The 57,671-nt window shown below is 45.2% G+C and carries 46 protein-coding genes (2 of these 46 running past the window's edge); 28 read left to right on the top strand and 18 right to left on the bottom strand.

Going from position 1 to position 57,671, the window contains the following annotated elements:
* Window positions 1–600: the 5' portion of a helix-turn-helix domain-containing protein gene (locus ACXAH1_RS09380; RefSeq protein ID WP_475196251.1), read on the bottom strand. The gene continues 495 nt to the left of window position 1, outside the view; 600 of the gene's 1,095 nt are visible here — the first part of the coding sequence; it begins with the start codon at window positions 598–600; its stop codon lies beyond the left edge, outside the window.
* A 213-nt stretch (window positions 601–813) separates the two neighbouring features.
* Between ACXAH1_RS09380 and ACXAH1_RS09375 the strand changes: the two genes are divergently transcribed.
* The 3 genes from ACXAH1_RS09375 (at window position 814) to ACXAH1_RS09365 (ending at window position 4,584) form a co-directional block, all read left to right on the top strand.
* Window positions 814–1,659, top strand: a complete 846-nt coding sequence (locus ACXAH1_RS09375; protein ID WP_475196249.1) for a DUF2306 domain-containing protein — start codon at window positions 814–816, stop codon at window positions 1,657–1,659.
* A gap of 186 nt (window positions 1,660–1,845) precedes the next feature.
* Complete coding sequence (locus ACXAH1_RS09370) at window positions 1,846–3,486, top strand: Na/Pi cotransporter family protein (protein WP_475196373.1); 1,641 nt, start codon at window positions 1,846–1,848, stop codon at window positions 3,484–3,486.
* 54 nt (window positions 3,487–3,540) lie between these two features.
* A complete protein-coding gene (locus ACXAH1_RS09365) occupies window positions 3,541–4,584 on the top strand; it encodes a DUF21 domain-containing protein (RefSeq protein ID WP_475196248.1) in 1,044 nt (347 codons plus the stop codon).
* A gap of 213 nt (window positions 4,585–4,797) precedes the next feature.
* On the opposite strand, the gene ACXAH1_RS09360 is transcribed toward ACXAH1_RS09365, so the two are convergent.
* The gene (locus ACXAH1_RS09360; RefSeq protein WP_475196247.1) at window positions 4,798–7,302 is read right to left on the bottom strand and encodes a serine protease; all 2,505 of its coding nucleotides are present in this window, start codon (window positions 7,300–7,302) and stop codon (window positions 4,798–4,800) included.
* Window positions 7,303–7,420: 118 nt separating this feature from the next.
* Here ACXAH1_RS09360 and ACXAH1_RS09355 point away from each other — a divergent pair, with 118 nt between their 5' ends.
* Window positions 7,421–7,657, top strand: coding sequence for a hypothetical protein (locus ACXAH1_RS09355; protein WP_475196246.1), 237 nt, complete (start codon window positions 7,421–7,423; stop codon window positions 7,655–7,657).
* 90 nt (window positions 7,658–7,747) lie between these two features.
* Here ACXAH1_RS09355 and ACXAH1_RS09350 read toward each other — a convergent pair whose 3' ends face one another.
* The gene (locus ACXAH1_RS09350; RefSeq protein WP_475196244.1) at window positions 7,748–8,377 is read right to left on the bottom strand and encodes a YiaD family glycine zipper/OmpA-like lipoprotein; all 630 of its coding nucleotides are present in this window, start codon (window positions 8,375–8,377) and stop codon (window positions 7,748–7,750) included.
* 254 nt (window positions 8,378–8,631) lie between these two features.
* Between ACXAH1_RS09350 and aroQ the strand changes: the two genes are divergently transcribed.
* The gene (aroQ, locus tag ACXAH1_RS09345; protein WP_475196243.1) at window positions 8,632–9,834 is read left to right on the top strand and encodes a gamma subclass chorismate mutase AroQ; all 1,203 of its coding nucleotides are present in this window, start codon (window positions 8,632–8,634) and stop codon (window positions 9,832–9,834) included.
* 219 nt (window positions 9,835–10,053) lie between these two features.
* Here the strand turns inward: aroQ and ACXAH1_RS09340 are convergent, their stop codons facing one another.
* The 3 genes from ACXAH1_RS09340 to yddG all read right to left on the bottom strand — a co-directional run bounded on the left by ACXAH1_RS09340 (window position 10,054) and on the right by yddG (window position 13,908).
* On the bottom strand, window positions 10,054–11,955 hold the full coding sequence (locus tag ACXAH1_RS09340) for a S9 family peptidase (protein WP_475196242.1): 1,902 nt from the start codon (window positions 11,953–11,955) through the stop codon (window positions 10,054–10,056).
* A 130-nt stretch (window positions 11,956–12,085) separates the two neighbouring features.
* Complete coding sequence (locus ACXAH1_RS09335; protein WP_475196240.1) at window positions 12,086–12,955, bottom strand: PhzF family phenazine biosynthesis protein; 870 nt, start codon at window positions 12,953–12,955, stop codon at window positions 12,086–12,088.
* Window positions 12,956–13,014: 59 nt separating this feature from the next.
* A complete protein-coding gene (gene yddG / locus ACXAH1_RS09330; RefSeq protein WP_475196238.1) occupies window positions 13,015–13,908 on the bottom strand; it encodes an aromatic amino acid DMT transporter YddG in 894 nt (297 codons plus the stop codon).
* A 303-nt stretch (window positions 13,909–14,211) separates the two neighbouring features.
* Between yddG and ACXAH1_RS09325 the strand changes: the two genes are divergently transcribed.
* Window positions 14,212–16,275, top strand: a complete 2,064-nt coding sequence (locus tag ACXAH1_RS09325; RefSeq protein WP_475196236.1) for a S9 family peptidase — start codon at window positions 14,212–14,214, stop codon at window positions 16,273–16,275.
* Window positions 16,276–16,414: 139 nt separating this feature from the next.
* On the opposite strand, the gene ACXAH1_RS09320 is transcribed toward ACXAH1_RS09325, so the two are convergent.
* The 3 genes from ACXAH1_RS09320 to ACXAH1_RS09310 form a co-directional block, all read right to left on the bottom strand.
* The gene (locus ACXAH1_RS09320) at window positions 16,415–17,146 is read right to left on the bottom strand and encodes a DUF4328 domain-containing protein (RefSeq protein WP_475196234.1); all 732 of its coding nucleotides are present in this window, start codon (window positions 17,144–17,146) and stop codon (window positions 16,415–16,417) included.
* A gap of 276 nt (window positions 17,147–17,422) precedes the next feature.
* Complete coding sequence (locus ACXAH1_RS09315; RefSeq protein ID WP_475196233.1) at window positions 17,423–17,860, bottom strand: hypothetical protein; 438 nt, start codon at window positions 17,858–17,860, stop codon at window positions 17,423–17,425.
* The gene (locus ACXAH1_RS09310) at window positions 17,853–18,296 is read right to left on the bottom strand and encodes a hypothetical protein (protein WP_475196231.1); all 444 of its coding nucleotides are present in this window, start codon (window positions 18,294–18,296) and stop codon (window positions 17,853–17,855) included. Before ACXAH1_RS09310 ends, ACXAH1_RS09315 begins: the two co-directional genes overlap by 8 nt.
* Window positions 18,297–18,462: 166 nt before the next feature.
* Here ACXAH1_RS09310 and ACXAH1_RS09305 point away from each other — a divergent pair, with 166 nt between their 5' ends.
* The 3 genes from ACXAH1_RS09305 to ACXAH1_RS09295 are packed head-to-tail and all read left to right on the top strand — an operon-like array spanning window position 18,463 to window position 21,633.
* Window positions 18,463–19,287, top strand: a complete 825-nt coding sequence (locus ACXAH1_RS09305; RefSeq protein ID WP_475196227.1) for a DUF350 domain-containing protein — start codon at window positions 18,463–18,465, stop codon at window positions 19,285–19,287.
* 12 nt (window positions 19,288–19,299) lie between these two features.
* Window positions 19,300–20,118, top strand: a complete 819-nt coding sequence (locus ACXAH1_RS09300) for a hypothetical protein (protein ID WP_475196225.1) — start codon at window positions 19,300–19,302, stop codon at window positions 20,116–20,118.
* The gene (locus ACXAH1_RS09295; RefSeq protein ID WP_475196224.1) at window positions 20,119–21,633 is read left to right on the top strand and encodes a polyamine aminopropyltransferase; all 1,515 of its coding nucleotides are present in this window, start codon (window positions 20,119–20,121) and stop codon (window positions 21,631–21,633) included. It abuts the gene before it with no gap.
* 4 nt (window positions 21,634–21,637) lie between these two features.
* Here the strand turns inward: ACXAH1_RS09295 and yidD are convergent, their stop codons facing one another.
* On the bottom strand, window positions 21,638–21,994 hold the full coding sequence (gene yidD, locus ACXAH1_RS09290) for a membrane protein insertion efficiency factor YidD (RefSeq protein ID WP_475196222.1): 357 nt from the start codon (window positions 21,992–21,994) through the stop codon (window positions 21,638–21,640).
* Between the two features lie 37 nt (window positions 21,995–22,031).
* On the bottom strand, window positions 22,032–22,484 hold the full coding sequence (locus ACXAH1_RS09285; protein ID WP_475196221.1) for a nuclear transport factor 2 family protein: 453 nt from the start codon (window positions 22,482–22,484) through the stop codon (window positions 22,032–22,034).
* A gap of 581 nt (window positions 22,485–23,065) precedes the next feature.
* On the opposite strand from ACXAH1_RS09285, the gene katG reads away from it, so the two are divergent.
* Complete coding sequence (gene katG, locus ACXAH1_RS09280; RefSeq protein ID WP_475196220.1) at window positions 23,066–25,381, top strand: catalase/peroxidase HPI; 2,316 nt, start codon at window positions 23,066–23,068, stop codon at window positions 25,379–25,381.
* A 54-nt stretch (window positions 25,382–25,435) separates the two neighbouring features.
* On the opposite strand, the gene ACXAH1_RS09275 is transcribed toward katG, so the two are convergent.
* A complete protein-coding gene (locus ACXAH1_RS09275) occupies window positions 25,436–26,620 on the bottom strand; it encodes a GTP-binding protein (protein WP_475196218.1) in 1,185 nt (394 codons plus the stop codon).
* A 169-nt stretch (window positions 26,621–26,789) separates the two neighbouring features.
* Window positions 26,790–27,968: an MFS transporter gene (locus ACXAH1_RS09270; RefSeq protein ID WP_475196216.1), complete on the bottom strand. Its 1,179-nt coding sequence runs from the start codon at window positions 27,966–27,968 to the stop codon at window positions 26,790–26,792.
* Between the two features lie 139 nt (window positions 27,969–28,107).
* Between ACXAH1_RS09270 and ACXAH1_RS09265 the strand changes: the two genes are divergently transcribed.
* Complete coding sequence (locus ACXAH1_RS09265; RefSeq protein ID WP_475196215.1) at window positions 28,108–28,995, top strand: LysR family transcriptional regulator; 888 nt, start codon at window positions 28,108–28,110, stop codon at window positions 28,993–28,995.
* Between the two features lie 16 nt (window positions 28,996–29,011).
* Here the strand turns inward: ACXAH1_RS09265 and ACXAH1_RS09260 are convergent, their stop codons facing one another.
* A complete protein-coding gene (locus tag ACXAH1_RS09260) occupies window positions 29,012–30,640 on the bottom strand; it encodes a methyl-accepting chemotaxis protein (RefSeq protein WP_475196214.1) in 1,629 nt (542 codons plus the stop codon).
* A gap of 593 nt (window positions 30,641–31,233) precedes the next feature.
* On the opposite strand from ACXAH1_RS09260, the gene ACXAH1_RS09255 reads away from it, so the two are divergent.
* The 5 genes from ACXAH1_RS09255 (at window position 31,234) to ACXAH1_RS09235 (ending at window position 39,340) form a co-directional block, all read left to right on the top strand.
* Entirely contained in the window at window positions 31,234–31,620 is a 387-nt protein-coding gene (locus ACXAH1_RS09255; RefSeq protein ID WP_475196212.1) for a thiol-disulfide oxidoreductase DCC family protein, read from the top strand.
* A 378-nt stretch (window positions 31,621–31,998) separates the two neighbouring features.
* Entirely contained in the window at window positions 31,999–33,363 is a 1,365-nt protein-coding gene (locus ACXAH1_RS09250) for a KAP family P-loop NTPase fold protein (RefSeq protein ID WP_475196211.1), read from the top strand.
* Window positions 33,364–36,213 (top strand): sensor histidine kinase, encoded by a 2,850-nt coding sequence (locus ACXAH1_RS09245; RefSeq protein ID WP_475196209.1) that lies wholly within the window; start codon window positions 33,364–33,366, stop codon window positions 36,211–36,213.
* A gap of 20 nt (window positions 36,214–36,233) precedes the next feature.
* Window positions 36,234–36,725, top strand: a complete 492-nt coding sequence (locus ACXAH1_RS09240) for a hypothetical protein (protein ID WP_475196208.1) — start codon at window positions 36,234–36,236, stop codon at window positions 36,723–36,725.
* Window positions 36,722–39,340: a hypothetical protein gene (locus tag ACXAH1_RS09235; RefSeq protein ID WP_475196206.1), complete on the top strand. Its 2,619-nt coding sequence runs from the start codon at window positions 36,722–36,724 to the stop codon at window positions 39,338–39,340. Before ACXAH1_RS09240 ends, ACXAH1_RS09235 begins: the two co-directional genes overlap by 4 nt.
* A 34-nt stretch (window positions 39,341–39,374) precedes the next feature.
* Here the strand turns inward: ACXAH1_RS09235 and ACXAH1_RS09230 are convergent, their stop codons facing one another.
* On the bottom strand, window positions 39,375–40,250 hold the full coding sequence (locus ACXAH1_RS09230) for a lipase secretion chaperone (protein ID WP_475196205.1): 876 nt from the start codon (window positions 40,248–40,250) through the stop codon (window positions 39,375–39,377).
* A complete protein-coding gene (locus tag ACXAH1_RS09225) occupies window positions 40,247–41,164 on the bottom strand; it encodes an esterase/lipase family protein (RefSeq protein ID WP_475196204.1) in 918 nt (305 codons plus the stop codon). The genes ACXAH1_RS09230 and ACXAH1_RS09225 overlap by 4 nt, the downstream gene beginning before the upstream one ends.
* 731 nt (window positions 41,165–41,895) lie before the next feature.
* Between ACXAH1_RS09225 and ACXAH1_RS09220 the strand changes: the two genes are divergently transcribed.
* From ACXAH1_RS09220 to ACXAH1_RS09170, 11 genes are read left to right on the top strand one after another with little or no spacing between them, the layout of a single operon-like run.
* On the top strand, window positions 41,896–42,915 hold the full coding sequence (locus tag ACXAH1_RS09220; RefSeq protein ID WP_475196202.1) for a beta-ketoacyl-ACP synthase III: 1,020 nt from the start codon (window positions 41,896–41,898) through the stop codon (window positions 42,913–42,915).
* Window positions 42,916–42,960: 45 nt separating this feature from the next.
* Window positions 42,961–43,191, top strand: coding sequence for an acyl carrier protein (locus tag ACXAH1_RS09215; RefSeq protein WP_017219259.1), 231 nt, complete (start codon window positions 42,961–42,963; stop codon window positions 43,189–43,191).
* Entirely contained in the window at window positions 43,188–44,405 is a 1,218-nt protein-coding gene (locus ACXAH1_RS09210) for a beta-ketoacyl-[acyl-carrier-protein] synthase family protein (protein WP_475196201.1), read from the top strand. The genes ACXAH1_RS09215 and ACXAH1_RS09210 overlap by 4 nt, the downstream gene beginning before the upstream one ends.
* Before the next feature lie 13 nt (window positions 44,406–44,418).
* Window positions 44,419–46,230: an acyl-CoA dehydrogenase family protein gene (locus ACXAH1_RS09205; protein WP_475196199.1), complete on the top strand. Its 1,812-nt coding sequence runs from the start codon at window positions 44,419–44,421 to the stop codon at window positions 46,228–46,230.
* Entirely contained in the window at window positions 46,223–46,648 is a 426-nt protein-coding gene (locus tag ACXAH1_RS09200) for an acyl-CoA thioesterase (protein ID WP_475196198.1), read from the top strand. The genes ACXAH1_RS09205 and ACXAH1_RS09200 overlap by 8 nt, the downstream gene beginning before the upstream one ends.
* The gene (locus ACXAH1_RS09195; RefSeq protein ID WP_475196196.1) at window positions 46,645–47,532 is read left to right on the top strand and encodes a fumarylacetoacetate hydrolase family protein; all 888 of its coding nucleotides are present in this window, start codon (window positions 46,645–46,647) and stop codon (window positions 47,530–47,532) included. The genes ACXAH1_RS09200 and ACXAH1_RS09195 overlap by 4 nt, the downstream gene beginning before the upstream one ends.
* Window positions 47,513–48,538, top strand: coding sequence for a branched-chain amino acid aminotransferase (locus tag ACXAH1_RS09190; protein WP_475196194.1), 1,026 nt, complete (start codon window positions 47,513–47,515; stop codon window positions 48,536–48,538). Before ACXAH1_RS09195 ends, ACXAH1_RS09190 begins: the two co-directional genes overlap by 20 nt.
* Before the next feature lie 25 nt (window positions 48,539–48,563).
* Complete coding sequence (locus tag ACXAH1_RS09185) at window positions 48,564–49,301, top strand: 3-oxoacyl-ACP reductase family protein (RefSeq protein WP_475196193.1); 738 nt, start codon at window positions 48,564–48,566, stop codon at window positions 49,299–49,301.
* 9 nt (window positions 49,302–49,310) lie between these two features.
* Window positions 49,311–50,723, top strand: coding sequence for an FAD-binding oxidoreductase (locus ACXAH1_RS09180; protein ID WP_475196191.1), 1,413 nt, complete (start codon window positions 49,311–49,313; stop codon window positions 50,721–50,723).
* Between the two features lie 2 nt (window positions 50,724–50,725).
* Window positions 50,726–51,202, top strand: coding sequence for a MaoC family dehydratase (locus tag ACXAH1_RS09175; RefSeq protein ID WP_475196190.1), 477 nt, complete (start codon window positions 50,726–50,728; stop codon window positions 51,200–51,202).
* A gap of 50 nt (window positions 51,203–51,252) precedes the next feature.
* Entirely contained in the window at window positions 51,253–52,176 is a 924-nt protein-coding gene (locus tag ACXAH1_RS09170) for a DMT family transporter (protein ID WP_475196188.1), read from the top strand.
* 286 nt (window positions 52,177–52,462) lie between these two features.
* Here ACXAH1_RS09170 and ACXAH1_RS09165 read toward each other — a convergent pair whose 3' ends face one another.
* On the bottom strand, window positions 52,463–55,045 hold the full coding sequence (locus ACXAH1_RS09165) for a M1 family metallopeptidase (RefSeq protein WP_475196187.1): 2,583 nt from the start codon (window positions 55,043–55,045) through the stop codon (window positions 52,463–52,465).
* Between the two features lie 667 nt (window positions 55,046–55,712).
* Window positions 55,713–56,213, bottom strand: coding sequence for a hypothetical protein (locus ACXAH1_RS09160; RefSeq protein ID WP_475196185.1), 501 nt, complete (start codon window positions 56,211–56,213; stop codon window positions 55,713–55,715).
* A gap of 687 nt (window positions 56,214–56,900) precedes the next feature.
* On the opposite strand from ACXAH1_RS09160, the gene ACXAH1_RS09155 reads away from it, so the two are divergent.
* On the top strand, window positions 56,901–57,671 hold the 5' portion of the coding sequence (locus tag ACXAH1_RS09155) for a serine hydrolase domain-containing protein (RefSeq protein WP_475196184.1). It continues 693 nt past the right edge of the window; only the first 771 of its 1,464 coding nucleotides appear in the window; it begins with the start codon at window positions 56,901–56,903; its stop codon lies beyond the right edge, outside the window.

Below are 57,671 nucleotides of genomic sequence, written 5' to 3'. Positions count from 1 at the left end.
AAACAGGGTAATGATTGAGATAGTCCAGTCTTTTAACTCCGGCGATTGAATAAAGTAAGGCTGCATCGATTTGCTCACCCCTACAGCCAGACCAAAGGTGGCCAAAAATAACATGCGCTGTGCCTTTTCCGTTCTGGTGCTATCATTAAAGCCCCTACATCCCTCCCAGAAAGTCAGCACCAATACGCAAGATGAAAGCAAAGTTGTGAGTTCAGACAGTACGCCGGTCAATATAGTGAAACGGCTCTCGACAAACAACCATTGCGCATTGGCAAATAAGTAACCTTGCTTAATCACCACCAGCAACGCAATGACTACAGCCAGAGCGATGTGGACCAACCCAATCGGTTGGTGTTTACGAAACATACAGCGGGCCAGCAACCAATAGCAGTTACACGTTGCGCACGCTCCCATGCCGATGAGATATTGGTAGGCACCGACCGAATGGCCAGTAATTTTCTTCGCGGCAATCATCGCCAGCGAACCACAAAATACAGCGAACAGTATATGTGCCGTTTGTTTGTGTTTGATACTGAGTTGCATCAATAAGCAAGTCAGGCAGGTTGCCAGTGCCAAATAATGAAAAGATACCAGGGTCATAAATGAAGTACTCAATGTGATGCGCTATGGTGATCATAATTACTTCACCCAGATGCTTCAATGTGCGGTTGTAAGAAAACATTACAAAGCGCATATTTAAACTTCGACAAAAATAGTCAAAACCATGTGCCGACTTTCAAATACGGTGCGACGACTCACGAATAACATGCCACATTAGCACTTAAATCAAACAGTTAAATTGTGGTGATTAACATGCTAACCTTATTAAAAGAACAGATCGTGCCGTCACTTTCGGCAGATAACGCCCTTCAGGGATCCCTCAAAACCTGGATTGTGATCGCGCTTCTCGGCCAGTGGGCCTTCGCGATTTATATTCTCAGTCTTTACGCACTTCCTTTGCTCATTGGGGCAGCAGAACAAGCCGACAAAGTTTCTCCGACTCAGGGGTTTGACAGTACAGGCAGTTTTAACTCTTTTATGTTTTTTGGCCATATCATTCCAGCTGCGTTTATGGCTATCAGTGGTATTTTCCAGCTGTCTCCCGGTGTGCGCAAAAAGTACCCTCGTTTTCATCGGTACAATGGCCGAATGTTTTTGTTTTTTGGTTTATGTGGAGCGCTGACTGGTTTGTATCTTTCCTGGGGAGTGGGTATCCGCCTCAGTGACATAGGTGCACTAGGTGTCACACTCAATGGCCTGTTGATACCCGTATTTATCCTGCTCGCCTGGCGCAGTGCGGTAAATAAACAGTTTGCGGCGCACCAGCGCTGGGCCGTTCACAGTTTCATTCTGGTTAACGGCGTCTGGGCATTTCGTCTGTTTCTGATGGGCTGGTATGTGATCAACCAGGGCCCCAATGGTAACACCCGTAATCTGGATGGCCCTGCGGATATTACCTTGTCGTTTCTGTGTTACCTGTTACCCATGTTCATTGCCGAGCTCTATTTCTGGGCCAAAAAACGCCGCACAGACACAGCTAAATGGCTCGCTACGGGTGCCATCAGCATCGCCGCTGTCATTACATTGATTGGCGTGGGCGCCGCGACCATGATGATGTGGAGCCCCCGAGTCATGATGATTTTCAATACTCTGTTCTGACAACCAGCTTAAACCGGGTAACTTGACTTTACCCGGTTCAACTTATATCCCTAAATACATGTGATCATTTAAAAAGTTGACCTCCAACAATGACCCTTTTATCAATCGTGGTACTTTTGATGGAGGTAAAATTAGGTGGCCAGCTCGTGCCTTACGCACCATGCCACCGCCATGGGATTGAGTATGATGGATACACTGCAACTGATAGGTAGCCTTCTTGGCGGCCTTGGAATTTTTCTCGTTGCCATAGGCATGATGACTGACGGCCTGAAACTTGCCGCAGGATCATCGCTACGTAAAGTACTGGCCACCTGGACCAAAACCCCACAACGTGGCATTGCCTCAGGCTTTTGCATGACCGCACTGGTGCAATCGTCCAGCGCGGTAACCGTTGCCTCGCTGGGCTTTGTTAATGCGGGCCTGATTACTATGCATCAGGCACTGGGCATCGTCTATGGTGCCAATGTCGGCACAACCATCACTGGCTGGCTGGTTGCCGCAGTTGGGTTTAAATTCAATATTCAGGCCATTGCCCTGCCACTGATTGGCATAGGCGCACTAATGAAATTGCTGCGCCCGCAGTCTCGGCTGGCATCTGCCGGCCTGGCGCTGGTTGGCTTTGGCTTGTTTTTCATCGGCATCGATATTCTTAAAGGCGCGTTTGAACATGTCGTCGCCACTTTTGATCTGAGCCAGTTCACCGCCGAAGGACTGACCGGCATGTTGACGTTTTTGCTGGTTGGCATTGTGATGACCACTCTGACGCAGTCATCCAGCGCGTCCATCGCGCTGACCATTACGGCGGCAGCCAGTGGCATGATTGGCCTGTATGCAGCCGGCGCAATGGTGATAGGTGCAAACATTGGCACTACCTCTACTTCAATACTCGCTGCCATTGGGGCCACATCCAACGCCAAACGCGTCGCCGCGGCACAGGTTATATTTAACGCGCTCACCGCTGTGGTGGCCTTTGCCATTTTACCTGTGCTGTTTTATCTGATCACCGAGATCACTGGCTTTTTCAATCTGACCACCGATCCGGCGCTGTCACTGGCGCTGTTCCATACTCTGTTTAACGTGCTGGGCGTGGTGCTGATCTTTCCACTCAATAACCGCCTGGCGGGCTTTTTAATGAAGCGCTTTTGCAGCGCCGAAGAAACCGCCGCCCGGCCGCGATTTTTGGATAAAACCATTGCCCAGACACCAGCACTGGCCACCAATGCGCTGCTGCTCGAAACCAAATTAGTGGCCGATAAAATACTGGCACAGTACGAAAAGTCCCGTCAGCCTCTGGATGCTCTGGCCATTGAGCAAGCGATCCAGACCATTCAGAAGCTCTGTCAGCACATTAGCAACTTTATTGTTAGCGTGGAGCAGTCGGCACTGTCGGAAGAAACCACTGGTCTGCTGGCAAAGCTGATGCGCGTTGAACACTACCTGATCACCTGTAGTCACTGTGTTGAAAAGCTAGCTCATTTGCAGCCACAAAAGCAACTGGCCGAACATCCTGAATTGCACGCCCAGCTTCAGGAATATCAATCGCAGCTGGGGCATTTTATGAAAACCAGCCTGACGGCCGAGTCGATGAGTGAAAGCACCTTAACCGCCGCACTTGAACAACTACAACAGCTGCATGACGACGTTAAGGACGATTTGATCCTTGCCGGTACCAATGCGACCCTGCCAATCGACAATATGGTGGTCAACATCAATGGCCTGTCCGATCTGTGGCAGCTGACACAGCAATGGCAAAAAGCCATGTTATTGTTATATTTGATAGAAGCGCAATTGAGCCCGCAGCAAGGCACCAGCAGTACGGGAGCTTAAGTCATCCCCCGGCGGAGCACTGCCTGGCAAACGTCACAATAAAAGGAGCAAGGCATGGCATCATTTTGGGGAGATTATGCGGCTTGGGCAGGCATTGTCTTTTGCCTGTCTCAGTCGGCGATGTTTTCTGGGCTGAACCTGGCATTTTTTAGTCTCAGCCGATTACGCCTTGAGGTTGAAGTTGCCCAGGGTAACCCGGCGGCGAGAACCATCTTGGCGCTACGCGAGGATTCTAATTTTCTGCTGACGACCATTTTGTGGGGCAATGTCAGCATCAATGTGTTGCTCACTTTATTATCAGACTCTGTGATGGCCGGTATGGTGGCGTTTGTGTTTTCCACCGTGTTTATCACCTTGTTTGGTGAGATTGTACCGCAAGCCTACTTCAGTCGTAACGCCATGCGCATGGGCGCGCTGCTGGCGCCCGTACTCAAGTTTTATCAGTGGCTGCTCTATCCGGTTGCCAAACCTTCGGCCGTGTTACTCGACAGCTGGCTCGGCAAAGAAGGCATTAACTACTTTCGCGAAACCGACCTGAAAAGCGTAATAGAGAAGCACATTGAGGCGGAAGAAGCCGAAGTCGACAGACTCGAAGGCATAGGCGCGGTTAACTTTCTGACCATAGACGATACCCTGGTGTCTCAGGAAGGCGAGCTTATCGACCCGCGCTCTGTCATTACGCTGCCCAGCAAGGTCGACTTTCCCATTCTCCCCGAAGTCCAGCGCAGTAGCGATGACCCATTTTTACAACAGATAAATGCCAGCGGGCATAAATGGGTGATCCTGGCCAACGAAGCCCGCCAGCCTTTACTGGTGATGGACGCCGATGGCCTGCTGCGCGCTGCGCTGTTTAATACAGAGCAGCCCTTTGAGCCCTATGAATTTTGCTTCAGGCCCCTGATCATCCACAGTAACGACATGAACCTGGGCGATGTGCTTAAACATCTTAAATCTGCCGAATCTCTGGACCCGGACCACGACGGCGACATTGAAGTCGACGTGGTGCTGGTCTGGACCGAACAACCCCGCATCATCACCGGGGCTGATATTCTTGGTCGTTTATTAAAAGGCACCGGAGAAGTGGCAACACAGACTTAAATTGAGCCAGCTACAAGGTGTCACTACCTGTCTTAACCTCTGTTGGTCAGTGCTGATGCGACCCAAGACAACTATAAACGTTAATTTGCAACTTGATGCCCAGTCCAGCCATTGCATGCAATCAACAGAGTGCTTTCAAACAAAAAACACCACCATCACTGTCATGATGGTGGTGTTTTCATTTTCACAGGGAAAAATAAATTTCCTTAAAGGCTAGTGCTTTCTGCGACGGGTGAACAACACCAAAGACATCAGCATCAGCGCGAATGAGCCAACTGAACCACTGTCTTTTTCTGGCTGCTTAACTGTCACTTTGATGCTTTCCGTTGATGATGCACCCAAGGAATCAGTGACGGTAACGGCAAACTCAAGTACTTCGTCCTGATTGACTGAAGGTGCCGAAACGCTCAGTTTAGTATCGCTACTCGATACACTGACACTTTTGCCAGATACCTGCTCCCAGCTATATGTTAACGTATCTCCTTCAGGATCGACTGAAATCGCGTTCAGTTCAATGTTCTCGCCCGATGTCACCGAAGTAGACTCAGCTGTTAATGTAATCTGAGGTGCCTGGTTTTCAACAATCGCAACAGCGACTCGTCGTCTTGATTCTCCACCCAACTCATCTTCTACAACGAGTTCATAAATAAAAGTTTTCCCAATATCCGCTTTATCAGCCTTGAGCTTTACAATGGCTGTCTCGCCAACATTTATTGGTTCCCCCCCTGTGCGTCTCAACCAGGTGAAAGATAAGGCATCGCCTTCAGGATCTGTGGTGCCACTTGCATCTAAGGTAAAGTCAAAGCCGCCTCTTACATTGAGTTTCGTTTGGGCAACCTTAAGCACCGGGAGCTTGTTTTCGTCTATAGTGACGGAAACGCTTTGTTTAGAGGTTGCACCATATTCGTCGGTGGCTGTTACCTGATAAGTACGAGTCTGCGTTTCGCTTACAGCAGGCGCGATAGCGTTAAATACCTCGTCTGTACTCAATACCACCTCAGGTGCCGTCATGTCCGTCCAGGCCAGGGTATAGCTGTCTCCTTCGGGGTCCATTGTACCCGTTGCATTAAAGTTGATGCTCATCCCACTTCTTACCCTGAAGCTGGTTTGTGCCAGTTTGATAGACGGGCTCAGGTTTTCACGCATTTTGACGTTGAATGCTTTCAGTGCAACGTTATCAGTACCTTCACTAACTGAAGCATCTTTAACGTATTCAAATACCACTGTGTTGAGTCCAGGATTGAGATCAAACGATGCTTTGTCATAAGCGAAGTACTGACCTGAACTCTTTAAGACTCGCTCACCGTTAATGTAAACACTGAAAAAGTCATAAGCATACTCCGATGACAATAGGTATTCGAAATCAATACCCAATGCTAAACCATGGTCAATTTCAGCGATCAAGACTGACTTTTGAGACGACTCAGTCAGGTTGGGGTTTTCTTCTTGATCTGATATGTCACCACTGATTAAAAGTGGTATTTTGGTGCTCCCCTCAGCATCATCTTCGCCGAGCAACCAAGGTACATCACCGCCAGTGTACCACTGTGTTGTGGGCTCAGAAGACATATGCGTATTAATATCGGCATCGCTTGCAGGCACTTTCATATAATTAAAGGTGCTGCTTCTCGATGCAATGTCCTGACTTGCGAGCTCCGCGACCAAGGTGAACTGGCCTTCTGTGGTACTGTCTGATGGCATTACTGACACATGACATTGCTGACCTGGCTCTACCAGCTCTGCTGTACAATTTTCTGCACCAATAAACATTCCGGCAGCGTGGTCTGTGAGCTGAAAACCTGTAATTTGCACTGGGTATTGCGACTTGTTCTTTAAGCTAACAGACACGGTGGCACCCGGTTTATCCGCAATCATTGTCTCTGCAAATTCAAACCCTACATAATGCTGATTTAGATTTACCCAGGTGTTTAGCATGGCGACATCAGCGTATACACCCGGCTTGTTTGGGGCAGCACATCCTTCTCCCCAGCTGACAACTCCTACCTGAAACCACTGATTGTTCCGGTTGACGATGAGGGGGCCACCACTATCCCCCTGACAAGAGTCTTTGCCACCTTCATCAAAGCCGGCACAAATCATATTTTCAGAAATACCGCCATTGTAGTGCTCAGCGTCATTACAGACGTCGTTTGAGATATAGGGTACATCCACTTCATGCAATTGCTCTGGCGATGGGCCACCCGAGTGCAATGCCCCCCACCCCATGACTTTAAAGGTCTCACCCACGACATAACTGTCTTTAAGCGTTTCATCAGCCAGCTGGATTGGCTCGATCCCCGGAACTGGCTTCTCTAGGGTCAGTATCGCAATGTCATTGTTATATGTGTAGGTATCATGATACCGCTCATGCATTACGATATCGGTCACTTTATAAACCTCCCATTGGCTCTCAACAGTGAGGTCATGACCGCCAAATTTGACCGAAAAGTCACTGATACTCCAAGCCTCAACACAGTGTGCTGCGGTCAGCACTTTATTCGGTGCGATTAAAGAGGAGCCGCAATGATGACCACCGTAAAGCTGCAGACTGCCCATAAAAGGGTAAGCAAATGGTGTAGTTTCTCCACCACCAACGATACGAACATCATTCATTGCGCCACGCAGTTTTAGTGGCTGCTTTTCCTTATTAGCAGCAACCCCACTGAATGTTGCTGACGCTAACGTGACTAGGAGTAATTTTTTTAATGTTGATTCCATGCAGTTTTCCTGTTTTCCTGGTTTGAAACTTCTTATTACTTAAAGTCTGTCTTTCGATAAACTATCACAAAAAGTTCCTAAATCTAACACAAAAGTCCCCCATTTTAACACAAACTATATGCGCGAACTCGTGTTAGGTCAGAAAAAAACCAAAACACAAAATACGAATGCAATGACACTGACAAAAGGCGGTGGGATCGTAGATGCCTGGGTGTACGAAGACTTGGGCTCTGAAACAGGATATAACAATGGCCATCCACACAATGCGTTCGTTTTAACTTGCTATCACGAACCTTTTACTGGCGATTCCTGGATCCGCTATGGCGTGATCCGGGTAGATTACGCCGTCGAGTAATGTTACGAACCTGAGCCCAGTCTGGCAGCTGGGCTTTACCCTGATGGAAACTTACCACGCATCTCTCAAAGCTCGCAGCCCCTTCGCGTTTTATGACGCTCGATTCGGAATGATGTTAATCTCTACTCTGCGATTTTGTGCTCTGCCCTGCTCAGTATCATTGCTGGCAATAGGTTGAGACTCCCCTGCACCTTGAGTGTATATACGGTCAGGGTGTATCTGAAGGGGCAATAGCGACTGTTTCACACTGTTGGCACGCTGTTCAGAGAGTACCTGGTTAAACCCCGCAGCGCCTGTTGAGTCAGTATGACCAATAATGGATAGCAAGGTCTTGTCGTATTTGTGCATTACCCGAGCAATTCCTGCCAGTGTTTTTTGAAACCCGGGGTTAATAACTGACTGACCTGTAGCAAAGGTGATATTTGAGGGCAACACCAGGCGTATTTGCTCGCCCTCTCTGACTACTTGTACCCCCGAGCCCTCTAGCGCATCATTAAATGCAGCCTCCTGTTCGTCCATATAGTTTCCAATTGCCGCACCGGCAATGGCCCCCACAGCTGCGCCAATGACAACACGCTTATCCTTGTGATTACCAGTTGCTTTTCCTAGCACTGCGCCTGCCGCTGCACCTATCGTTGCACCTTTACCTGCGTTGTTCATTTCACATCCAGATAATGCGATTATTACGCCACCGCCTAGCAGTATTTTATTTATTCTCATGTTCATTCCTGACCCACCTTTATTGTGCGCATTATCACAACAATAAGTTAACTCGTGCTGAAGCGGTGGTGAGCAGAAGTACAAATCGCATTTTCGCAGAATCGTATCCTGGTATCTGTTTATATATTGCATAATAACCATTGAACGACGACGCAGCATAATGAGGTTTGCTGGCCAAAACATGCTTTTCGAGACAGAGAGTAAGGGTTTTGCTAGGATGTTGCCTTTGCCTGCATAACCACTGGAAAAAGCCTTTGAAATTGCTATTTGTATCTCGCCTGACTGCATCATTAACGCTGCTATTTACGCTTACAGGTCAAGCCGCCCCTGTCTATGTTCAGGCAGGGCCCGGGAGCTTTAATCACGCAGCATTAGATTTGCTTGAAAGCCGTCATGATAATGCTTACCATCGTCTGTATTCCGGTACACCGGAAAATACCTATGCCGCAGCAATTACGGAAACGGCCTGGGCTTTCAGTGCGTTGGCCAATTCAACCATCAATGGACAGCTGGTCCCAGCCATTGTTAATGCGATGCGCAACTACAAGGTCACCGAACTCAGCGCGGCGGTTCGCATGCCCATTGAAATGTGTGTCTTTGGCGTAGACCAGGCAAGCCCAATAACACATGTGGCTTCTCACCCTGCCGCCCTGAAACAAATTGGTCAATGGCTTAACACACATCAACTACAAACCATTCCCGTGCCCAAAGGCACCAACGAAGCAGCCCGCTTGCTGGCACAAGGCCTGTTTGAACACGGAACTGTGGCCGTGGGCAGTTGCGCACTTAATTCGGTCTACCCTGAGCTGACCCTGCGCGAAGTAGGTATTCAGGACAACGCAGACAACCACACATTATTTGCACTGATGAAGATGGAAACAAGGCCTGAGCAAATCAGCGAGGACGAAGCGCGTTCAGCTTTGGCACAAGTCGTTGAGCAGGCCAATACACAGATAAAAACACGGACCGACTCTGCCAAAATGCTGTTCTCACATATCAACCAGCGTCTTGCTCAGATGCAGAGCGTGGCACTGTTTAAAGCACACAAGCACAGACCCATTGAAGATTTATCTCGTGAAGCCGTGGTGCTTTCAAATGCGCTGGAACAAGCTCGCCAGCAATGTCTGGACACGGCCAGCGTGGAAGCATTTTTCCAGGCACAAATGGACGCAGCCAAGGCAATTCAGTACAGATACCGGGCGCAATGGCTTGCTGAGGGTGTGCCTGATAAAGGCGCCGATCTCGTTAAACTGAGAAACACACTAAACCAGTTAGGCGCGGCTATACTTGAAGTACTGACTCATCACCTTGCCCGGCATGGCAACCTCACCCCGGAACTGGGGCCTGTGTTTTATGGCGAGCTGGTTACCGCCAACCTCACCAAAAGCGATAAACGAAAGCTCTATGATGCACTGCAAAACGTGCGCAGAATTGAGAACTGTCAGGCAGCGAACTAATACCAATTTTACTTAATACTTGCTCAATTTGAAGGAGCCAATATGACGCTAACGGTGTTAAAAATTTCTCATTTAGACTAACTAAATAGCAAAATTTTTGCCTTGTTATCGACCATATTTTCTCGCCTCAAAATAGAACACTTAATTAAGTAAATTGGTATATCCTGAAAGCGATTTTATCTTCTACAGGCCCGATTAACGGGCCTGTAGTGGGGCTAATTAAAGTGTATCATCCAGCCATTTGAAGAATTCACGCTGCCAGACAATGCCATTTTGTGGTGACAGGACCCAATGGTTTTCTTCCGGGAAGTAGAGGAAACGACTTTTCAGACCACGTAACTTTGCAGCCTGGAATGCCTGGATCCCTTGTTCCAGCGGTACACGGTAGTCTTTACCGCCGTGAATAACAAACATAGGGGCATCCCACTTATCTACATGGCTGATTGGGTTAAATGCACCGTAAGTTAAGTCGGTCGCGGCATTTTTATCCCAGTATGCACCTCCAAATTCGTGATTAACGAAGAACACTTCTTCAGTACTGCCGTACATGCTGCGCAAATCAAAAATACCGCAGTGTGCAATAAACGACTTGAAACGACCCTCGTGATTACCGGCTAAATAAAATGCCGAGTAGCCACCAAAGCTGGCGCCCACCGCAGCAATGCGCTTTTTATCTACATAAGGCGCTTTTGCTACTTCATCAATGGCATCAAGATAATCCTGCATTACTTTACCACCCCAGTCCTGGGTGATGTCTTCATTCCATTTAACACCATGACCCGGCATGCCACGGCGGTTTGGCGCAACCACAATATAACCTTGCGACGCCATCACCTGAAAATTCCAGCGGAAAGAGTAAAACTGCGACAGCGCCGACTGCGGGCCACCTTGCAGATACAGTAAAGTCGGGTATTTCTTGGATTCATCAAAGTTTGGTGGATAGATAACCCAGGTCAGCATATCCTGGCCATCTTTTGTCTTAACCATTTGTTTTTTAACCGTTGGCAGATCCAGACCCGCATAAAACGCGTCATTCACTTTGGTCAATGCGGTTAGCTTTTCGCTCTTCAGATCAAAACGATAGATTTCTTTCGCTTGATTCATGCTGTTGCGCGTTACCACTAGCTGCTTATCCAGTGCCGCTACAATGCCGTTAACATCGAACTGACCTTTGGTGAGTTGTTTTATGGCTGGTCTGGCTTTAGGGTTGGTGGTTACTGAAACCCTGAATAGCTGAATGGTGCCATCGGTTGGCGCCACAAAGTAGATATGCTTACCGTCGTGACTCCATTTAAAGCTGTTTACTGTGCCATCCCAGTGTCTGGTCAGGTTAATATCTCTATTTTTAACTCTGACGATGATATCATTTTTATCCGCTTCATACCCCGGTGTGGTCATTTGTAACCAGGCGAGGTGGCCTTTTGGCGAGAAAGCCGGATATTTGTCATAGCCTGGGTTATCTTTAGTCAGGTTTGTGGTCTGTTGACTTGCCAGGTTATAACGATAAATGTCGGTATTGGTGCTGGAAACATACTCAGCGCCAGTGAGCTTTTTGCTCACATAATAGATATTTTCGCCTTTAGGCCCCCAGATGTAGTCCTTAGCACCACCAAATGGTGAAGTCGGACTGTCAAAGGGCTTTCCTTTCATGATGTCGACTTTCTGCTCAGTTTTTAAATCCTGATAGAAAACATGCTTATAGCTACCATCTTTCCAGGTGTCCCAGTGACGATAGTTCAAATCGTCAAACACGTACGCATTTGCCTGAGTGAGCGCTTTGTGCCTGTCGCTTGCCAGTACTGCCTCTACTTCCACAACTTCGTGGAACAATTTTTTACTGCCATCAGGAGAGATCTTGTCGTCTGACAACAGTCCCTGATAGGCGTCTAAAAGCTGAGAGGCGCCCCCTCTTAACGGCACCTGATAGACCTTGCTGGCAAAATTATTCTGCTCGACACTGGGCATTGTCACTTTATAAATGACATGCGTTTTATCTTTGTTGAGCCCCAACGCACTGACACGTTTTACCTGCCAGAGTTTTTCCGGCGTCATCACCTCTTTGGCGGCAACACCGGTTGTTACTGCCAGCCCCAGACCAGCACATACAAGAATTCGCTTCATCGCGACACACCTCCCAAAATTGAATCCGCTGTAGACTACCTAAATCAGCAGAAACTTAAAAGGGATAGCGATAAGCGACACTCGCTACAACAGCCAATGATTCTGGAAAACACTCAATATGGCAACCTAGCTATATTGAGAGTATTTTTTTACCTGTTATTTGCGCCTTACCTCCAACAAATACTTTAGATATGCCCTGCTCGTCTGACTCTACCGATGCCGTAATGCGCGAGGGGTATCCCATCACCCGACCTTGCTCAAAGGTAAAGTGATTAGACTGAGAAGGGTAAACATATTGAGTCAGATAGCACGCCAGAGCGCCACAGGCACTTCCGGTAGCAGACTCTTCGGGTATCGCAAATAAAGGCGCAAAATTGCGACAGCGTGCCGTGAACGTCTCATCTTCATCGCACAACTCAAACGCATGTAAGCCAATGACGTTATGCTGGCGAGAAAAGTTGCTCAACGCTTTATCATTGACCTTGATCTTATCGAGATGCCCACTAGGTACAGGCACTATAATGTCCGCCAAGCCGGTTGAAATAGTCTCAATGGGTAACTGAGTCGACGCTAATATAGACGTATCAAGCCCGATTAAGGCTGATATTTCGGCATAGTCAAAGCGCTTAAGATACTGCGGCAAATTTTGCGCCATCACAATGTGCCCATCAGGCGCTATTGTTACACCAAGTTGACCTGCTTTGGTGCTTTGCACGTAATGCCCCTGAGTGATCAGGCCCTGCTCCAACATCACAGAAAACGCGGCTACGGTAGCATGACCACAAAAATCGACTTCAGCTGCGGGTGTAAAGAAAGTCACTGTAAAATCAGCGTCGCGGGCTGCTGACACAAAGGCGGTTTCCGAAAAACCCACAGACTGTGCGATGGCCAACTTTTGCTCGTCTGTCAGTCCATCGGCATGCAACACCACGCCAGCAGGGTTTCCTCCTGCGCCTTGCTCTGTAAAGGCATTAACCAAATATACGTTGAGTTGATGCAATCGACTTCTCCCTAATTTATGGGGCGGGCACTGCCACACTCTGTTGCTGCCCCAGTTACTTAATCATTGAATTGTGCTCTGGTCACCCACCAGCAAAGCAAAGAGCCTGCGGTCACCATGCACACCCCCTGCATAAAACTTTGCGTCAGTACCAGCCCAAGGATCAGCGAAGACAAAGCAGTTGAAAGTACCGGGGTGAAATAAGATAGGGTCGCCAGCAAAACCATGTTGCCACCAATAATGGCATAGTTCCATAACGCGTATCCACTACCCAGTGCTACTCCTGATATCAGGAGTAGACCAACAGATTCCAAGGTCAACACCATAGGGGTTTCACCGCTGGCTGTATACTTGACCCACAAACTCATCGCCGTCAGCAAAAAGAACAAAGTAATCGCGTTTTGTCCATTGGCAATACGTTTGGTTAAAACACAATACACAGCCCATAGAAATGCACCGGTCAATGCCATTGCATAGGTCGTTGGATTTGATGCAATATTTGCCATTAGCTGTTCAGGTGTCATACCTTGTTCACCCGTGATACTCCAGGCAACTCCAAAAAAGGCCAGCAAGATCCCCGGATATACCCAGATACTGCTCTTTTTCCCGCTGGTAATGACCGCCATCAACACCGTCAGTGCAGGCCATAAGTAGTTGATCACCAGCATCTCCAGCGCCTGCTGGCGGGTGTTTGCCATTGCAAGTGCCAGCGCCAGGCAAATTTCATAGGCAACAAACAGGCTGCCCCCAATCAATACGTAACGCGGCGAATATTCACGTAATCTTGGTACACCCATGACCAGAACCAGAAATACAGCCGCGACGGTGTAGATAGAAGCTGCACCACCTACCGGACCCAGCATTTCAGTCACTGCACGAATCAATCCCATAACGGCGCTCCATAAAACAATCGCAGCGACGCCCGCCAGCGTGTATTGATATGACCTATTCATGATTTTGATATTTAAAGCTCCGAAGCTGAAATTGAAATGCACCTGCACACACTGACGTCCCGAAACCGCGTCAGGCTAAACAACAGGGCGAAAGATACCTTGCCACACTTGCAGATATCAAACTTTTTAATGCCCAATTTCCCGGCACTTAAGTGAAACATCGGATAAATTCGCCCACTTACCGCGTATCTATTCCAAAAGGTGTTACAACATATCATAAATAGGGTTTGTACTGAGAGGCTGTTTAACTCGCTCACAGGTGTGTGAACGGCCAACAACAATAACGAGTAGAGTACTAAGCCAATGACTAAGCTTTCGATTTTGACGTCTTGTATCGCACTTGCCCTGACAGGTTCGGTATTTGCAAAAGGACCCGGCGAGCAAGAGATAAATAACACGCTCACCTATCAGGATATATTCAACATTGAATACGCCGCCAATCCTGTGGTCATGCCAGATGGTAAACAGGTTGTCTATGAGCGACGCAGCATGGATATCATGACTGACAGCCTGAGAAGAAACCTGTGGACCGTGTCTCTGGACGGTAAAAAACACTTACCTTTGCTATCAGATACCAAAAACCACTTCAACCCGGTATTTTCGCCGGATGGCACCAAGATGGCATATCTGTCCAGTAAAGAAGGAAAAGTTCAGATCTATCTACGCGACCTGGAGTCCGGCCTTACAGCACGAGTCACAGATGTCAACATGACGCCAAATAACATGAGTTTCTCGCCTGATGGTAAGCAGCTGGCTTTTTCAATGTTTACGCCTGGTAAGTCTGCGCCACTATTTAGCCTGGATTTTAAACCAAAAGGTGCCAAGTGGGCTGATAATGCACAGTATATCGACAAAACTCTGTTCCAGCGCGATGGTGCGGGCATGAAACGCCCCGGAAATATGCAGGTTTATGTGGTGCCAGCAATTGGTGGTGCACCCAGACAAATTACTTCAGGTGCCCATGATTACGCTGGTTCATTGGCCTGGACACACGACAGTAAACAGCTCATCGTGTCGGCCAATACCCGCGAAAACGCGGAGTTTGATGTTTTCAATAGCGATTTGATGGCCATTGATATCCTGAGTTCAAAGGTCACTAAGCTGACCGATATGTCAGGCCCCGAAAGTGGCCCTCAGATGAGTCCGAATGGCAAAAAAGTGGCCTTCACGGGCTTTGAGGACAATGGCAAATCCAATCAGATTGTCGAGTTGTATGTTATGAACCCGGATGGTTCTGACATCCAGCGACTCACTCCCGACCTGGACCGCAGTGTTGGCAATGTAAAATGGGCCGACAACAGCAAAGGGCTGTATTTTAGTCACGATAATGATGGCAAAAAACACGTCGCTTATGTGTCGCTGTCCGGCAAAATCAAAACCAAAACCGATGCATTGGGCGGCATGAGCCTGGGACGCCCCTACACATCAGGTCATTACGATGTGACCGACAATGGCCAGATTGTTTATACTCAGTCAACCGGAGTACGCCCGGCCGATCTGGCAGTCGTCAATAAGCGCGGTAAAGTGACACAACTGACCGATCTGAACAGTGACGTTTTCGATCATAAAACACTGAATAAACCCCAGCTGATGGAAGTAAACAGCAGTGTAGATGGCAGACGCCTGCAAGCCTGGATTGTGACTCCACCTAATTTTGACCCGAATAAGAAATACCCACTCATCCTGGAAATTCACGGCGGACCACACACCGCATATGGCCCTGAATTTTCAACCGAAGTCCAGTTGTTCGCAGCCGCAGGTTACGTCGTGGTTTATGGTAACCCAAGAGGTTCAACGTCTATGGGCGCTGACTTTGCTAACGAGATTGATAAAAACTACCCGTCAGAGGATTACAACGACCTGATGGACATGGTCGATGGCGTCATTGCAAAAGGGTATGTTGACGAAGAGAACTTATTTGTCACCGGTGGCTCAGGCGGCGGCACATTAACAGCCTGGATCATAGGCAAAACAGATCGCTTCAAGGCATCGGTTGTTGCAAAACCCGTGATCAACTGGACCAGTATGATAGGTGCGTCCGACATCTACACCTTTATGACCAAATACTGGTTTAGCGACCTGCCCTGGAACGATTACCAGCAATACTGGAACCGTTCACCACTTTCTCTGGTTGGCAATGTCAAGACGCCCACTATGGTACTGACTGGCGAGCTAGATGTCCGCACACCGATGAGCGAAAGTGAGCAGTATTATGGGGCGCTGCGACTGCAAGGCGTAGACAGCGCTTTTGTGCGTATTCAGGGCGCCTATCATGGTATTGCCGCTAAGCCTTCCAATCTGGCACGTAAAGTGGGCAATATCCTGGCCTGGTTTGAGAAGTACAGAACCGACAACAAAGAAGACTAAGTCTTTGCAGCCACCCGCATGGCGGGTGGCGTTTAAATTTGGCAATCAGTCAACTGGGTTTCCTCACCCTATGAGGTGCTTTTATAAAAGCGGCATTCACTTTTTATAAGTAGTTACTCTGGTCCAAATCGGTTCACAATTATGGATCAGGGTTGTGCGCTTCACTCTCAGTCTTTTCATTTGGTATTAATGTCCCCTCACTCTCAAATAGTTCAATGTCAGGGTATGCAGTTACTTGTGCTTTATGGATAGATTCAATAAGCCTTAACGTGACCACAGCAAGTAGTATGGCAATCACCTCTGCAACATGTGCAACAAGGTTTGCTGTGATAAACTCTGAAAGCTCTTCCGCATCCAATGACAAACGGAATGAAAGTTGGCCTACGATAGTAGACGTGATCCACAAAAACCACCATATACCTACAATCGAGCCTACTCCTTCGAATACCCAGTTTGTAGGGTTATGGCTGGTTTTCCAAATCTCTTTCATCGCCTGATAGGGTTTCCACAGAGACAGAACAGGGATAAAGAAATACCCAATTGACCAGCCTGGAGTAAATTCCATTTTCTCTGCCCCCAACTGACGCGCGTTATAATTGGCCCGATGGATCCATTTTAGAATTAAGAATCCAGATATACTAAAAACCAGTAAGTAAAAAATAGCTACGATTTGTTGACGTTGATCATTTGCTTCGCCTGCTGCTATTGCCCGCTCTTGAGAAAAATACACCCCTTCCTCATAATCAGACAATAAATGGAACTCAAGATTGTGAGACACTAATGACACTATCGCCATTAAAACCTGAGCCAGCAGCATATAACGTACCCACTTTGTTAGGCGAGTGGCGTCCTTGAAACTTTCATTTTGCATAATAACTTCTCGATATTATTAGTATTTTTTTAAGCAGCGGTTTGCGCTGAGCTTGTGAATGACTAGGTATTCTCTCATTCTTTGATAGTGAAATACAAAATAGCTGTGCCAATATAAAAGTTTAAATTATTGTGATTAAAATAAAAATACCCCTATGAGCTTTCCGCAAGCCCCACCCTGGCATATCTGGCATATGAAGGGGTAATATCTTCGCTTAGTGTAGGAAGTATTAGGCTTATTATAAAGAAGGCTGAATCTGTGCAGTCTCTATTCACTCTAACGGTAGGCTTCACACATTTCCATCGTCAAACTCAGCAATCCCATTGCTTGATCAGGCTCAGCACTGGACAGTTCAGCCTCTACTCGAAAAGGCCTGGTGTTCATCTGTTTTGTTGAGCGCGCTTTTGCTAGCTGTTTATATAACGCAGGACTCGTACATATATAGCTGCGCACTTTGTTTTTATAAAGAACTTTCCTCTGTTCGAATTCATAGTTGTCAACGGGCATATTATGAAAACTGATACTAAGTACGATCCGGGAGTGACTACCAAATACTCGGTCCAGTTCAGCCTGTTCTGGAAACCCCATAGTTAGTTGGCTGATTTCCTCAGCTATAACCTTTTGGTTATTATCTGAGTTGATATAGCCAAAGATAATGGAGGCTATCAAGCTCAGGGCAATCAATAGAACTCGAATTATGCTCGATTTATCCATTACCCAACGACTTCAATTTGTTCTTCAATGCTGCGATTACAATCGGGATAAAATGGAGCGACACGCCAATCGCTGCGCCGATAGAGAGCGCCCACATCCCTCCAAGCCATAAAAAGAAGCCTGCGTAGCCATGAACCCCACTCATATAGCCCTTTTGCATGACATCTAAGAACATTAAGCCATTCCAATAGGCATAAACACATACCGTTGCAATGAATGCATACAAACCGATTTTATGGAGCACTGGGTTAGCTCGCCCGAAATGTGTTCTGCAGAAAAAACACACCATGCACTGGGCAATCAGCATTGGCACTGACAACAGCAATACGACCAACAAAATACCGCCAAAGGACTCGTCGCTGTACAGATAGGTGATCCCCATTAATAACATCATCAAAGCTGAAACGGCCAATGTTATTGCAATTGTAATATTCATCAAAACTCCTTTCCTACTGCAATATGCAATAATTGATTCACTTTCATCATTACATAAATCGGGGACAGCCACCATGAAGTAGCGCAATATTAAAAGAATTTACTCGTTTTTTTTCTGTGCTAAAATCGCCCGCTTGTACATTCTTGGGTAAAATACGGAAACAAACATGGACTTCCCTTTGGCTGAACTGAGCTACTTCGGGCTCTTTCTTGTGGTGCTATTTGTTGCAAAATGGCTCTATAACGCGACCACTTCGTACAACACCTTCACGGAAATTGAACAGAACAAAAACCTGGCTTTGGCAACATCAATCAGTGGTTTCTTAATTGCAGTCACTATGATGTATGTAGCAGTCCTTCAGGGGCCTAGTAAAGGCCTGCTAACCGATCTAATTAATGTAAGTATGTACTCACTTGTGGGGCTTGGGTTATTGGTGGTAACACGAGTGATTAACGATAAGCTGCTGTTGCCCAAGTTTTGCAACACCACACAACTTATCACTCATCAGAATCTGCCGGTTGGAGTCGCGCAATTTGCCAGTTACATCAGCGCCGGATTAATTATCGCAGGGGCTTTGAAAGGTGAAGGGAGTTTTGCCTCGGCCATTGTATTTTATTTGCTCGCTCAGCTGGTTCTGCTGGTAGCAAGCAGACTATATGATGCCCTGACGCATTTTGACCTGCACCAGGAGCTGCAAAACAACAATATGGCGGCGGCCGTCAGTTTTGCTGCAACCAAAATTGCCACCGGTATTATCTTATTTCACGCACTGCGCGGCGGGTTAGAAACCTGGTCACACAGCATTACACTATTTTTTATCGACGCAGCCATTGCGCTGGTGTTACTCCCCGTAGTGCGCTTACTGACTGATTTAGTGCTGATGCCAGGGGTGAGAGTCAACAAGGCCATCGCCCAGGGCAATACCGCGGTTTCTTTAATTGAAGCGAGCGTGGCCCTATCGGTTGCCGTGGCAATTTTCTACACACTTTAAAAAGGACATTTTATGAGTGTGATAAAAACCTTTTTCCTGGCTTTAGTCATCCTGACTTTATGCTTTGTTGGCGGTTCGGTGTTGGATGAAGCTGTTGCCAAAGTGCCTTTTGCCAAGAGTACAGAATATACCAATCAGGACAAGGCCTACCTGTTCGATGTGCCTGAAGATGGCCAGATGATGCGCTTTGAACTTAAGGGCGTGATGAAGATGAATACCTGGAAAGCCATGGATATGGAAGTCTATCAGGCCGATGGCACTTACCTGTTTAGTTATCATGATGAGCTGTGGTCTGAGTCAGGCAGAGACTCCGAAGGCAAGTGGACCGAACATAAAAAGGAAGCCTCGTTTAAAATTCGTTTTGCCAAAAAAGGCAGCTACCAGCTGTATTTGACTGATCAAAGTAGCAACAATCAAAAACTGAATAACACGCTCTACTACTTTCGCGTTGTGCCTATAAGAGGAGATGCCAGTGTACTAAAACCGCTCTACTATATAGCACTCATTGTGGCTTTCTTGTGTTTTGCAGTGCTGGGCAACCGCTATGAAGAAGATAAGCCGCTGTCTGGCAAAACAACCTATAACAAGAAGCCCTATGGTCATAACCCATTTGGCGATCAAGCCCGCCCCTCACGTGCCCCGCTGTACGCCTGGTGTTTCTCCCTCGGGCTATTTGCCTTGATGTTCAGCTGGGCGTACAAAAATGATGATGACATTAATTACGTCAGCTATGCCTATGGTAAGTCGCAAATGACGGTTGATCGCAGTATTCGCCAGCAAAGTTTGTCTGGTGCCAACCATCGCGGTGGCAGCGGCCGGGGTGGTAAATAAGTGCTCAGAGAAAGCCATATCCTGCTGTTTAGCATCTTTATTGCGGGGTTATGCTCGATTGTTTATGAGCTACTGATAGCAACCACAGGCGCTTATTTTCTGGGCGATAGCGTGATGCAGTTTTCCATTACCATTGGCGTCTATATGGCGTTTATGGGCGTGGGCTCGTACCTGTCTAAGTGGGTCACTGACAACACACTGCTGACGCAGTTCATTGTGTACGAGCTTATGCTGGCGCTGATTGGTGGCAGCTCAGTGCCTTTACTGTATTTTTGTTATGCTCAGGGCTGGCATTTCCAGAGTATGTCGGTTGCGCTCACCGCTCTGATTGGGATTTTTGTGGGCCTTGAAATTCCGCTGCTGTCACGGCTGATGGAAAAGCACTATACCTTAAAGGTGAACCTGGCCAATGTGTTGTCTATTGATTATCTGGGTGCGTTAATCGCCACCCTGGTTTTTCCGCTGGCACTGCTGCCCTGGCTTGGCGTGTTCAAAACCTCACTGTTGTTTGGGCTCATCAACTTGTCCATCGCCTTAACCTTATTGTGGTATTTTTACGCTCAGTTTCCCCTCAGGCAGGCACGCCTGTTAAGGTGGCTCCTGGTGCTGGTGCTACTCACGCTCGCAGGGTTGATGTTCTTCAGCAAAGCGCTGAATCATCACTGGAATGAAACCGTATTTGAAGACCGTATTGTGCACAGTGAACAGTCACGGTACCAGCAGCTGATCATGACCAAACACAAAGAGGATGTGCGTTTGTATTTAAATGGTGGCTTGCAGTTTTCTGCCATTGACGAGTATCGCTACCATGAGTCGCTTATCCACTTGCCAATACAACGGCAAACAGCTACCAGTAACGTCTTGATATTAGGCGGTGGTGACGGCCTGGCAACCAGGGAGCTGCTCAAGTATCCTGATATTGAATCCATTACCCTGGTTGACCTGGATCCGGCGGTAGCTGCGCTTGCCCGCAGCAATTTTCATCTCAAACAGCTTAACCAAAACGCCCTGCACGACCCCAAAGTAACTGTGATTAATCAGGATGCGTTTGTCTACCTGACAGACACACCCGACAAATACGACCTGATTGTGGTGGATTTACCGGACCCGAAAACCATTAGTCTGGCCAGGTTATACAGTAAGCAGTTTTATACTCTGATAAAGCACCGTCTTGATGCACATGGAATTATGGTGACTCAGGCAACCAGCCCCTATTTTGCCAGGCAGGCATTTTGGTCAATTCATAATACGGCGGCGTCGGTGGGTTTTCACTCAGTCACCCCTTATCATGTGGATGTCCCTTCATTTGGCAACTGGGGGTTTGTCATGGCCTGCAAAGCTGCGTGTGCATTGAGGCACAATACGCTGCCGGACACGCGTTTTTACAATCCAGATATTGAACCCTTATTATTGACGTTTCCGGCTGATATGCATAACACCCACAGCAAGATCAGCAGCCTGGATCAGCCCCATGTGCTCTACTACTATCTCGATGGCTGGAAATACTGGAACTAGCCTGTTAAAAAGGCCAGCAATCGCATGACATATCTGCCGCATCACAGCTTTTCCCTCTGCCACCACAACTGGCAATATCACAACCCGCACTTGGGTCGCAGCAGTCGCAACGGCTCTCGTCTTTTTTTCGCCTGTCTTTTGACGCTGATTGCTCAAGCAAGAGATAAGCTTGCTTACACGCGCGCATCCGTGCCCTTATCTTGCGATATCCTCCCCAGAGGCCATCTTCTTTTACAATGGCCAACACAGCATGTGAGCAACTCTCCCCCCCATGAAAAACCGCATGGGCACATCGAAACCCTTTATGTGGAGAAATAAAACGTTGATAAAATCGGATCAATAGTATGGCCAGATAATCCATGGCAATTCCAACATTGTATTACATTATAGTTACGGCGTTATGTTTTACTCTTGGCGACAAACGTTTTAGTCACAATTCGCCAAGCGCCTTCACGCTTATACATCACCAGGTAATCGACATAGTGCGTTTTTGGTGTATGAAAATCCATTTTTACCATAGCCATTTTATTATCCACGATATCGACAGATAAAATATCAGCCTCCCATTTATCCTTGGTCGCTTTCTTAAAATAACCTGAGAACTCCTTCAACGGGACAATTCTGATTGTTTCTTCTTTAGTATCATTATCTATCCTAATCATTTTGACGTGGCCAAACTCCTGATCAAAGGCTTTTGCCAGCATGTCCTGGTCGCCCTTCGCCGCACCATTAAAATACATGTAAGCCGTATCTACAACAGCCTGATACTCTTCCCCGGTATTCGCTTCACTGCGGCTAAATGATGAGAAAAGTAAAGCAAACGCTGCCATGGTTATTGAAAATAACTTCATTGTTATAAATTCCTATTTTAGAGTGTATAGTGCTTAGATCATGCATTTAAAAATACTTGTCGGTTTCATAACTGAGTACGAGTCATACGATCTTTTTTAAAATCATTGTCAAGCAGCTGCGTACTGGTTTCTCCGAACTACAGCCAGATTTGCAACGAAAAGTCACAGCCTGGTTGTTTCTAAAAACCTAACAGCAAAGCCGACACTGCTCAAGCTTGTATGCGATAAAAGGCATTAACTATACGCCAATGGGAGTTAACGTTACTTTGAAATAGATATTGCCTTATCTCATACGCATCGAAGATCATTGAGTCGAGACGTGTAAATGTATCATCTTTAGGCCTTTTTTGCTTTGCCATCCCCTTTCAACCTGCCTGTCACTTTACATCTGACAACCTTTACCAGCAACGCCTCATGCACCAAAAATACAGCCATTGATTTTTACGAATACGAGCATCTATAAATTCCATTAACAATTTTGCAAACACGTAACTATACTCGCTGGGAATTAAGTAGATGTACTGCCGGCTGGGTAGGGTTTGGCTGGTCGGCAGGCGTTTCAAAAAAATAAGGTAACCACTATGACCACAAAAATATTTCAAAAATCAGCCTTAGCCGCGCTGGTAAGTTTAGCGGTAACGGGCCTCAGCGCCTGCGCCAGCAACGACGACCTGCAACAAGGCAGCCAGTCACATAGCGAGATCAGCAAACCTAAAGGCGCTGTCGGGTCCGGCAATGTACCTATGGGCGTGGCCAAATCCAATCAGTTCTGGTGGCCGGATCAGCTTGACTTATCTCCACTGCGCGACCACGACGGCCGCTCCAATCCACTGGGCGAAGACTTCGACTATGCCATGGCATTCAACAAGCTAGATATGGCGGCGCTAAAGCGTGATATGAACGCGCTACTCACTACATCACAAGACTGGTGGCCTGCCGACTGGGGCAACTACGGGCCGCTGTTTATTCGCCTGGCCTGGCACAGCTCGGGGACCTATCGTACATTAGATGGTCGCGGTGGTGGTGATGGCGGTCAGATGCGCTTTGATCCGCTCAACAGCTGGCCAGACAATGGCAACCTGGACAAAGCCAAGCGCCTGTTGTGGCCGCTTAAGCAAAAGTACGGTGCGCAAATTTCCTGGGGCGATTTGATGATCCTGGCAGGTACCGTTGGCCTGGAAAATATGGGCTTTAAAACTTATGGTTTCGCCGGTGGGCGCACCGACGATTGGGAACCAGACTTAGTCTATTGGGGTCCTGAGGTTGAAATGCTGGCCAGTGATCGCGAAGAAAAAGACGGTAAATTACAACGTCCGCTGGGTGCTACACACATGGGTTTAATTTACGTCAATCCGGAAGGCCCTAAAGGTAAGCCCGATCCGGTAGGCTCGGCCAAAAACATCCGCGTGGCGTTTGGTCGTATGGCCATGAATGACGAGGAAACCGTGGCGCTTATCGCCGGTGGTCACACCTTTGGTAAAATGCACGGCGCGCATAAAGCCAGCAAATGTGTGGGTAAAGAACCCGGCGGGGCCGCCATTGAAGAGCAAGGTCTTGGCTGGAAAAACAAATGTGGTAAAGGCCACTCTGAAGATACCGTCACCAGTGGCCTGGAAGGCGCGTGGACTCAGGCACCTACCCGCTGGACTACGCTCTACCTGCAAAACCTGCTGAACTTTGAATGGCAGCAAACACGCAGCCCGGGCGGTGCCATTCAGTGGATCCCAACCGATGAGGCACTGCACACCTCAGTACCCGATGCACATGTCAAAGGGAAGTTTAATTCACCCGTGATGACGACCGCAGATCTGGCACTCAAGTACGACCCGGAGTATCGCAAAATTGCCGAGCGCTTTTTAGCCAACCCGGAAGAATACCGTCTGGCCTTTGCCAAAGCCTGGTACAAGCTTACGCACCGCGATATGGGTCCGCGTGCCCGCTACTTGGGCAATACCGCCCCTGATGAAGCGTTGATCTGGCAAGATCCGGTTCCGGCTGTAGATCATGCATTGATAAACGAAGCCGATGCCAAGGCAATCAAGCTGGATATTCTGAAAACCGGGATCAGCGTACCGGCGCTTATTCGCACCGCCTGGGCGTCTGCGGCCAGCTTCCGTGCCTCGGACATGCGCGGTGGTGCCAACGGCGCCCGTATTATGCTGGCACCACAAAAAGACTGGCCCGTTAACAACCCGGATGAGCTATCGTCAGTTTTAAATCAGCTGCAAGCTGTACAGGCGCGCTTTAACCGCGCAGCCGGTGGCACTAAGCAAGTCTCTATGGCCGATGTAATTGTACTGGCGGGTGCCGCCGCAGTTGAACAGGCAGCCAAAAATGCCGGTATTACGGTGTCTGTGCCCTTTACCCCAGGGCGCACCGACGCAACTCAGGCACAAACTGATGTGGAATCATTTGCACTGCTTGAGCCAAAAGCGGATGCGTTCAGAAACTACTTTGACGTGAATGCCAGCTACCGCTCACCAACCGAAATGTTGGTTGATAAAGCCGATCAGCTTAATCTGACTGTGCCAGAAATGACGGTGCTGCTGGGTGGTTTACGTGTACTGGGTGCCAATGCCATGAACTCTCAGCACGGTGTATTTACCGATAAAGTGGGCACGCTCAGCAACGACTTTTTCGTCAATCTGCTGAGCATGTCTCATCAGTGGCAAAAAACCAGCCAGGCAGGTTTATACGAAAGCATTGACCGCAGCACAGGCAAAAAGCGCTTCACGGCCACCAGTGTGGATTTGATCTTTGGCTCAAACTCAGAGCTGCGCGCCGTGGCCGAAGTCTATGCCTATGACAACGCTCAGCAAAAGTTTGCAGAGGACTTTGTTAAAGCCTGGCACAAAGTGATGCAGCTAGACCGTTTTGATTTGCGTCATCAGTTGTAATCCCATCCCAAAAGTCAGCGCCTGCGATAGGCGCTGACTTTTTGGTTAAAACACTCAGTCAATGGGACAGGTTACACACCCGACAGCGACAATCTGACCATGCTGGCGGACCTCGAATTCTACACCCGCTTTTATCGCCATAGACTTACTCAGCCTGACGGTCCCGTTAAGCTTATCGCCCGGCGCCATCGATTCAATGTCGCTGGTCCAGCTCACCGTGCCTGCCACATCAAGGTAATGCAGTCTAAAGTCACCTTCAAATCCATTGTGCAAAGGCGTTTTGCGTCCGCCCTCTTCACCGGTCAAACAATAAAGCAGCGCTTCGAAACGTTTACATGACTTCAGCGTGCCCTTTTCGCAAAGCACCATGCCTGTTTCAATCTCATCGCGTGGGATCCCTTTGAGCACTATCATTGTGTGGTCTCCTACACTCACACAGTCTTGTGGCTGAGATCCAATCTGTATTTTCGAACAAGTTGTCTGTCGTGAGTCTCTAATCCCAGCAAGTTCAACAGAATCGTTTACTCGTAAAGTACCGGACGTAATCCTGCCACAGGTATGTGTGCCACGAAACTGAATCTCAAATACATCTTCGACAGGCATTAAGAAAGGCTGATCTTTATAAAGAACGGGATCCAAAAAATGACTATTCATTGCTCTGACTAAATCCCGTATCTTATCTTCCCAAACGGGGTCTCCTTCAAGCGCTTGCAATGCAGAACCATAGATCACAGGTGTCCTTTCACTATCAAACCAGTATCGATCAAGCTGCTCTCTCACGAGCGGTTCGACAAGAGCGGCGAGTTCTTTGCCCTGCGCAACGTCGCACTTATTAATAAACACAACGACTTGGCTTACGCCACAGTCACGCAATAGCATCAGGTATTCGCCACACGACTCAATAAGTTCAGGCTCCGGTGTGACCACTAGAATTGCCACATCGACCCTGGATTCACCACTGATCATCCCCTTGGCTTGGTCCATCAAACTGGGGTAATCAAATTGAACGTACACTCGCGCTGAGGATTCATAATCTGCTTCCGAGCGGTAAAAGGTCACACCTGAGCGGGTTTTATGTTGCGGCGCATTATTTAATGCGGCAAAGTCTTGTGCTGATGCCATATGGTCTTTTTCCAGCACCTTCGTGATAGCAGCAGTTAAGGTCGTTTTACCCTGTCCTTTGGCACCGGTCGTATTGACAAAGATAACTTGTTTAATAAATTCATTGTTGCTTGCCATACTATAACTCCCTGACTCATGTGATATTTAACCATCATTATGGGAAAGGATATATCTAAATATCAATAACATCGTATTACACCTAAAATTCTGATAGTTCACAGCAGGCATGATTAACGCTCAGTTAGAGCGGCTTAAATCACGCCTGACACTGTAAACACTTAGCGCACTAACAAGACGCTAGTCGGTGCTCTCGCTTGTCCATAAGACCAGAGGCCCGGGTCAGCAACAATGCCAATATCACTATAGTGCCCCCAACCCAGGGCGTATCCTGCAATGACATTTCTTCAACGACGACCCCACCGACCACCGATCCAATGGCAATACCGATGTTAAATGCTGCGATATTAAGCCCGGATGCAACATCCACCGCATTGGGGGTATGTTTCTCGGCTAACTGCACCACATATACCTGCAAGCCTGGCACATTACCGAATGCAAATGCGCCCCACAACAATACGGTTAATACCGCTCCAATTTGACCGCCTGCTGTCCATGTGAACACAAACAATACCAACGCCAACGCGCTAAAAATGATATACAGTGCTTTCACAGGACCCAGACGGTCAGCCAACCTGCCGCCCCAAATGTTCCCTACGGCAACGGAGACGCCATAAACCAGCATAATTAACCCAACTGAGCTGGCGGCAAATCCGGAAACCTGCTCCAAGATAGGGGCCAAGTAAGTGAAAGTCGCAAACGTACCACCATAGCCTACGGCGGTCATGGCATACACCAGTAACAGACGTGGCTGAGTCAGTACTTTGAGCTGTTCGCTCAGCTTGGCAGGCTCTGCTTGTTTAAGGTTCCCGGGTAGCAAAAGAGCGCTGCCAAAAAATGCCACCAAACCGAGTAATGACACAATCAAAAAGGTTGCTCGCCAGCCAAACTCCTGACCAATCCAGGTACCCAGAGGGACACCAGTGACCAGTGCAACAGTCAGGCCGGTAAACATAATGGCAATCGCACTGGCTTCTTTTTCTTTACTGACGAGACTGGTCGCTATGGTCGAGCCGATAGAGAAAAACACCCCATGTGCCAATCCAGTCAGGATCCGCGCAACAATCAATGAATCATAACCAGGCGCTTGCCAGGCCAACAGGTTGCCGCCAATAAACAAAGCCATTAGTGTTAACAGTACCTGTTTACGGCGCCATCGCCCGGTAAGCGCCGTCAATACTGGTGCCCCGACAGCAACGCCAAGCGCATATAAACTCACCAGCAAACCCGCAGAGGGAAGTGAAACCCCTAAATCTTGAGCAATCGTGGGCACCAGCCCAACAATCACAAACTCAGTCGTCCCGATAGCAAATGCGCTTAAGGTCAGCGCAAACAAAGCTAAAGGCATAATGATCTCCTCACAATAATTAAGTGAAAAGAGTGTGCAGCATTCAATTACCAACAAAAACAACACAAATAACAAAACCATTTTGCATAAAATGTAATAATATTACTGAATACGACTTTGCTAATCGGTGGTGCAAGGCATGGATCTAAAGTCCAAAACACAAGACATTAAGAGTTTTATTACAGTCGCTGATTGTGGCAGCTTCACACAAGCCGCTATTTTGCTTAATACCCACCCAGCCAAAGTATCCCGCTCTGTGGCCAGGCTGGAGCAAACATTGGATGTCACGCTGTTTATTCGCAGTACACGTCGGGTGGAGCTCACCGAAGAAGGGCTGGTATTTTTGAGCCACGCAAGAACCGGACTCAATGCTTTATTGCAGGGTGAGGAAGCACTTAATAGCATAAAAGGTGCGCCTAAGGGGAAACTCAGGGTGGATGCTGCCAGCCCCTTTTTGTTCCATCAGGTTATCCCGCATGTGGAAGACTTCGCCAGGGCCTATCCCGGCATAACGCTGGAGCTAATCTCCAATGAAAACATTGTCGACCTGATTGAAAAGAAAACCGATGTGGCGATCCGTATTGGCAAGCTAAACGACTCGAACTTGCATGCTAAAAGGCTCGGTACCAGTACATTACACCTGGTAGCCAGTCCCCGATACCTGGCAAAACATGGCCAGCCAAGCTGCGAGGCTGATTTAAATAAACACATACTGATTGGTTTTGCTGATGCACCCAGGCTCAACCAGTGGTGCTTACAAGAGCAAATGACCATAAAACCAGCTATCAGTGCCAGCAATGGAGAAGCAATTCGTCAGCTGGCACTAAATGGCAATGGTATTGCACTGCTGTCACGCTTTATGATCCAGCAAGACATGAAAAATCAGCGGCTTGAAGAGGTGCTACCCGGCGCGATTATGAGCCCTAATCCACGCGAAGAGGTCAATGCAGTCTACTACAAGCACTCGACTGTTTCTCCACGGGTAGGGGCGTTTCTGGAGTTTTTTACCCAACGCTTCGCGCTGTGAACGCAAACCGCAAAGGCTATAACTTAAACTGCTCGACACTGGATTTGAGGCTGTGGGCCAGCTCACTGATGTCATGACAGGCATGGGAGATTTGATTGGCTCCCTCAGTCATCTCAACACCGGCCACATTAATGTTCTCAATATTGCGATTGAGCTCCTCAGACACCACAGACTGCTCATTACAAGCCGCCGCTATCTGCGTGCTCATTGCTGCAATGCTGTCGATCTCCTGTTCAATCTGGCTGATGGTTTGGCTGACCGTCTCAGTTTGCTCCACGCACACATCAATCCCGGTCTGGCAGGTGCGTGTGGCTTCCCCCGTTTCTTTGGATTTTTGTTGCAAGTCACTGACAATTTCAACAATTTGTGTGGTTGATTCCTGGGTACGACGCGCCAGTGAGCGCACTTCGTCGGCCACTACAGCAAAACCACGGCCCTGTGCACCGGCACGGGCGGCTTCAATGGCAGCATTCAGCGCCAGCAGGTTTGTTTGCTCTGCAATTTCGCGGATCACGTCGACTACCACATTGATATTCTGCGCGTTCTTTTCAAGATTGACCGCCAGCTCGCCAGCGTGCGTTACAGTTTCTGCCACAGCCGAAATATGCGACATGCTGCTTGTCAGTGCCGTATTGCCCTCTCGCGATTTCATATGAGCCTGGTTAGCAGACTCTGCCCCCATTTCGGTGCTTTGTGCTACCTCAGACACGGTGGCCTGCATCTGGGTCATGGCAGAAGCAACAGACTGTAACTCGTTTTGCTGATGCTCCATGCCTTTGGCGTTTTGTGCCGAAATCATGTTCACTTCTTCAACTGCGGAAGAGAGCAAGATAGCGCTGTCATTAATTTTCACAACAAGGCTGTTTAACTGCTGACGCATTCTTTCCAGTGACACCAGCAACGAGCCCAGTTCGTTGCTGCCTGCCGAATCTATATCAATGCGGGTACTTAAATCGCCATTTGCAATGCTGCCAGCCAGATTCATGGCTTCTTCCAAAGGACGTCTAATGGCCCCGCTGAGCACAACACAGATCAGCGCAATCATCACAGCACATACCAAAGTACAAATAATAATGGCCGTGATCACGGTTTTGACGGCCCCAATGGCAGATGACTCAGCATGACCCACATTGTCACTGTTGATTTTCTCCAGCTCACTTAGCTCGTCCATGGCCTTAGCAAAGACGGGATAGCTGTTTAGTACCGTCTCATTAGCGCGGTTCACCTCACCACCGCGCACCAGCGCGTTAAAGTCCGACGTTGCCGCAGCATATTTACGCCAGGCAGACTCAAACGCCTCGAACTGGCGGCGCTCCTTTACGCTTACATTAAGCTGACTGTATAGCGCAACTTTACGATTTACCCCGGCACGTAAGTCGCTCAGAATGCTCAGCCACTCGCTCATTTCGGGGTGGTCCGGGTTCATGGTGGCACCAAACTCATCTTTACGAATGGTGGTAAGCTCTATCTTTAAATCCTTAACGATCTCTACTGAAGGAATACTGGTTTGTACGATTGAATCAAGATCATCGCTGATCCCTCTCAGTCCGTTATAGGTCAACAGACTCACAGCGAAGAAAACAAAAAATACCGAAAAAAAGCTCAAACCTATTTGTTTGGTAATGGATAAATCTTTTATTGCCATGCTCTTTGTAAAGTTCCCTAATTTAACAATAATTCAGACGAATAAAAAACCGCCAGAGATACTAAAACCAAATATCTCTGGCGGCTGCTTGTAACCTTAAAAAAGAGTGCAAAATACCAGCGATTTTATGTGTAAAAATGGCATAACCATGCAGCATATTTGTACACAATAAAGTCGCAGACTAATGCCTGAATAGGGATTAGCCCGGGTATGTTTTTCACACAACGACTCATTAAGTAATCGAATATTATAGTTAAAGGCAGCCTTTGATTGAACACAATAATTATTAATGGTTTGGCTTTATGTTATTGATTAGGTGGTGAAATATCACTAAATATAGAGAAATAAAAAACTAAAAGATCATCTTTTATACACTTAGATCACAAAGGTGGGACAGAGTTACAATTAGCCTTTTTGCGAGGTGTTCTGTTTAACTTTCTCGTCCGCCGTGTTCATTTTTTGCTGGCATACAACTTGATGGGTGTGCGTTACCCTGATGAAGACAACACCCTGAAATAATATGCAGACATACGCCAGCAATGATCTTATTATTTTACCAGTGCGTATTGCGTTAAAAACAACCGGATAAGCAAATGAGCGAACTCACCATATTTTATGACGGCAGCTGCCCTTTGTGCGTTAAGGAAATGACTGCACTGACCAAGCGAGATAAAGCACAACGCATTAAAACGGTCGATATTTTCAGCGACGAATTTGCCCGCTACCCTGGCATTGACCCGGAAAAGGCAAACACAGTTTTGCATGCGCTGGATGCCAAAGGTAACCTGTTGCTGGGTCTGGATGTTACACATCAGGCGTGGCGATTAGTAGGAATGGGCTGGTTGTATGCGCCACTTAGATGGCCCGTCATCAAACCCATCGCAGATAAGTTTTACTTACTGTTTGCCAAAAACCGCTATCGCATTTCTTACTGGCTGACTGGTCAGTCCCGTTGCGACAGCGGCGTGTGCCGAAAATAGCAGCGCCGACGCTTAATTGCGTTTCAAACCAGGCCGAGACCATTGCCATTATCCAGACAAGTGCGGCTAACTTTGAGGTAAATGGCAAGGCCGGCAACGCTCCCCAAATCACTAAAAGAATACACGCTATCAACGCAGACTGAATGAGGACCTTAGTGCCAAACGCAGCATAGCTACCAATTGGGCAGAAACCCCACCAGTTCAGAGTGTTCGGTGACCAAAATATGGCTCCCTGTCTCGCTACCTTCGATGTCTAAATTCAGTTATCAGACCCGCACTATAAAGTCACACGCACAGCACTGAGCAAAAAATAAACTTGAAAAACAAATGTAATTTTTACAATATAATTATTACTTTAATGTAACAAGCAGAGACGAAATGAAAGGATTTCTTAGCGATGACCCAGTTGCAAACCTAGAGAATTGGCCAGAGTTAGCGTGTTTTGGAAACAGCCTCACAAGCCACCTGAGTGGGGTTGACAGTACAGACAATGACAGTACAGACAATGACAGTACAGACAATGACAGTACAGACAATGACAGTACAGACAGCCTTGTCGACGCACCAAATACAAACCTCATTAATGCACCTATCTTGCTCAGCGGTGACTGGGGTTCGGGAAAAACCAGCTTGTTGCTACATTTAAAGAACGCTCTTCAAACCAAGCATAACAGAGGGGTAATCTGGCTGGATGCCTGGCGCTACGAAAAAGAGTGCAATTTAATGACAGCGCTTTTGCATTGTATCTGGAAAAGCAAACCAAGCGGCCTACAAAACAATATATTAAATGCTAAGATAATTTTTTCAACTGTGCTCAAAACAGCAGCTTCTTTGGGTGTAAGAGCAGCTCTGAACAGTATTGGCATTAAAGGCACGCTTGCGAATATTGAAAATGACTTTAAAACCCAGGGTGAAATAGGGCCGCCAAATGAGCCTCCAAAAAATCAAACAGATTTATTGACAGAGCAATTTGAACAACTCATTGATTCGCTTTGGCCAGATGAGCACCTTAAGCCGGTGATAATTATTGACGATTTAGACCGTTGCTCTCCAGAAAGTGCTGTTGAATTACTAGACCAAATACGCCTACTTGTAAGCAGTCACTCACATACCGGGTGTCGCTTTGTAGTTGCAATGGATAAGGTTACCTTACAGCAAGCTATCAGGAGCAAGTTTTCTTCACTGTCCAATTATGACAGCCATCGCTATCTGGAAAAACTATTTCCGATAATGCTTCAGATTCCTCGTTTTTCAATGGCAAATAACACCTCTTTGTACCAAGACCTACTCGACACTTGTCAACCCTCACTGTCAGGCAGCGATCATGAAGCCTGGGAAAAGGTGTTCACCACCCCGTATTTCGCAAATTTGCGACTGATCAAACGCTGCTTAAACACCTATCAATGGATTATAAGTGCTGATTCAACAGAGTCCAATAATGAAGTTGATCAAGCACTCCTGATGGAATGGCTGGCAGCAATTAACCGCTGGCCACAACTCAGAGACTATTTAAATGCAAAATCTGAGTCTTTTTGGCGTCAGGTCACAAACGTAATCCAAAACAATGATGAGCAACTAGAGAATCAAGAGTCAATCGTGCAAGAATTGCTTGAGCAGCCTTTTATCCGAGATTTTTTTTACGAAAGCCCTGTCAGAGGGAACTCTCAGTATGAATATAAGTTGCTTAATCGGATTCAGGATTATAAAGAGTTAGATAAATTTATTAGCAGTAAGGGAGTGTAGATGTTATCCGAAAGCCAAGCTAACATATGGAACTTACTTAGTAATGACGAGCCAGATACCATACTGGACAAACTTGCTCAAAGTTTATGTCGTAAACTAGACGCCGATTACTGGCGCATATTTAGCATCGACTTTTGCAAAAAAGACGGCCCATATGTCAAATTCCGAAGTTCCGCTTGCAAAGAAGATGACTCCCTGAAAAAGGAAATACGTTACTTTGACACACAGGAAGAACAGCCTCCACCACTTACAACTTACCTGGTCAAAAATAAAACCTGGATTATCGCCAGGCGATTAGAAAACGACGAGCTCTGGGAATGCACTCTGGGCTGCGAACCTCATCAGCCGATAGAGCAAACTGAATACCCAATAAAAAAATTACCTTTATCAAAAATTTACTGTGATGAATTGAAGAACAGGGATAAAAGTCGCCTATTCTGGCCTATAAAAAATTCAGAACAGAAATTGATCGGTTTTATTTGTCTTTACATTAGCGAAGAAAACGCTAAGGATAACTTTACCTCAGATGACATAAGAAATCATCATGGGGACTTCGCTCATATCAATATTACATATGAACATACTCGTTCTTTAAAGAGAAAGGACGTCGCAGAACAGGCTTATAAAAATCTAATAGAGTTGCTCAGAGTTGACCATGACTTTACAGAAAGCCTGGAAAACCTCCTTAATTATATGGGTGATTATGTCCAGGCTTATGCGCTTAACTTAATGGAGTATGATGCTCAAAAAAAACGCTTGTATACCATTAAGACTTGGTGCTGTGATGAAAAATATGCTTTGCCCGATGTATATATTGAACAAGCCTCTATTGATGAACTAGAAGAATTTAATCATGACAATTTGAAAATAGAGCCCGCAGGAGTAAACCTGCGTTCCTGCTCAAAAATGTGGCGAAGTAAAAAGAAACCCAGTAGTGAAACTTCCTATATAAAATACTGTTCGCTCTGGATTGCAATTTATGATAAATCCTACAGCCAACATTTGGATGATTTGCACCGCTGGCGTGGGCACGCCGCAATGAAAAAGTCACATGAATTTATTCAGGCATCTGGTACGCGATTTTATGAGTACTTTAAGGATTATCAAAGTTTTTGCGTTCAGAAGATTAGTGCAGATTTACACAACGTCGACTTAAGCCCATCAATGGACGTTGACGAAGTTCACGCCTTGACACTTAAGCAGCTGTGTAAAAATGCAGGTGCTGAAGTAGCTTTACTCTACGAGCCAGTAAAGTCGGGTAAAGTAATCTTAGCTTACGATCAGTTTGGAAATAAAATTGACGGCTTGATTGGATTAGGCGTAGCTCAGGGGTCAATTTCAGCTAACTTAATTCAAAAAGAAGAAGCCTGTCTTATTCCCTATACTGGCACCGCAGCTGGCACAGACCTGCACAGAAAAAGGCTACATCAGATAAAAGCAGTGTTAGGCTGGAAGAGTATTCATTCCTGGCTTTACCACCCCCTTTTTACTGAAAATAGAATCAAACCAGGTACCGCCGCAAAGCGCAAAAATGCTGCACTCATTGGTATGGTTAAACTGTTAACTAAAGAAAACAAAATAGGGTTATTTCAACAACAAATTGTAGATAAAATACTGGCCGCAACGGCCAAACAGTGGTGTGAAACTCAACAGCATCATTTAATAGACAAGTTACCCGAGGTGATGGATGAGCTTATGCAGCTCTCAGGACAAAACCTGAATATAAGACTGCTCGAAAGAACATCAAGCTTAGTGAATACTTATGTCAGAAAAGGTTGCCATATCCAGCTGTTTGTAAACAATGAAGATGGCCAGTTAATTTTATCAGGCACATCAAAACCCACTCATGACTTATCTTCTTCCGATTATAGTAAAACAATAAAACACATAAAAAACTTTATTGTTAAAAATAGTAAAGAGTTTGTTTTTGGGCCAAAGGACAAAATATTTAAACGTCAAAATGGAAACCCAATCGCTTTAGGCATGCATGGCCTTATCACACCAATTGCAATTAATGGTAGTCATTTAGTTCAGGGATATTTAATAGTAACATCGCAGAACCGAGCATTTACAACATGGGAGACTGAACAGATCAATAGAGTTGTCCGGGAGCTTTCTCAGGTGATTTATCAGGAGGCAATGCGCATTCAGTGGCGCTCAGATCTGGGGGTTTTTCGTCATGCTATATTGGCTCCTTCACAGGGGTTAGTTTCCAGAGCAAAAGGGTTTGCCAGGATCATACAAAGACACTTCGCTGATGACAAAATGATAAAAAAGCAACTCAGATTATTGAAAAGAGATGAGTTTCTAGTACAAAGCTGGCAACAGTTTCAGCGAGTGCTTATGGATCAAAAAATAAAACTGGAAACGAAAGAAGCAAATTTAAAGGATTGCTTTGAACGCTGGATAGATAGATATCGAGAATGGGCAGAAGAGAAAAATTCGAAGATTATATTTGAATATAATGCATCTGAGTTATTTACTTTTGATGAGCTAAGCCTGGATATAGCCATTGGAAACTTATTAGACAACGCAGTTAAGTATTCAGTAAGTGGGAATAATATCATTGTAAGAGTAAGTTCACATTCAGTCAGAAAGCTTGAAATAAAAATCAGCAATACCAGCCACACTCTCAGCGAAAACCAAATTGAGCAGGCGATGCGTTTTGGTGAGAGAGACAGTATGCACAGAAATATAAGCGGGCAAGGGATTGGCCTGCCATTAGCCAAATCGCTTATTGAAGCGCACCCCGATGGAGCGCTAATTCTTACCTGTGATCCCTTACCAGATTTAAATGGGTTTTCCAGGGTAACAGCTACAGCGACAATAATACATTACTGGCGCGGATAACACATTTAAAGAGGAAGCATATGCGTTTATTATGGGTCGATGACGAGAAAGACAATTTCTTTTTCGAAACCATGTTACTTGAGGAAGAAGGTTTTATTCTGGATTGGGCAACTACAATACCCGAGGCGGCAGAACTTCTCAATAAAAATCATTACAACGGTATATTACTTGATCAGCAAATCAAAGATGGCAGCCAGGCACTGGAACCCTCTCTTGTAGTTTGGATGGGCACAATTTTTATGTGCTGGCTTAAAAAAAGCAAGCCTAACTTAAATAACAGGCTAGAAGATATATTATTGAGATTTAGAAAAGAGCTCCCTGAGCCAAATGAAACAAATACAACGGCTCCAATCATGATAGTCTCCGGGTTCTATGACAATGATGTTCAAGACACAATCAATAAGATATCCGAGGGAAGTAGGTACAAGATAAAAAGAACCAACAAACCTCTCGAAGAGCAGGAGCTGCTTAATTTTGCTCTAAATTTAAAAAAAGTGGGCGTTAAAAAATGAGCATCAGCACACATAATATAGAGCTGTTAAAAAAGGCTCTAAAAAAGACGCTTCAAGAAAAGTTTTTGCAAGATTATTCCTGTTCAAATGTAGAAGAAGCTCTTGCAAAAGTGTTATGCCTACACATGAACAGTACCGTTGACAGCGACATATCTGGTTCAGCAGTGCTTTTTTCGCTACCTGGATTGAACATAAAATCAGGAGCTTACGCAAGTAAAAAAAAGTTCAAAGAAGCTGGCACAAGTAAACCCCATGTAAATAGAGCCCAGTCACAAGAGCAAGAGCAAGGTTTCAACGAGGTTAAAGAAAAAAAAGAGTTAAACGATCTAATTAGGAGTCATTTCGAGCAACTAGAGATAAAACCAAATGTAACTGAAAAAAGAGATTTAGAGAATGATGGTTCATTAACATTTTACTGGGAAGAAATTAAAGGGAAAGAAGAAAAAGCGATTTTAAGCTGCCTAATAACCTCTAACAATGAAAATCCAAAAAAAGGATTAACAGCACTCTTTCAGATGTTCACAAAAAAGAAATGCAACCTCGAATTAATATCAAAATTAAATACAAACACCGAATTAACAAGGACAATATGGATAGCATACAGATCAAAAAAGTGGCCAGAGATATCACCATTAATCACAAACCACATTGTAGAAAAATATAACACATCAGTTCCATGGAACATATCAGAGTTTAAAACTATAAACGACAAACTTAGAATCTGGTTAAATATGAAGTTCCCAGAAAGCTATTGGTTTGAATTCTGCATTCCAATATTACTCACCATTTGGAGACAATTATTAGTTGAACGATTTTTTTCTCTCGGCTCGGGATATAATAAAAAAACAAGCAAAGAGACACTTGTCAAAACGATCAGATTAATAAGCTCATCAGGGATAAGTTCTGTGGACAAAGATGACCAAAAGCAAAAACGATATAGAAACTTAGTTGGCCTTTTTCATCATACATTCCCGGAATTTCAAGGAGAACAAACTAAACCTCCCTACAAAACAGATAAGCACATCGAGCCATTATCTGTATGGCTTAAAATAAGAATGTCATCTAGTGACGTAGACTTTGCGCCAGAAAAAAATGTAACTTTACTCAAGAGAACGCGCCTGGGCCTAAGAGTTTATTTAAGACACATAGGAATAATAAAAAACACATGCACAAGAATCAGTTCATGTAAAAGGAAAGAAAGTTGCAATCAAGAAAATGCATGTAAGCCAAAAAAAATCCACCTAAAAAGAGGGTACCTGATGCTCTGGCTAGTGCATGAGATACTTAGTTCTATAGCTGGAGAAGAGAATAAATATAGGTTTATAAAACCGGAAAAAGATGCACTTTCATTTGTTATAACTGAGTCGGCAAGAACAATATTTTCGGACGGATATAAGTTTAGAAGTTTTCCTGTTGAGCTTGCAATGAGTATGCTAAGGCTAATAAAAGTGCATTGCCGAGAAAGTTTAGACTTAGCGATACCAGTTTCTCTTTTTAGAGAGTTAGAGAATAGCTTACATTCAAGTCAGTCTTCTGAAGATCTAAACTTTGCTCTGCAACATTGCCAACATATTATTGATGTGTATATGTTTGGTCAGTATTTATTAGTATCGGATCAAAGTGAAGTAACTAACCTTCATAAAACCTTCGCAATATCAGCCCTGTTTCAGGATCTGGGAAGGTTCAAGCAGAGAGAGTTGAACACCGAGTGCAATTGGCAAGAAATATACAGTGATTTTATTAATAACGGTCTTATCGAACCAAGAGAGCAGGAACCATTGACTCAGTTCTCGGATACGCCGTTACAAAAGCAAGGCGCAGCTAGTGCACAAGTATTACTGGAACATATCAACGAGCACAATCAGCTCCAGTCAAATGAGCAAAAGCAATTGGTAATTCGTGATCTCGTCAAACCTGCTGCAAGAGCCATATTATTTCACAATATGAGCAATTTACCAGATAGATACACTCGGAGAACAGAAAGCACATCAATGATGCTACTACTTTGTGATTTGATTTTACCTTGGCACCCTTCTTCCACACTGATAGAAAACCCCAGAGCAATTAAAGCCGAAGGTTTACTTTGCCATTTTAATAGTACATCAAATGCAATCAATGGTGACCTGGCAATAGACTACCAGCGCTCAGAATGGATCCAGCTTTCCGCTACTGAAAACCTGCCTACGTTATTGCAAGTTCTTAGATTGATACAGTCTGCAGGAAAACTACATCTGGAAGGAGCTCTTGGAAGCTGTAAAAGCGGCATAAAGCTTCTGTTCAGAGTGCCTGGCAGAGACCAACTACTGTATTCAATGCAGCAACTTAGCAATAGCTTTTACCATCAGATAAATGTCAACATAAGAGACTGGATTGGTGTTCAGCATGAGTTTTGGCAAAGGGTCGAAAGAAAGCTTGACCACGATTCTAGCTGCGAGAGCTGTGAGTCATCAGCATCACTTTGCAAATTGGTCACAGATGGTCTGATTGATCAGGCCGAGTTATCGCAATTCATTTGGATAGATACAGGGACTGCGCCTTTAGGTTACTTTGATGTTATGGCGTATGCAGCATTACCTGAGGTACGTGATTTTTTAAAGCAGTACCGACCTTTTTAATGGCAACCATAATAGCTAGGTGAGGAACTGATTATCACTCACCAAAGCTAGGTTCGCTAAGCACAACAGCCAAACGCTTTTGCTCATTCGTAGTAAACAATGCGTCTTTTAACGCTGTGATCTCACGCTGTGTAGACAATCCGTCTTGACTGGCGAGCAGCACATCGCGTTGTTGTTTATAGTCCGCTACCCGCTGCGCCCAGTCAGTTTGTGTCTGCCTTGCTTGCATCAGGCGCTCTGCCGCTTCATCTCCATATCTGGCGCTGAGCTGGTTATAATCCATGGTTTGCCAGCTTTGTTTTAGTGTGATCAGGGTTTGTGTTGCTACTATGGTCTCACGCTCTTCTTGTGGGAGCTGGCTGATGTGTGCATCAATGAGGCCGCGCCGTGCCTGCTCGCTGAGCGATTGGTCAGACAAAATTTGCCAGCGCTCCAGTGTCTGCGCATTCCAGCGGTTCTCATCTGCAAACCAGGCAGCGATCACCTCATCGGAAAAGTACTGACCCTGAAGCGTTTGCAGTGCCTCAAAACGCTCGTGAACAGTAAGCGTGTTTTCTACTTCTGTTAGCGCTTGCTTGTAGTTCATATAGTCATGCGCCAACGCTTGCAAACACAGTGGTAAACGATGCGTATAGTGCGCCCAGTTTTGCTCCAGCTGCTCGCTTTGCAAAGCTAAGATCCAGTCATCAAGCTGATGCTTGTGTGCTTTGGTGACTGCGCCGCAATGCACTGTCTGTGTTGACATCGCGGCAACAAGTTGCTGATCATACGCGTATGGCGTCTCAGTCACTGGGCGCGCAGAAGCGACGGCCACCTTGGTGGATGCTTTGTCAGCTTGCTGCATTGCCAAATACCACAGACACACACTGAGCCCGATACAACTGAGTGAAAGCAGACGCCAGTGCCTCATAGATTAAGACCTTTTAGACGACGAATATGCTGACGGTAAATCGTGAGCGGATCGGTCTCGAACAAATGGTGAACCCCGATTGTCTGGTTAACCTGATCCAGGTGATTCATCTTGAAGTCGTTGCCAATCACATAACCCAGGTTACTGGAGCAAGCCGAGACCAGGCCGTCATTGGCTTCGTCAAACACGCCAGAGAACAACAGCAGTGCATTATCAGCTGGGTCTAACAGATTGGTCCACGCCCGGCTGCCACTCCACGAAAAATAGTAGACGCCATTGTCGGCCAGCATATCACCCTGAGCGCAATAAGTAGCAGGCACCCCTTCCGGATACTTTTGATTAAACGCAACTGTGCCTTCTGTGGTCAGGGCCTCGAGTGCTTCAAGCGCATCTTTAGGGGCTGTAGGTTTACCCGACAATAAGTCAATTAGGCCAGCCAGACCATTGGCCAGTGACGCTAAAAACTGCTCAGAGAAGGATCCCTGGTCGACTCCACCGCGCACCACATCAGCGAAGCGACTGCCCCAGTTTACGCCGCCAATGCTGGTTACCGAGGCCACCCACTGAGGTTTTACCGAAGCGACATAACGAATGGTTTGCGCACCCTGACTGTGACCAATCAGGTTCACTTTGTCTTTACCTGTCAGGGCTCTGATCAGTGCAACCTGCTCAAGCAGTTGCTCACCTCGTAGCTCTGAATTATGTGCAGACGACACTTCAGCCACATAGACATTACCGCCTTCCTGACGAATAACCGAGGGCACGCGATAGAAGTAATCCACACCAAGCAGATTGTCGAAGCCAAACAGGCCATGAACCAGAACCACCGGATATTCCAGCTCATCACTACTGTGCGCAAATTGTGCAAAGAGTGACATGATACTAAGCAAAAGTGTCAGTGTTATTTTTTTCATTGAGTTGCTCCAAAAGTTACAATTTAGCAACAAAAAGGCTAGTCCAAAGTGGTAAGAGGTCAAGCCTCACCAGTTAAAAAACAAACGATTTTTTTGTAAAGCTGCAGAGAAAACAACTCCTGACAAACCTGTGAGAAATCACATTAAAAACGTATGCAGTTGATATAAATAGATATATTTATTTACAGACTTCTACATTGCAAATGTATGACTTCTGCTTTTATCCCGAGACAGAAGTTAGGGTATTTACGTAAAAAGTTAACAAAATTGATTTTGAACTGTGCGACTTTTGGGAAAATTAACTTTCATTGTGTCGATAGAATGCAAAGCACTTTTGGGCAAGACGCTCAAACGAGCTAGTTAGTTGTCTGAATCTCATTTTGTGTTTTTAGCCTAACCTGTCAGTTGAATACCCGCATTTAAAAACAGAGCACTTGGGGCTCAAGATGATTTTTTCCTGTTTTCATGTACCTGCAACTAAATAAGCTCTGCTCCGAGCCCTTTCAGCGGAAATTTCGCCACGCAGGTAAATAACAGAATTTAACCCAACGGCTCCTCATTCAGCGCCGTGTGCAGGCTGCTCACACCATCAAGTAGAAATCAACATGTTTTAGAGATCATGTAAAAATTTCACCATGTGTATTGATCAGGGACAAAAACATTGTTAATTTAAATTTGAAATTTAAACATTTACAAAACAATAAAAACATTAAATTAAAGGAATAACGATTATGACAGCCGTCATTAGAGGGATCGGTGTATGTGTCCCACCAAATATTGTTACCAACGATGATATTGCAAAAACACTTGATACCAGCGACCAGTGGATTCGTGAAAGGACGGGAATAGAGCGCCGTTATATGGTAGATGGCGAGATATCCACAATGGACCTAGCCATTAAAGCCGGGGTCAGAGCAATTGAATCGGCACAAACCAATAAAATAGACATGGTTATCGTTGCAACAACTTCTCCCGAAAGACTTTGCCCGGCAGTTGCCCCTGAAGTGGCTGACAAATTGGGACTTAAAGGAGTCGCTGCATACGATATCACGTCTGCTTGTGCCGGATTTGTTTATGGCATGGCAACCGCAAAGGGCTTTGTGGAGAGCGGCGTTGCCGATACGGTTTTGCTTATTGGCGCGGAAGCATTTACAAAGTTTGTTAACAAAGACGATAGGACCACTTGGCCAATTTTTGGCGATGGTGCCGGTGCCATGGTTATTGGCAATGGGGAGCCTGATGAACCAGGTGCGATTGGCCAATTTGATCTTGGTGCCGACGGCTCTCTCAGCGATGCATTATGCACACATGCCGGCGGTGCAAGGCAAAGGGTTAAGGACTCCTTGGGGCAACATGCACAAAGCCAAGCCTACTACCTCAGTATGAATGGCCGTGTCGTATACGAAAATGCGGTGTCACAAATGACCCAGTCTTCACTCAAAGCAGTCAGACAGAACGATTTGACCATCGATGAGTTGGACTGGATGATCGGACATCAAGCCAATATCCGAATTCTGCAAACAGTAGCGTATGAGTTAGACCTACCGGACTGTAAAGTAGCCAGCAACATTGCCGATCATGGCAATACGCTTACGGCCTCAATCCCATTGCTACTAAACGACTATGCACACAACAACCAACTAAAACCAGGTCAGAAACTTCTAATCACAGCATTTGGCGCAGGTTTCTCCTGGGGGTCTACGGTCGTGACCTGGCCGGATCTTAGAACCTATCCAAAAGAATGGAATTAATTCACTAATCATTTTTTCATCAACAAAAAAACAAGCGAGGCAATTATGTTTTCACTAAACGAACTTAAAACGATCATTGAAACTAGATTCAAAATGGATGTATCTAAAACTTCCGGAGATACTTCTCTTGAAGATATCGGCTTTGACTCTCTTTCTCAGCTGGATCTTGCTCAGGCGATCCATAAACAGCACGGCATTAAAATCAGCGATGATGATATGGAGTCCATCTCAACGCTAGATGATGTTGTTAACTATGTCAGCGGGAAACTGTCATGAACAATCAACCTGTGGTGATTACCGGTATGGGGATGATCACCCCAGCTGGTAACTCAGTTTCAGAAAACTGGGACAATATCATCAAAGGCGAAACCAAAGCGACTTTAGACCCAAGTCTCGAAGGTTGTCCGGTTAAACTAAGTTGCAGAGTCAGCAATGTCGATGAACTGGATATGGAAGTAGCCAAACCTTGGTTTTGGGACGACTATGCAAAGTTTGCCCAACTAGCAACTCTTGAAGCTCTGAGAGCGGCGGGATTGGACCACAAGAATTGGGAAGATCCGACACGCGTAGCGGTTTTAATCGGCTCTGGCGCCGGCGGTACACAGACATTGGAAGCGCAACATCGCGCTATGTTAGAAGGTGATTATGAAGATTTATCTCCTCTGACATTGCCAATGGGGTTATTAAATATGGCTGCCGGGCAAGTTGCTATTGAGGTAAATGCGCTCGGCCCGTGCTTTTCTCCCTGTAGTGCCTGCGCGTCAGGTGCTATGGCAATCGGGTTAGCTAAGTATCTAATTAACAACGACATTGCCGATGTAGTCATTGCGGGAGGAGCGGAAGCTGCCATTACTCCTTTCTATGTCTCTTCGTTTGCAAAAATGCGGACGCTGAGTTTAAACCCCGATCCTGCTACGGCGTCGCGCCCATTTGATAAAGAGCGAAACGGGTTTGTCATTGGGGAGGGAGCCGGTGTTCTAATCTTAGAATCTCAGGCACATGCGAGTAAAAGAAATGCCCCTGTCGCCGGTCATTTATTGGGGTATGGCTTTTCGGCCGACGCTCATCACGTAACAACACCTCACCCTGAAGGCGAAGGCGCATTTTTAGCGATGCAAGCGGCACTAAAAGATGGGCAATGCAACCCTTCTGATGTTGGTTACGTTAATGCGCACGGGACATCGACTAAAGGCAATGACGTTATTGAAAGTGAAGCGATACAAAGGCTGTTTGGTTCACAAGTACCGGTTAGCTCAACAAAAGGAGTCACAGGTCACTTGCTAGGCGCAGGTGGTGCTATCGAGGCTATTTATTGTCTCAAAGGGCTTCAAAGCGGCATTATTCCCGCCAGTGCTAACTTGAAAGAATTAGACCCAAATATCAACGTAAATGTAATTGCAGGTAACTCCATTGAGCAACAGTATCGCATAGCGCTATCGAATTCATTTGGTTTTGGAGGCCAAAACGCGGCGCTGTTGTTATCAATTTAATAAGGAAAATTATATGGAACTACAGACAAAAAAGGACTTGCAAAGCTTTATCTACAACCGAGTTTATGACTTGGATCATAAAGATCTGCAGGTTTTATTACGAGACAATATTTTCAAATACCAAAGTGGCCTTAATATGGCCGAGCTCGGTAAGCTATCATACAAAAGAAGTGAATTTATACACTCTAAAATTGAATCTCCTCTAGAAGTATTGGCAAACCCCTCCAGGCTATTTGCCCTTGCTGAGTGGGCAGGTTTGCTTGATGTATCTTGTTTCTCGATCATCATGGTTCACTATAACCTAACTATGGGTACATTCTATGACCATGCATTACATAACCAAGCGACCGCTGCAGAATTAGAAGAATTAGATAACCTGAGAGCTTTCGGTCCTTATATGGCCACTGAGCTAGGGTATGGAAATAATGTTGCCGCATTAAAAACGGAAGCGATCTATGACCATGATGAAAAGTGCTTCTTCCTTAACACACCTAACTGTCTGGCACAAAAATATATGTCTTACAGCGGCTTTTCAGACATACCTAAAATAGCCGTTGTAATGGCAAGATTAAAAATTAAAGAAAAAGACCATGGTGTGTTTCCCTTTGTTGTTCGCCTTTGCGACGAAAACGGATTACGTGACGGTATCCAGGCGATACCTTGCCCGGAAAAACCAGTTCAAGGTCTGGATAATGGACTCACTTCGTTTCACAACCTGAGGGTTGAGCGAGACCACGCTTTGTTGGGCGAGATCGCAACTATCTCAGAAGACGGGGAATTTGTTGCCAATATCAAGAATGTCCGAGCAAGATTTTTAAAGTCTATGTCGCGCATTATGCCTGGTCGCCTTTGTGTTTCGAGCGCTGCGCTTGGCGCAGGCAAAGCGAGCTGTTACATAGCCTTGAAATTTGCTCAATATCGTTTATCCAATGCGCCAGGCGCTAGCGATACGGCGATTATACATTTCCGACCATTCCAACGAGCGTTGTTTGTTAACTTGAGTAAAGTCTATGCCATGTCTGCTTTAACAAACGATGGTAAGACTCAATTCCTCGATAGTGATGGCAAAGTAGATAGTGACTTAACGACTCAAATTAATATCACTAAAGCCATTGTGACCTGGGAAATGGCTGATGTTGTCTCTAACTGCCGAGAACGTGTTGGCGCTCAGGGAATATTCTCTATAAATAAAATCACTGAATATATTTCCTTGCTGCAAGGCTTAGTAACGGCTGAGGGTGATAATCAAGTCCTAATTGCCACTGCGGCTGGGCAACTTGTCAATCAGTCTCCTGCTGCCCTTACCCATACTGGTAATGAGCGCCTGAATGAACTGTCTGTAGAGAACATCATTGCACTGTTAATCGCGAGAGAAAACCACTTGCATCAGAGCATCTCAGAGCACAAGCTAAACTCTGCCGGTAGTTTCTTTGATGAATGGAATGACAACGCAAATGATTCTATTAAGTTAGCACGCTTGAGAGGTTTTAGATTGGCGTTGCAAGCTCAGGCTAAATGGCAATGTGAATCTTCTGTAGCCCAATCACATTTGGAAACCTTAGGTCGCTTATTCGGGTTATCTGTTTTAAAAGAAGATTCAGCCTGGTATCTCAGTTGTGATCTGGTACAGAGTGACCTGATTCATGGTCTGGACAGGGAAATCGACAGGCTTTGCCAGCACCTGGCACCTCATATCAACACTCTCATTGACGCATTTGGCTATGACGAAGCACTTTTTGATGCCCCCATTTGCTACCCAGATTATGGCGAACAGTTTACTGCCAGATCTGAGCGCATGAATAGCGAAGGAAAGCATCATGAATAAACACTTATATAAATGCCCGGTGAGATGGTCTGATATGGATGTCTATGGGGTAGTAAATAATGTATCAATCATGCGTTTGCTCGAAGAGGCCAGAGTTGATTTCATTTGGGGGATCTCAAAAAAAAATGGCGATGCATTTTTCGATCAAGGCTCGGTAGTTGTGTCTCACTCTGTGAGATACCATGCTCCATTGGTTCACAAGCATGAGCCAGTAAACATAACAATGTGGGTGAGTGACATATCCGCTGCAACAGTAACCATTGCATATACCGTGCACGATGGTGATCGACTCTGTACTTCAGCTGAAACAACGATGGCACCTTATTGCTACGAAAAGTCACGACCTCGTTCATTAAGTGCAGCAGAAAGTGCATTTTTCGAGACCTACCTTCATCAGGACAGTGGTGTTACTTCATGAAGCTAGCAACCATTTTAAGCAAGGGTAGTCGCTACCCTTGCTTAGTTGACTGCAATGGTGATTTAAGAGATGTTTCGAGCATTATTGGTTCCTGGCACGGTGCAGCGGTATCACTTAGCGCACTCAACACCTTATTTTCTGATGTTAACTTAACCTCATTACCTAAGTTTAATGACCAGGAAGTCCAGTTCTTAGCACCAATACAGCCAAAACAGATCATTTCTATAGGGCTAAATTATAGAAAGCATGCTCAGGTCGCAGGCCTTCCTTTACCAAAGGAACCCATTATTTCTTGCAAAGCAATTGGCTCTGTATGTGGACCAACAGATCCTGTGTTAATCCCTGCACACGCCAATCACGTTGATTGGGAAGTTGAACTTGGTGTTGTCATCGGTGAAACCTGCCAGTTATTGGAGTCAGAGCAACAAGCACACAACGCGATACTAGGGTACTGTGTCGCCAATGACCTGTCAGACAGGCAATGGCTACTTGAACGCGAAGGTGAATGGATAAAAGGCAAATCTTTTCCAAGTTTTTGCCCTCTAGGGCCATACGTGGTGACTGCTGATTCCTTCACTTATCCGCTGGATCTAACGCTAACCTGTTACGTCAACGGTGTCTTGCGGCAACATGGAAGTACGACAGACATGGTCTTTACGCCTGCCTTTTTAGTACATTATGTCAGCCAGTTTATGACCTTGTACCCGGGTGATGTAATACTGACTGGAAGCCCGGATGGTATATCCCTTGGAAATGACAATATCCCCTACCTCAAGCCCGGAGACCGCGTTACAACACACATCAGTCAGCTGGGTTATCAAGAACAGCTTTGTCAACGTTACCTACAAAGTGAGGACATTTTAAATGAAGAATACACCATCTGACTTTGGCCTGACGATGACGCCCCATATGGTCACGATAGATTGGCATGAAGCTAACGGCTGGGGCAATATTCATCTTCAGAACTATCATGACCTGTCTCTGGCGCCACATGCTCAGTGTTTTCATTATGCACAAGGTGTATTTGAAGGGCTAAAAGCATATAGGCAAGTGAACAACGATGCTGCATTATTCAGAGCTTATGATCATGCTCGTCGTTTTCAATCTTCATGTGAACGATTAGCCATCCCTATTTTAGGTAAAGATGTGTTTGTTGAAGCGTTGCTTACGCTTCTTGAAGCAGATCTTCAATACCTTCCTGATATCAGGGAGGGGGCGCTCTATTTCAGACCCTTCATTATCGCAACTGAGCCATCATTAGGTTTCTATGGTCGTGCTAAAAGCTTTAAGTTTATTGTTATCGCTTGTCCCATGAGCAACTATTTTAGCTCAACCAACGCCATTAACATTATGGTTGAGTCCAATTACAGCCGTTCAGCTAAAGGTGGAACAGGCGCCGTTAAAGCGATTGGTAATTACGCCGGAACCATCCTCTCTCAGCAGCAGGCCAAAGAACAGAATTACCATCAGGTTCTGTGGCTAGATGCTAACGATAATAAGTATATTGAGGAGTTAAGCTCCTCAAATATTTTCTTTGTTTATAAAGACAAAGTTATAACACCTCGCCTAAGTGGCTCGATTCTACCCGGGATCACCAGAGATACCACCATCAGTCTTATACAGCAAAATAACTTTACCGTTGAAGAATCAAACATTGAGCTACAACAGCTTATTAACGATTGGTATAACGGCGATCTGTTAGAGGCCTTTGTCACTGGCACCACCGCGGGTATCACCTCAGTACAAAAAATTGATTATTTAGATCATAGCCTTAACTTTGAACAGTATTTGACCGCGCAAACGCTTGCTCAGAAGTTATCAGATATTCAAATATCAAACACAGCAAATAATCAGTCATGGTTAACCAAATTGAATTCTCATAAAAAATAAAACAATTAATTTCAAGGAATTAGATATGCGTAACAACAGTGAAAAAAAAGCGGCTTTCGTATCGGGAGGCTCCAGAGGTATAGGACGAGAAATCGTTCGTCACCTTGTCGCACAGGATTATAATGTTACATTCACGTATCGAAATAACCAAGAAGCCGCAGAGTCACTCATTCAGGAGTGCGATGGCTCTGTGCTCGGTGTGCGTAGTGATGCAGCAGATAAAGATAGCATTTGTTTGGCGATTGAACAGCACATTACGCAATTTGGAAGGTTAGATTATTTGATAAACAATGCGGGTATAAACAGAGATAAGGCTTTCAAATCACTATCTCACGAAGACTGGCAGCAAGTTATAGACACTAACCTAACAGGTACCTTTTTACACTGCCAACAGGCGATCAAATATCTCGTAGAAACACAAGGAAGCATTCTTAACATTGCGTCTGTATCCGGCTTGATAGGTGTAGCAGGCCAAGCAAATTATGCCGCTAGTAAAGCTGGTATATTAGGGCTCACTCGTTCGCTTGCTAAGGAGTATGCAGGCAGAGGTGTTAATGTTAATGCACTGGCCCCAGGTTTTATCGTAACGGATATGACAGAAAAACTTCACGAACGAGTAAAGGAGCAAGTACTGGACTCAATCCCGATGAAGCGATTTGGCAGTGCAAAAGACATTGCTGAAATTGTCACTTTCTTAGGCTCAAACTCTTGTAACTATATGACAGGACAAGTCATTCCTGTTGATGGTGGACTTTCAGTTTAAAAAGGAAAGATGATGATGAATCAAAATACATTAACGGTATTTGAAGCGCTAAAAAACCTTGGTATCGACTGTTCTATGGATGAGGAGCAACTCGTCAAGCATGGGCAAGATCAGTCACCTATTTCTACCGTGATCTCTCCTGATATAGTCGTATTCCCAAAGCATACGCAGCATGTGATGGATATAGTATCTATCGCCAATCAAATGAAAATGCCCATTGTGCCTTTCGGCGCAGGTACCTCAGTTGAGGGTCACGTGCTGGCAATTCATGGAGGAATTGCCATGAATATGACACACATGAACCAAATCCTCGAAATTTCTCCAGAGTCTCTTACAGCAAAAGTGCAACCTGGCGTCACCAGAAAACAGCTTGATCAGGCACTTGCAGCATATAATTTATGTTTTCCAATTGGTCCGGGAGTGAACGCGACGCTAGGAGGGATGTGCTCAACCGGTGCCAGTGGTACCAACGCTGTTAAGTATGGAACGATGAAAGAGAACGTGCTCGGCCTTGAAGTTGTAACAAGCGAAGGAAAGCTTGCCAAAACAGGCACCAAAGCGAGAAAAACAAGTGCTGGCTATGACTTAACCAGATTGATGATCGGCAGTGAGGGGACATTAGGTGTATTCACAGAAATGACTTTGAAGCTTTACCCGGTACCAGAGCAAATATCTGTCGCCATTTGTTCTTTCGAAAGTATCTCCGATGCAGTTAACTCCGTTATTAGCATTATTCAGAATAGTATTCCTATTGCGCGAGTAGAGCTGATGGATGGGCAAACGGTTTCTTTAGTGAATGATTATAGCCAACTTGAACTATCCGAAATTCCAAAGTTAATCTTGGAGTTTCATGGATCACCGCAGTATATCAGTGAGCAAGTTGAGAGGGTAAATTCAATCGTGTCTCAATTTGGTGGTTCCGAGTTTAACTGGGCAACAGAAGAAGAAGAAAGAAACAAACTATGGCAGGCAAGACACGATACATATTATGCCGCGATTGCATCAAAAGAGAATGCCCGATCAATTAGCACTGATACATGTGTTCCGATTGATAAACTGGCTGATTGCTTACTTGAGTCGATTAATGAGGTCAATGACTCTGGTCTCCCCTACTTTCTGGTAGGGCATGTTGGAGATGGTAACTTTCATTTCGGATATTTGATTGACCCGGATATTGAAGCAGAGAGGCAAACAGCTGAGGCATTAAACTCCAAACTCATTGAACGTGCAATTAAGTTTGAAGGGACATGTACAGGCGAGCATGGTGTTGGAATAAGAAAAATGCATTATCTGGAACAGGAACTGGGGGCCGAGTCCATTGACCTGATGCAAAAGATTAAACAAGCGCTCGATCCGAATAATATCCTCAATCCGGGAAAAGTTGTGCCGCTAAGTTCAGTACAGGAAGAAATGGAAGGTTAAATATGCACACATTGGTAAGTACACCATTTGATGAGTTACACCTGGGTAAAAAGGTCACTTTATACAAAAAAGTTACTGAATCCGATGTCGAGCTATTTGCACAGGTATCTGGCGATTGTAACCCGCTTCACCTTGATGAAACATTCGCTCAGCAAAGTGTTTTTAAAACCAGAGTTGCTCATGGCATGCTAAGTGGCGCGTTGATAAGTGCCGCGCTGGCAATGACAATGCCCGGACCCGGAAGTATTTATCTGGGCCAGGATTTGGCGTTTTTGGGCGCGGTGAAAATTGATGAAATTATACGTATAGAGCTGACAGTGCTAGAGAAAACAGGGATTAACAAAGTTCGTATCGAAACTAACATTTTCAATAGTGACAACAAAAAAGTTGTTGCCGGAAATGCTCAATCTTATGTCAGTTCAGAGCAACACACTATCGAAGTGAAAACCTTTCCATTTTCTTACACTGGTATAGTCTAATAGAAATGTCTTATGCAGGTTCAATAACACTTAAAAAGGAGTGAATTAGAATGCAAAAACAGGAAGGTTTTAGAGGAAACCTCGAAATGATTGCTTCGATGACCATCGCTGGGACCATAGGCTGGTTCGTTGTGATGTCAGAACAATCACCAGAAACGGCTGTTTTCTGGCGTTGTTTATTTGGGGCCACTTTCATGCTTTTAGTTTGTTCGTATAAAGGCATTTTTAAACAAGTTAAACTCAATAAGCAGTCACTCATATTGCTGACAGTTGGTGGTGTAGCTTTATCACTTAACTGGTTGTTTTTATTCAAATCTTTCTCACTGTCATCCATTGCAATTGCAACGATTACTTATCATATTGAGCCGTTTATTCTTGTCTTGCTTGGCGCTATCTTTTTTAAAGAGCATATTTCTACGGACAAAGTGTTGTGGTTAATATGTGCCTTCTTAGGAACCATATTTATCATTGTGGGAAAACAAGATGGAGGAGCCGCGCTCACTGATAAAGACACTTATTTGCAGGGCGTATTTTATGCGGTAATAGCCGCATCCTTCTATGCAATCGCGGCCATCACGGCCAAAAAACTAAAGCATCTTCCACCTCACATTATTGTTGCATTTCAACTGTTTATTGGTATTTTCGTGCTTCTTCCATTTACCCCTTTGGGAGATATTTCTGCCATTTCTGCCGTATCTTGGTCTTTTTTAGTTACGATAGGGATTATTCATACTGGACTGATGTGTTTGCTGTTATATAGTGCAATTCAGAAAATACCGACCGCTTTGGTGGGGGCGTTGTCTTTCATCTATCCAGTTGTTGCGGTTATCGTTGACTGGGCTGCATTCGATACACGTTTGTCGTTACTGCAATTAGCCGGAGCAAGTGCAATTTTGGTAGGTGCAGCGGGTGTCAACCTAAACTGGCGGATCACAAAGAAAAAGTTAGAAGAGAATCGAAATGAACTTGTTTAGCTCAAAATAACAAGTATTTGACCAGACAGTGTGCTTTTCAAAGCACGCTGTCCGAGTCTGAACTCATTCATTTTAAGTACCCCATAAAAATAGCCGATAAAACTCACCAATTATACTCTGAATGATAAACGCGACGGCGCTCATAGAATAGCAGGGCTAGATATACCTTAATATAAGGGTAACAACTGAAATCGCGGTGCTGTCAAAGCTATCTGGATTTGCTTAACAAGGCGGGAGCGTTATCAAAAGTGAGTAATAGGAGAGACCCTATTACTCACAATGATATTTATAGTTGTTTCAAGAAACGCTCAGCTGAAGCGAGCTCTCGTTTTTGTAAAGACAAGCAAGTGTTTAACCTGAGTTCCGCTGCAGGTAAGCTTTTGCTCATCCCAGGGAATGCCTCTACTTTCGCTTCATAGAAGGACTTAATATCTTCCAAGTCTTTCTCATGGCATTTTGGCATTGAAATATAAGGGAAGAAAGCGACTACATACGGTGGAACACGTTGTGCGACTTGCTCAAAGTTTTCAAAAATCCATTGGTTCAACTTTGCTTTTCGCTCTGGGCGATAACTTAATCCTCTCAGTACTGTAGGCGTGTCTGATGCCGTTAATTTACCAGTTAACAAGTAGCTTTGTACTTGAGACTGAAGATTCTGTTGATTGAAGTAACCAAGGGCAGATAATAATTTTACACGAACACTGGGAGTAGCAGTTTGTTCAATCGTTGATTTAAATTGATTGAGTAGTGCCTGATCGCCAAAGTAAGCCGCAATTTCAAGGTAAGTGTTAGTTAAATAAGGATCGACTTTACTGGGGTCTTTGAAGAACTGAGCTGTTTGCTTTTGTGCTTCAGCGATAATGTTAGGATCTTGCACTTCAAAAGCAGCCAGTCTGAATACCCTTGCTCTTAACTCGGAAACGGTGTCAGATTCCCCAACCTGTTTCTCGAAGCCATATCGCTTAATTGCGTCAGATACTTTTTGAGAAATTAAAGACCGCCACTGAGATTGATTTTTCTCAGTCTCGAAGGTGTGCATATTATTTACAATCTCTTTTAACGCACTGGCGGCAACCTTCGGATGGGCATCATCAGTGAATGCATTAAGAGAAGCAAGCAGTGTAAAGGCATTAACTTTACCTGCATCCATAAGTTGCTTGGTTGTTTCTATCAAAGAGAGCTTTTCACGCGTGTTTAACGCTTTATCTGCCTGTGTCAATACAGCTTGATACTGTGTTTCTGGCATGGACCACAGGTAGTAGCCAATAGCATTGTCATTTGGATACACCCAGGTAGGTTCAAAATCGAGTGTAACTGATTGAGTTTGCTTAGTTAACAATACTCTTTTGGTGGCTACATTCCCTTTGTTATCACCATACTTGATAGAGACCGGAACTTTCCAAAGTTGCTCTTTGGCTTGCTGACCTTTAGGTATAAATCGTGTCTGACTCAGCGTGATAGTTTTGCCTGACTGAGTGAAATCGATTAAAGGAAAAGAAGATTGAGAGACAAAAGAACCCAAGACGCCCGGGACATCTTTTTTAGAGACGGCCTCAAGTTCAGACCATAAATCTTTTGCTTCTGCATTTTTATAGGCGTATTTTTTAATGTAGTTCCGCATGCCTTGCTGAAAGACTTCATGGCCTATCCACTCTTCAACCATAGTAAGCACAGCACTGCCTTTAGAATAAGCAAGACCTAATCCATCCATAATATCGTCAGAGTTATTTATCGGCTTACGGATAGGCTTAGTGGTGACCATCGCATCTCTTAACATGGCATCATGCTGCGGCAACAATAAGTCACGCTCTAGCTCAGGGTATAGCTTGGTGACTATTTTTCCACCAACCCAGGTAGCGAATGCCTCATTCAGCCACATGTCATTCCACCATTTTAAGGTCACCAGGTTACCGTACCATTGATGCGCGAGTTCATGTGCAATAACGTATAAATGTGTATCAAACTCATCGCGAGATTGCGTAATGGGGTCAACAAGCAAAATTTCTTCGCGGTAGGTAATTAACCCTGCATTTTCCATTGCACCATAAGGAAATTCTGGTAAAGCAACTTGATCTAGCTTTTTATACGCATAAGGAATGTCAAAGTACTGCTCCAGTGCTTGAAGAATTTTGGGCGTTTCTTTAACCGCAGAGTCAGCAATGCCAATTTTTCCATGTGGTGTCACAATATTGCCCGGAACCGACATTTTTTCAACGGGCTTTTCCTCAAAAGGTCCTACAGCCAGAGCAACTAAGTAAGATGACAGGGGCGGAGTTTTATCAAAGTAGTGCGTTGTTTTCCCATTATTTGAACTGGTCTTAATCACAGGGGTGTTTGCATACACTTTTTGTGATGAAGGAGCGGTAATGGTGAGCTGAAAAGGAATTTTAAATTCAGGTTCATCAAATACAGGGAAGGCACGCCTTGCGTCACTCATCTGGAATTGTGTAAAGAGGTATGGTACGCCTCTATCCATTGACTTATATAGGCCAACGCTTTGACGGTTGTAGGGCGCATCGAATGCAATTTTTAGGGTGTATTTCCCTTTAGGGATCAGCGTGTCACAAGCGAGTTTCACTTTGCCTGTTTTCAACATCGTATCTTTTAGATCGCATTGCTTGTCGCCGAGTAGTTTGGCAAATTCAATCGCGTAATCGAGCCCGTTTAATTCAATAAATTGAGTCTCTTCTAAAACTTGAATATCAATGGCAGTATGCCCTGAAAAACGCTCTTTAGATGGGTCTACATCTAAACTAACATGCTGTTGTATTGGTTTGGCAACCTTGGCTAAGCGGTAGTCTTCGCTCATATTTGCTGAAGTAGCAAGAGAAAGAAAAATGGCAGTAGATAAAAGAGTGCGCTTGAACATTAATTATCCTTTTTTGTTGTTATACACAATTATCTACACAAGCGGTATGAAGTTAAAAGTCAATTCTTATCTTAAGATTCAAAATGGCGCCACCCGCCAAGCTCAAAAACACACTAACACACTGTTTTTAAATGGCTTTATAAAATTAAAGGTACAAAGGGAAGCTCCGACGTATACATAAATATTATGTAACAGAGTTTTTCAAAGTATTTTCAATAGAGTGTGTAACTTCACCCAACCTGGTACTGCCCGGTAATAAAACCATGCGACCTCAAGGTCTCCACCAGAGTTACAAAGTTATCCATTACAGATCTTTTTGAAGTGGCTGTTATTGTCACCTCCACTTGAACTCCCAGAAGCTGGTACCGTTCCACCTTAACCCTTTGAAAAATTGAAGAACGCTTTTTTCTCTTAATTTACAATATATATAACGAAAGACCCCTGACAGTCCTACTAATATCAATCCGATCATCATAGGTTCAAGGAAGCCTTCACACACCTTAGTCTCAGTATATTTACACCCTACTTGCTAACCACTATAAATAGCGTAAGAAATGTAGAAAAACGCCATACTGGCTAAAAATGAGCTATAGCAAAGCCGTCTAAAGATTTTGGCCACATTGATCATGTTATTTACCTAATCCCTTCACTCTGAAACCACGTGATTCTAATCTTCATCCCCTTTCTTAATTTTTATATTCTGATCCCAATCAGGTGGCAACTGCTCATCTTTATATATGTAAAAAATGACTTGTATAAAAGAGATTAAAATTAGGGCTAAAACCAATCCACTCAAACCGTATAGCCACCATTCAATCAACGCGAACGTTAGCAGCAATCCAGCATATAACACTCTTATTTTTTCTGCTCCAACAATAAAAACAGTTATCAGTGAGACGAAAACCAAAAACAAAGAACAATGCTTCAATATACTGAGTTTTTCCTGCCGTTCAGCAAGCTTAACCCTGAGCAAAGCCTCTCTTTTATTATACTTATCATCAATAAATTGCTGAGCTTGATCTTCTTCAAAAAACACTTGCTCTTCAAGCGACATCCCCAACTCTTCTTCTGCAACAAAGATATCGTTCACTGGCCTGTCTAGCATTTGCACTACAGTAAAAGAACCAGCGAGTAGTAGTAATAATAAAATCGTTTTAACTTTTAACATTCAACAGAACACCATTTGTTTTCTTCATTGCACTACTGTCAGCATACTCATACGCTGAAATAGGAAACACGGCAGCTTGATGCTTGGAACACAAGGCGAGTTTATCTTTTAGCTCGTATTCAAACGCTATGATTAAAATCGTACATTCAGATGTGAGGTAGTTGAAGTCGATAAGGTTCTGTAATACAAGAACACGCCCCTCCTAAGTTTGGATAAACAGACAACACAAAACAGAAGAGGTGCCAAGTATTCACTCAGAAACCATTCGCACAGAGTCAGGTTGGCTCGCTGCTTTTTGTGCTGTTGCGAACGGCCTTTAATCTGCTTGTGTCAACGCATAACAATCACGTTATCCGATAAGCTTACCCAACTCTTCTTTGCCATTGGCATAATCTTTCACCCTCAATCCAGTGAGTATTACCTAAAGGTAGACGGCGCTCATTCTGTACGCCAGTTTCAGGTGGCTGCTCTTATCCTTGCTTGATTGCGGTTACACTCGCGTTGCCCCGCTCTTCTCGTTGTTAAAACCACCATTTCTTCGCAATTCTGACCACTCTTCGAAAGATAAAGTAGTACCACCTTTTTATAAAAACGATAACCAGCTGATAAATATAGATTTTAAACTTGGTACGTTACTTGTTAGGTATGATGTTATCTTACATAATGACAAAGTATAACGGAACTATCATGTACAAAAACAACAGAGTCTTATTATCCACCTTATTCTGGTTTGGCACCTTACTGTGGTCGTCATTGGTAAAAGCTGAGCCGGTAGACAAGCTAATTAAGGCACTGATGAAGGACAGGCATATTCCGGGTTTACAGTTAGCAGTGATTAAAGACGATAAAATAGTTAAGCAAGGCAACTATGGCTTTGCAGACTTGCAACATCAGGTGCCTGTGACGGAAAAAACGATATTCCCAATTAATTCAATGACAAAAGCCTTTACTGGTGTTGCTATTGTGCAATTGGCAGAACAAGGTTTTCTCAACATTGATGACGAAATTGGCAAGCATTTACCCGATTTACCAGAAACATGGCAGTCACTGAAAATTAATCAGCTAATGGGGCACACTACGGGCTTACCTGAGATCCTGGCAGCTAACCGAGGCCTCGAAACACTTATACCTCACGATGCCGATGCATCCTGGCTGGAAGTCCAAAAACACCCGCTTCAATTTACGCCCAACTCACGTTTTAGTTATAACCAAACTGGTTATGTAATTTTGGGTAAGATCATTGATAAATACATCCCAGAAGGGTTTACCGCTTTCATTACAAGCATGCAGCTAGAACGCGCTAAGATGCCAAAAACTGCACAAGCAGGCTTCGACTACCTGGAACGTATGGTGCCAAACCAGACTCGCCAGTATATTCATTTAAGCGAAAATAATTATAAAAACTTTTACGGTGAGTTTCCGTACATTTTAAGAACCGCAGCGGGGATGAGCTCAACG

This window comes from Pseudoalteromonas sp. AWH4_217 (assembly GCF_056161105.1).
This window is presented reverse-complemented; position numbering and strand designations above follow the sequence as displayed.

What these genes read in the sequence shown, in the direction of transcription:
- ACXAH1_RS09225 (WP_475196204.1), bottom strand. Translation starts at nt 41,164, where the DNA reads ATGAAAAAAATAACACTGACACTTTTGCTTAGTATCATGTCACTCTTT.
- ACXAH1_RS09180 (WP_475196191.1), top strand. Translation starts at nt 49,311, where the DNA reads ATGATGATGAATCAAAATACATTAACGGTATTTGAAGCGCTAAAAAAC.
- ACXAH1_RS09270 (WP_475196216.1), bottom strand. Translation starts at nt 27,968, where the DNA reads ATGCCTTTAGCTTTGTTTGCGCTGACCTTAAGCGCATTTGCTATCGGG.
- ACXAH1_RS09240 (WP_475196208.1), top strand. Translation starts at nt 36,234, where the DNA reads ATGCGTTTATTATGGGTCGATGACGAGAAAGACAATTTCTTTTTCGAA.
- ACXAH1_RS09235 (WP_475196206.1), top strand. Translation starts at nt 36,722, where the DNA reads ATGAGCATCAGCACACATAATATAGAGCTGTTAAAAAAGGCTCTAAAA.
- yddG (WP_475196238.1), bottom strand. Translation starts at nt 13,908, where the DNA reads ATGAATAGGTCATATCAATACACGCTGGCGGGCGTCGCTGCGATTGTT.
- ACXAH1_RS09215 (WP_017219259.1), top strand. Translation starts at nt 42,961, where the DNA reads ATGTTTTCACTAAACGAACTTAAAACGATCATTGAAACTAGATTCAAA.
- ACXAH1_RS09255 (WP_475196212.1), top strand. Translation starts at nt 31,234, where the DNA reads ATGAGCGAACTCACCATATTTTATGACGGCAGCTGCCCTTTGTGCGTT.
- ACXAH1_RS09200 (WP_475196198.1), top strand. Translation starts at nt 46,223, where the DNA reads ATGAATAAACACTTATATAAATGCCCGGTGAGATGGTCTGATATGGAT.
- ACXAH1_RS09185 (WP_475196193.1), top strand. Translation starts at nt 48,564, where the DNA reads ATGCGTAACAACAGTGAAAAAAAAGCGGCTTTCGTATCGGGAGGCTCC.
- ACXAH1_RS09350 (WP_475196244.1), bottom strand. Translation starts at nt 8,377, where the DNA reads ATGAGAATAAATAAAATACTGCTAGGCGGTGGCGTAATAATCGCATTA.
- ACXAH1_RS09315 (WP_475196233.1), bottom strand. Translation starts at nt 17,860, where the DNA reads ATGGATAAATCGAGCATAATTCGAGTTCTATTGATTGCCCTGAGCTTG.
- ACXAH1_RS09355 (WP_475196246.1), top strand. Translation starts at nt 7,421, where the DNA reads ATGCGCGAACTCGTGTTAGGTCAGAAAAAAACCAAAACACAAAATACG.
- katG (WP_475196220.1), top strand. Translation starts at nt 23,066, where the DNA reads ATGACCACAAAAATATTTCAAAAATCAGCCTTAGCCGCGCTGGTAAGT.
- ACXAH1_RS09370 (WP_475196373.1), top strand. Translation starts at nt 1,846, where the DNA reads ATGGATACACTGCAACTGATAGGTAGCCTTCTTGGCGGCCTTGGAATT.
- ACXAH1_RS09325 (WP_475196236.1), top strand. Translation starts at nt 14,212, where the DNA reads ATGACTAAGCTTTCGATTTTGACGTCTTGTATCGCACTTGCCCTGACA.
- ACXAH1_RS09210 (WP_475196201.1), top strand. Translation starts at nt 43,188, where the DNA reads ATGAACAATCAACCTGTGGTGATTACCGGTATGGGGATGATCACCCCA.
- ACXAH1_RS09160 (WP_475196185.1), bottom strand. Translation starts at nt 56,213, where the DNA reads ATGTTAAAAGTTAAAACGATTTTATTATTACTACTACTCGCTGGTTCT.
- ACXAH1_RS09275 (WP_475196218.1), bottom strand. Translation starts at nt 26,620, where the DNA reads ATGGCAAGCAACAATGAATTTATTAAACAAGTTATCTTTGTCAATACG.
- ACXAH1_RS09205 (WP_475196199.1), top strand. Translation starts at nt 44,419, where the DNA reads ATGGAACTACAGACAAAAAAGGACTTGCAAAGCTTTATCTACAACCGA.
- ACXAH1_RS09190 (WP_475196194.1), top strand. Translation starts at nt 47,513, where the DNA reads ATGAAGAATACACCATCTGACTTTGGCCTGACGATGACGCCCCATATG.
- ACXAH1_RS09250 (WP_475196211.1), top strand. Translation starts at nt 31,999, where the DNA reads ATGAAAGGATTTCTTAGCGATGACCCAGTTGCAAACCTAGAGAATTGG.
- ACXAH1_RS09165 (WP_475196187.1), bottom strand. Translation starts at nt 55,045, where the DNA reads ATGTTCAAGCGCACTCTTTTATCTACTGCCATTTTTCTTTCTCTTGCT.
- ACXAH1_RS09305 (WP_475196227.1), top strand. Translation starts at nt 18,463, where the DNA reads ATGGACTTCCCTTTGGCTGAACTGAGCTACTTCGGGCTCTTTCTTGTG.
- ACXAH1_RS09340 (WP_475196242.1), bottom strand. Translation starts at nt 11,955, where the DNA reads ATGAAGCGAATTCTTGTATGTGCTGGTCTGGGGCTGGCAGTAACAACC.
- ACXAH1_RS09195 (WP_475196196.1), top strand. Translation starts at nt 46,645, where the DNA reads ATGAAGCTAGCAACCATTTTAAGCAAGGGTAGTCGCTACCCTTGCTTA.
- ACXAH1_RS09230 (WP_475196205.1), bottom strand. Translation starts at nt 40,250, where the DNA reads ATGAGGCACTGGCGTCTGCTTTCACTCAGTTGTATCGGGCTCAGTGTG.
- ACXAH1_RS09175 (WP_475196190.1), top strand. Translation starts at nt 50,726, where the DNA reads ATGCACACATTGGTAAGTACACCATTTGATGAGTTACACCTGGGTAAA.
- ACXAH1_RS09320 (WP_475196234.1), bottom strand. Translation starts at nt 17,146, where the DNA reads ATGCAAAATGAAAGTTTCAAGGACGCCACTCGCCTAACAAAGTGGGTA.
- ACXAH1_RS09360 (WP_475196247.1), bottom strand. Translation starts at nt 7,302, where the DNA reads ATGGAATCAACATTAAAAAAATTACTCCTAGTCACGTTAGCGTCAGCA.
- ACXAH1_RS09300 (WP_475196225.1), top strand. Translation starts at nt 19,300, where the DNA reads ATGAGTGTGATAAAAACCTTTTTCCTGGCTTTAGTCATCCTGACTTTA.
- ACXAH1_RS09170 (WP_475196188.1), top strand. Translation starts at nt 51,253, where the DNA reads ATGCAAAAACAGGAAGGTTTTAGAGGAAACCTCGAAATGATTGCTTCG.
- ACXAH1_RS09265 (WP_475196215.1), top strand. Translation starts at nt 28,108, where the DNA reads ATGGATCTAAAGTCCAAAACACAAGACATTAAGAGTTTTATTACAGTC.
- yidD (WP_475196222.1), bottom strand. Translation starts at nt 21,994, where the DNA reads ATGGATTATCTGGCCATACTATTGATCCGATTTTATCAACGTTTTATT.
- ACXAH1_RS09220 (WP_475196202.1), top strand. Translation starts at nt 41,896, where the DNA reads ATGACAGCCGTCATTAGAGGGATCGGTGTATGTGTCCCACCAAATATT.
- ACXAH1_RS09245 (WP_475196209.1), top strand. Translation starts at nt 33,364, where the DNA reads ATGTTATCCGAAAGCCAAGCTAACATATGGAACTTACTTAGTAATGAC.
- ACXAH1_RS09285 (WP_475196221.1), bottom strand. Translation starts at nt 22,484, where the DNA reads ATGAAGTTATTTTCAATAACCATGGCAGCGTTTGCTTTACTTTTCTCA.
- ACXAH1_RS09310 (WP_475196231.1), bottom strand. Translation starts at nt 18,296, where the DNA reads ATGAATATTACAATTGCAATAACATTGGCCGTTTCAGCTTTGATGATG.
- ACXAH1_RS09365 (WP_475196248.1), top strand. Translation starts at nt 3,541, where the DNA reads ATGGCATCATTTTGGGGAGATTATGCGGCTTGGGCAGGCATTGTCTTT.
- ACXAH1_RS09260 (WP_475196214.1), bottom strand. Translation starts at nt 30,640, where the DNA reads ATGGCAATAAAAGATTTATCCATTACCAAACAAATAGGTTTGAGCTTT.
- ACXAH1_RS09375 (WP_475196249.1), top strand. Translation starts at nt 814, where the DNA reads ATGCTAACCTTATTAAAAGAACAGATCGTGCCGTCACTTTCGGCAGAT.